General features: G+C 66.7%; 50 protein-coding genes (2 of these 50 only partly in view). 28 read left to right on the forward strand and 22 right to left on the reverse strand.

From position 1 onward, the window contains the following. The 4 genes from der to FHW81_RS02425 all read left to right on the forward strand — a co-directional run. On the forward strand, window positions 1-1202 hold the 3' portion of the coding sequence (der, locus tag FHW81_RS02410; protein WP_003092786.1) for a ribosome biogenesis GTPase Der. The gene continues 280 nt to the left of window position 1, outside the view; the window shows 1202 of its 1482 coding nt (coding positions 281-1482); its start codon lies off the left edge, out of view; it ends in the stop codon at window positions 1200-1202. A 307-nt stretch (window positions 1203-1509) separates the two neighbouring features. Next, window positions 1510-2658 carry a pyridoxal phosphate-dependent aminotransferase gene (locus tag FHW81_RS02415; protein WP_003106648.1) on the forward strand — a complete coding sequence of 383 codons (1149 nt, stop codon included), beginning with the start codon at window positions 1510-1512 and terminating at the stop codon, window positions 2656-2658. Beyond that, window positions 2646-3440: an amidohydrolase gene (locus FHW81_RS02420; RefSeq protein ID WP_003106646.1), complete on the forward strand. Its 795-nt coding sequence runs from the start codon at window positions 2646-2648 to the stop codon at window positions 3438-3440. The genes FHW81_RS02415 and FHW81_RS02420 overlap by 13 nt, the downstream gene beginning before the upstream one ends. Window positions 3441-3573: 133 nt before the next feature. Next, window positions 3574-4161, forward strand: a complete 588-nt coding sequence (locus FHW81_RS02425) for a YidB family protein (RefSeq protein WP_003113804.1) — start codon at window positions 3574-3576, stop codon at window positions 4159-4161. Between the two features lie 87 nt (window positions 4162-4248). Here the strand turns inward: FHW81_RS02425 and FHW81_RS02430 are convergent, their stop codons facing one another. Then, complete coding sequence (locus FHW81_RS02430; protein ID WP_004345642.1) at window positions 4249-5199, reverse strand: aldo/keto reductase; 951 nt, start codon at window positions 5197-5199, stop codon at window positions 4249-4251. Window positions 5200-5379: 180 nt separating this feature from the next. Between FHW81_RS02430 and FHW81_RS02435 the strand changes: the two genes are divergently transcribed. Together FHW81_RS02435 and FHW81_RS02440 are read left to right on the forward strand one after the other, a co-directional pair. Beyond that, window positions 5380-5835 (forward strand): hypothetical protein, encoded by a 456-nt coding sequence (locus FHW81_RS02435; RefSeq protein WP_003107363.1) that lies wholly within the window; start codon window positions 5380-5382, stop codon window positions 5833-5835. Between the two features lie 53 nt (window positions 5836-5888). After that, window positions 5889-6221 carry a DUF5629 family protein gene (locus FHW81_RS02440; RefSeq protein WP_003092770.1) on the forward strand — a complete coding sequence of 111 codons (333 nt, stop codon included), beginning with the start codon at window positions 5889-5891 and terminating at the stop codon, window positions 6219-6221. A gap of 70 nt (window positions 6222-6291) precedes the next feature. On the opposite strand, the gene leuA is transcribed toward FHW81_RS02440, so the two are convergent. Then, window positions 6292-7962, reverse strand: a complete 1671-nt coding sequence (gene leuA / locus FHW81_RS02445) for a 2-isopropylmalate synthase (protein ID WP_003092766.1) — start codon at window positions 7960-7962, stop codon at window positions 6292-6294. Between the two features lie 479 nt (window positions 7963-8441). Here leuA and FHW81_RS02450 point away from each other — a divergent pair, with 479 nt between their 5' ends. The 3 genes from FHW81_RS02450 (at window position 8442) to FHW81_RS02460 (ending at window position 12675) form a co-directional block, all read left to right on the forward strand. Then, a complete protein-coding gene (locus FHW81_RS02450; RefSeq protein ID WP_003158780.1) occupies window positions 8442-8903 on the forward strand; it encodes a DUF2946 domain-containing protein in 462 nt (153 codons plus the stop codon). A 120-nt stretch (window positions 8904-9023) separates the two neighbouring features. Next, window positions 9024-11195 carry a TonB-dependent copper receptor gene (locus FHW81_RS02455; protein ID WP_003122105.1) on the forward strand — a complete coding sequence of 724 codons (2172 nt, stop codon included), beginning with the start codon at window positions 9024-9026 and terminating at the stop codon, window positions 11193-11195. Between the two features lie 64 nt (window positions 11196-11259). Continuing rightward, window positions 11260-12675: a PepSY-associated TM helix domain-containing protein gene (locus tag FHW81_RS02460; protein WP_015649477.1), complete on the forward strand. Its 1416-nt coding sequence runs from the start codon at window positions 11260-11262 to the stop codon at window positions 12673-12675. 17 nt (window positions 12676-12692) lie between these two features. Here FHW81_RS02460 and FHW81_RS02465 read toward each other — a convergent pair whose 3' ends face one another. Further along, the gene (locus FHW81_RS02465) at window positions 12693-13088 is read right to left on the reverse strand and encodes a DUF4345 domain-containing protein (RefSeq protein WP_009876962.1); all 396 of its coding nucleotides are present in this window, start codon (window positions 13086-13088) and stop codon (window positions 12693-12695) included. Window positions 13089-13173: 85 nt separating this feature from the next. Next, on the reverse strand, window positions 13174-14022 hold the full coding sequence (locus FHW81_RS02470; protein ID WP_003092745.1) for a M23 family metallopeptidase: 849 nt from the start codon (window positions 14020-14022) through the stop codon (window positions 13174-13176). A 171-nt stretch (window positions 14023-14193) separates the two neighbouring features. On the opposite strand from FHW81_RS02470, the gene FHW81_RS02475 reads away from it, so the two are divergent. The 3 genes from FHW81_RS02475 to FHW81_RS02485 all read left to right on the forward strand — a co-directional run bounded on the left by FHW81_RS02475 (window position 14194) and on the right by FHW81_RS02485 (window position 15818). Next, window positions 14194-14583: a DUF2946 family protein gene (locus FHW81_RS02475; protein ID WP_009876961.1), complete on the forward strand. Its 390-nt coding sequence runs from the start codon at window positions 14194-14196 to the stop codon at window positions 14581-14583. 129 nt (window positions 14584-14712) lie between these two features. Further along, on the forward strand, window positions 14713-15189 hold the full coding sequence (locus FHW81_RS02480) for a copper chaperone PCu(A)C (protein WP_003109794.1): 477 nt from the start codon (window positions 14713-14715) through the stop codon (window positions 15187-15189). Between the two features lie 56 nt (window positions 15190-15245). Next, the gene (locus FHW81_RS02485; protein WP_003122107.1) at window positions 15246-15818 is read left to right on the forward strand and encodes a putative natural product biosynthesis protein; all 573 of its coding nucleotides are present in this window, start codon (window positions 15246-15248) and stop codon (window positions 15816-15818) included. A 34-nt stretch (window positions 15819-15852) separates the two neighbouring features. On the opposite strand, the gene FHW81_RS02490 is transcribed toward FHW81_RS02485, so the two are convergent. Beyond that, window positions 15853-16482, reverse strand: a complete 630-nt coding sequence (locus FHW81_RS02490) for a cysteine hydrolase family protein (protein ID WP_003119300.1) — start codon at window positions 16480-16482, stop codon at window positions 15853-15855. Between the two features lie 120 nt (window positions 16483-16602). Between FHW81_RS02490 and FHW81_RS02495 the strand changes: the two genes are divergently transcribed. Beyond that, entirely contained in the window at window positions 16603-17556 is a 954-nt protein-coding gene (locus FHW81_RS02495; RefSeq protein WP_003092735.1) for a GlxA family transcriptional regulator, read from the forward strand. Here FHW81_RS02495 and FHW81_RS02500 read toward each other — a convergent pair. The 7 genes from FHW81_RS02500 to FHW81_RS02530 all read right to left on the reverse strand — a co-directional run bounded on the left by FHW81_RS02500 (window position 17553) and on the right by FHW81_RS02530 (window position 24623). Then, the gene (locus FHW81_RS02500) at window positions 17553-18314 is read right to left on the reverse strand and encodes a M15 family metallopeptidase (protein ID WP_003105392.1); all 762 of its coding nucleotides are present in this window, start codon (window positions 18312-18314) and stop codon (window positions 17553-17555) included. The genes FHW81_RS02495 and FHW81_RS02500 overlap by 4 nt on opposite strands. Before the next feature lie 4 nt (window positions 18315-18318). Continuing rightward, entirely contained in the window at window positions 18319-19599 is a 1281-nt protein-coding gene (locus tag FHW81_RS02505; RefSeq protein WP_003105394.1) for a TRAP transporter large permease, read from the reverse strand. Then, window positions 19596-20090: a TRAP transporter small permease gene (locus FHW81_RS02510; RefSeq protein ID WP_003105397.1), complete on the reverse strand. Its 495-nt coding sequence runs from the start codon at window positions 20088-20090 to the stop codon at window positions 19596-19598. Before FHW81_RS02510 ends, FHW81_RS02505 begins: the two co-directional genes overlap by 4 nt. A gap of 74 nt (window positions 20091-20164) precedes the next feature. After that, window positions 20165-21205 (reverse strand): TRAP transporter substrate-binding protein DctP, encoded by a 1041-nt coding sequence (gene dctP, locus FHW81_RS02515; protein WP_003118314.1) that lies wholly within the window; start codon window positions 21203-21205, stop codon window positions 20165-20167. A gap of 151 nt (window positions 21206-21356) precedes the next feature. After that, the gene (locus tag FHW81_RS02520; RefSeq protein WP_003092728.1) at window positions 21357-22292 is read right to left on the reverse strand and encodes a LysR family transcriptional regulator; all 936 of its coding nucleotides are present in this window, start codon (window positions 22290-22292) and stop codon (window positions 21357-21359) included. Between the two features lie 6 nt (window positions 22293-22298). Beyond that, window positions 22299-23678, reverse strand: coding sequence for an exodeoxyribonuclease VII large subunit (gene xseA / locus FHW81_RS02525; protein WP_003113813.1), 1380 nt, complete (start codon window positions 23676-23678; stop codon window positions 22299-22301). Between the two features lie 36 nt (window positions 23679-23714). Then, window positions 23715-24623 carry a LysR family transcriptional regulator gene (locus tag FHW81_RS02530; RefSeq protein ID WP_003109798.1) on the reverse strand — a complete coding sequence of 303 codons (909 nt, stop codon included), beginning with the start codon at window positions 24621-24623 and terminating at the stop codon, window positions 23715-23717. Window positions 24624-24730: 107 nt separating this feature from the next. Between FHW81_RS02530 and FHW81_RS02535 the strand changes: the two genes are divergently transcribed. Further along, the gene (locus tag FHW81_RS02535; RefSeq protein WP_003122110.1) at window positions 24731-25513 is read left to right on the forward strand and encodes a sulfite exporter TauE/SafE family protein; all 783 of its coding nucleotides are present in this window, start codon (window positions 24731-24733) and stop codon (window positions 25511-25513) included. Here the strand turns inward: FHW81_RS02535 and FHW81_RS02540 are convergent. The 4 genes from FHW81_RS02540 to FHW81_RS02555 form a co-directional block, all read right to left on the reverse strand. After that, on the reverse strand, window positions 25498-26640 hold the full coding sequence (locus FHW81_RS02540) for a class II histone deacetylase (protein WP_003105893.1): 1143 nt from the start codon (window positions 26638-26640) through the stop codon (window positions 25498-25500). The genes FHW81_RS02535 and FHW81_RS02540 overlap by 16 nt on opposite strands. A gap of 29 nt (window positions 26641-26669) precedes the next feature. Continuing rightward, window positions 26670-27827: an MFS transporter gene (locus FHW81_RS02545; protein ID WP_003122111.1), complete on the reverse strand. Its 1158-nt coding sequence runs from the start codon at window positions 27825-27827 to the stop codon at window positions 26670-26672. Window positions 27828-27839: 12 nt separating this feature from the next. Beyond that, window positions 27840-28736 carry a transporter gene (locus tag FHW81_RS02550; protein WP_003118318.1) on the reverse strand — a complete coding sequence of 299 codons (897 nt, stop codon included), beginning with the start codon at window positions 28734-28736 and terminating at the stop codon, window positions 27840-27842. Window positions 28737-28870: 134 nt separating this feature from the next. Continuing rightward, complete coding sequence (locus FHW81_RS02555) at window positions 28871-29848, reverse strand: helix-turn-helix transcriptional regulator (RefSeq protein WP_003119304.1); 978 nt, start codon at window positions 29846-29848, stop codon at window positions 28871-28873. 263 nt (window positions 29849-30111) lie between these two features. Here FHW81_RS02555 and guaB point away from each other — a divergent pair, with 263 nt between their 5' ends. The 6 genes from guaB (at window position 30112) to FHW81_RS02585 (ending at window position 37939) form a co-directional block, all read left to right on the forward strand. Then, window positions 30112-31581, forward strand: coding sequence for an IMP dehydrogenase (gene guaB / locus FHW81_RS02560; protein ID WP_003092702.1), 1470 nt, complete (start codon window positions 30112-30114; stop codon window positions 31579-31581). A 79-nt stretch (window positions 31582-31660) separates the two neighbouring features. Beyond that, a complete protein-coding gene (gene guaA, locus FHW81_RS02565; protein ID WP_003105901.1) occupies window positions 31661-33238 on the forward strand; it encodes a glutamine-hydrolyzing GMP synthase in 1578 nt (525 codons plus the stop codon). Window positions 33239-33544: 306 nt separating this feature from the next. Then, window positions 33545-35122, forward strand: coding sequence for a glucosamine inositolphosphorylceramide transferase family protein (locus FHW81_RS02570; protein WP_016852508.1), 1578 nt, complete (start codon window positions 33545-33547; stop codon window positions 35120-35122). Window positions 35123-35759: 637 nt separating this feature from the next. Further along, the gene (locus tag FHW81_RS02575) at window positions 35760-36722 is read left to right on the forward strand and encodes an SDR family NAD(P)-dependent oxidoreductase (protein WP_003122114.1); all 963 of its coding nucleotides are present in this window, start codon (window positions 35760-35762) and stop codon (window positions 36720-36722) included. 68 nt (window positions 36723-36790) lie between these two features. Next, the gene (locus tag FHW81_RS02580) at window positions 36791-37078 is read left to right on the forward strand and encodes a hypothetical protein (RefSeq protein WP_023091080.1); all 288 of its coding nucleotides are present in this window, start codon (window positions 36791-36793) and stop codon (window positions 37076-37078) included. 51 nt (window positions 37079-37129) lie between these two features. Continuing rightward, a complete protein-coding gene (locus tag FHW81_RS02585) occupies window positions 37130-37939 on the forward strand; it encodes an MFS transporter (protein ID WP_225041274.1) in 810 nt (269 codons plus the stop codon). 51 nt (window positions 37940-37990) lie between these two features. On the opposite strand, the gene FHW81_RS02590 is transcribed toward FHW81_RS02585, so the two are convergent. Then, window positions 37991-38905, reverse strand: coding sequence for an AraC family transcriptional regulator (locus tag FHW81_RS02590; RefSeq protein ID WP_003162432.1), 915 nt, complete (start codon window positions 38903-38905; stop codon window positions 37991-37993). Window positions 38906-39095: 190 nt separating this feature from the next. Between FHW81_RS02590 and FHW81_RS02595 the strand changes: the two genes are divergently transcribed. The 3 genes from FHW81_RS02595 (at window position 39096) to tadA (ending at window position 42184) form a co-directional block, all read left to right on the forward strand. Further along, a complete protein-coding gene (locus FHW81_RS02595; protein WP_003453713.1) occupies window positions 39096-40091 on the forward strand; it encodes an NADP-dependent oxidoreductase in 996 nt (331 codons plus the stop codon). Window positions 40092-40253: 162 nt separating this feature from the next. Beyond that, window positions 40254-41645, forward strand: coding sequence for a multicopper oxidase family protein (locus FHW81_RS02600; RefSeq protein ID WP_003122117.1), 1392 nt, complete (start codon window positions 40254-40256; stop codon window positions 41643-41645). Beyond that, window positions 41636-42184 carry a tRNA adenosine(34) deaminase TadA gene (gene tadA, locus FHW81_RS02605; protein ID WP_003092697.1) on the forward strand — a complete coding sequence of 183 codons (549 nt, stop codon included), beginning with the start codon at window positions 41636-41638 and terminating at the stop codon, window positions 42182-42184. Before FHW81_RS02600 ends, tadA begins: the two co-directional genes overlap by 10 nt. Window positions 42185-42270: 86 nt before the next feature. Here tadA and FHW81_RS02610 read toward each other — a convergent pair whose 3' ends face one another. After that, window positions 42271-42510 carry a hypothetical protein gene (locus FHW81_RS02610; RefSeq protein WP_152959661.1) on the reverse strand — a complete coding sequence of 80 codons (240 nt, stop codon included), beginning with the start codon at window positions 42508-42510 and terminating at the stop codon, window positions 42271-42273. A gap of 62 nt (window positions 42511-42572) precedes the next feature. On the opposite strand from FHW81_RS02610, the gene FHW81_RS02615 reads away from it, so the two are divergent. Together FHW81_RS02615 and FHW81_RS02620 are read left to right on the forward strand one after the other, a co-directional pair. Beyond that, window positions 42573-43829 carry an aromatic amino acid transport family protein gene (locus FHW81_RS02615; protein ID WP_003092694.1) on the forward strand — a complete coding sequence of 419 codons (1257 nt, stop codon included), beginning with the start codon at window positions 42573-42575 and terminating at the stop codon, window positions 43827-43829. Between the two features lie 125 nt (window positions 43830-43954). Further along, complete coding sequence (locus tag FHW81_RS02620; RefSeq protein WP_003122118.1) at window positions 43955-44539, forward strand: DUF2239 family protein; 585 nt, start codon at window positions 43955-43957, stop codon at window positions 44537-44539. Window positions 44540-44552: 13 nt separating this feature from the next. Here FHW81_RS02620 and mltF read toward each other — a convergent pair whose 3' ends face one another. Continuing rightward, on the reverse strand, window positions 44553-46025 hold the full coding sequence (gene mltF, locus FHW81_RS02625; protein WP_003104806.1) for a membrane-bound lytic murein transglycosylase MltF: 1473 nt from the start codon (window positions 46023-46025) through the stop codon (window positions 44553-44555). A 276-nt stretch (window positions 46026-46301) separates the two neighbouring features. Between mltF and purL the strand changes: the two genes are divergently transcribed. The 3 genes from purL (at window position 46302) to FHW81_RS02640 (ending at window position 50980) form a co-directional block, all read left to right on the forward strand. Further along, entirely contained in the window at window positions 46302-50198 is a 3897-nt protein-coding gene (purL, locus tag FHW81_RS02630; RefSeq protein ID WP_106120612.1) for a phosphoribosylformylglycinamidine synthase, read from the forward strand. A 6-nt stretch (window positions 50199-50204) separates the two neighbouring features. After that, window positions 50205-50483, forward strand: coding sequence for a CDGSH iron-sulfur domain-containing protein (locus FHW81_RS02635; RefSeq protein WP_003113822.1), 279 nt, complete (start codon window positions 50205-50207; stop codon window positions 50481-50483). A gap of 179 nt (window positions 50484-50662) precedes the next feature. Then, window positions 50663-50980, forward strand: a complete 318-nt coding sequence (locus tag FHW81_RS02640) for a YqfO family protein (RefSeq protein WP_003092679.1) — start codon at window positions 50663-50665, stop codon at window positions 50978-50980. A 201-nt stretch (window positions 50981-51181) separates the two neighbouring features. On the opposite strand, the gene nagE is transcribed toward FHW81_RS02640, so the two are convergent. The 3 genes in view from nagE to FHW81_RS02655 are tightly spaced (at most 24 nt apart) and all read right to left on the reverse strand, a layout consistent with a single transcriptional unit that may run on beyond the window. Further along, the gene (nagE, locus tag FHW81_RS02645; RefSeq protein ID WP_003113823.1) at window positions 51182-52894 is read right to left on the reverse strand and encodes an N-acetylglucosamine-specific PTS transporter subunit IIBC; all 1713 of its coding nucleotides are present in this window, start codon (window positions 52892-52894) and stop codon (window positions 51182-51184) included. Window positions 52895-52918: 24 nt separating this feature from the next. Continuing rightward, window positions 52919-55447, reverse strand: coding sequence for a phosphoenolpyruvate--protein phosphotransferase (gene ptsP / locus FHW81_RS02650; protein WP_023091083.1), 2529 nt, complete (start codon window positions 55445-55447; stop codon window positions 52919-52921). A gap of 14 nt (window positions 55448-55461) precedes the next feature. Next, a protein-coding gene (locus FHW81_RS02655; protein ID WP_003104816.1) for an SIS domain-containing protein crosses the window boundary here: on the reverse strand, window positions 55462-56376 show its 3' portion. The gene runs 108 nt beyond the window's last position; the window shows 915 of its 1023 coding nt (coding positions 109-1023); its start codon lies beyond the right edge, outside the window; its stop codon occupies window positions 55462-55464.

Consider the following 56376-nt stretch of genomic DNA (forward strand, 5'->3'; position numbering starts at 1 on the left):
GCATGACCGCCGCCGACCAGATGATCGCCGAGCACCTGCGCAAGCGGAACAAGCGCAGCTTCCTGATCGCCAACAAGGTCGACACCATCGATCCCGATCTCGCTCGCGCCGAGTTCAGCCCGCTGGGCCTGGGCGATGCGCTGCCGATCGCCGCCGCCCACGGTCGCGGCATCAACCATATGCTGCAGGAAGCCCTGGGGATCTTCCCCAAGGACAACGCGGAGGAAGAGGGCGAGGGCGAGCCGGCGAGCGAAGAGGTCGCCGAAGGCGAGGAACCGACCCGGATTCCCGGTCCCAGCGAGAAGGACGGGATCAAGATTGCCATCATCGGCCGGCCCAACGTGGGCAAGTCGACCCTGGTCAACCGCATGCTCGGCGAAGAGCGGGTGATCGTCTACGACCAGGCCGGCACCACCCGCGACAGCATCTACATCCCGTTCGAGCGCAACGAGGAGAAGTACACCCTGATCGACACCGCTGGCGTGCGGCGTCGCGGCAAGATCTTCGAGGCGGTGGAAAAGTTCTCGGTGGTGAAGACCCTCCAGGCGATCCAGGACGCCAACGTGGTGATCTTCGTCATGGACGCCCGCGAAGGGGTGGTCGAGCACGACCTCAACCTGCTCGGCTTCGTCCTCGAGACCGGCCGTGCCCTGGTCATCGCCCTGAACAAGTGGGATGGCATGGAGGCGGCCGAGCGTGACTACGTGAAGACCGAACTGGAGCGGCGCCTGCTGTTCGTCGACTTCGCCGACATCCATTTCATTTCGGCCCTGCATGGCACCGGCGTCGGCCATCTCTACAAGTCGGTCCAGGAGTCCTTCCGTTCGGCGGTGACCCGCTGGCCGACCAGCCGCCTGACCAGCATCCTCGAGGACGCCGTGCAGGTGCACCAGCCGCCGATGGTCAACGGTCGCCGGATCAAGCTGCGCTACGCCCACCTGGGCGGCGCCAATCCGCCGCTGATCGTGATCCACGGCAACCAGGTGGACGCGGTGCCGAAGGCCTATACCCGCTACCTGGAGAAGACCTACCGGCGGGTATTGAAGCTGGTCGGTACGCCGATCCGCATCGAGTACAAGGGCGGCGAGAACCCCTACGAGGGCAAGAAGAACTCGCTCACCGCGCGCCAGGTCAACAAGAAGCGCCGGCTGATGTCGCACCACAAGAAAGCCGAGAAGAAGAAGAAGGACAAGCGCCGCTGAGGGTGGCGTTTCCTTCGTCGAAAGGCCCGGCAGGTATCCCTGTCGGGCCTTTTTCATTGGCCGCGGCTGTAGCCCGCGGGACGAACCAGGCCGCCGGCGTTGACCGCCGATTCCCTGTCGTGGCGACGAATGATCGCGAGGTGGTTATTCGTCCTGCGCCATCGCCTGGCGCATATTCCCCTCTGACCTGAAGCGGTCACGGTTTTTTCTAAGGCGTGCCCCTGCAGCGTCGCTCCCGGATCGGCTATCCTGCCCTGCCACCCGTCTGGCCGGGCTGTCGTCCGGCGAGTCTCTGCAGGAAGTCCCGATGATTCAGAGCAAGCTGCCGAATGTCGGCACCACCATCTTCACCCGCATGTCGCAACTGGCCGCCGAGTGTGGCGCGATCAACCTCTCCCAGGGCTTTCCCGATTTCGACGGCCCGCCGGAGTTGCGCGAGGCGGTAGGCAGGCATATCGCCGCCGGGCACAACCAGTACGCGCCGATGACCGGCTTGCCGGCCCTGCGCGAGCAGGTGGCGAAGAAGATCGAGCAGTTCTATGGACGCCGGGTGAGCGCCGACAGCGAGGTGACCATCACGCCGGGGGCGACCGAGGCGATCTTCAGCGCGATCCAGGCGCTGGTCCATCCGGGCGACGAAGTGGTGGTACTCGACCCGTCCTACGACAGCTACGAACCCTCCGTGCAACTCGCCGGCGGGCGTTGCGTGCACGTGCCGCTGGCGCTGCCGGACTTCTCCATCGACTGGCAGCGCATGGCCGAGGCCATCGGGCCGCGTACCCGGCTGGTCATCATCAATACCCCGCACAACCCCAGCGGCGCGCTGATCAGCCGCGAGGAACTGGACCGCCTGGCCGCGCTGATCCGCGACCGGGATATCTATCTGATCAGCGACGAGGTCTACGAGCACCTGGTGTTCGACGGTGTCGCTCATACCAGCGTGCTGTCCCACGACGAGTTGTATCCGCGTTCCTTCGTGGTCAGTTCGTTCGGCAAGACCTACCACGTCACCGGCTGGAAGACCGGCTACGTGGTCGCGCCGCCGGCGCTCAGCGCGGAGCTGCGCAAGGTTCACCAGTACGTCAACTTCTGTGGCGTCACGCCGCTGCAATGGGCATTGGCGGACTACATGGCCGGCCATCCGGAGCACTTGCGGCAATTGCCCGGCTTCTACCAGGCCAAGCGCGACCTGTTCTGCGACCTGCTGCTGGACTCTCGCTTCCGTTTTACCCGTGCGCCGGGCACCTACTTCCAGTGCGTGGACTATTCGGCCATCCGTCCGGACCTGGACGACGTGGCCATGGCCGAGTGGCTGACCCGCGAACACGGAGTGGCGGCGATCCCGGTTTCGGTGTTTTATGAAAAGGCTCCGGACGCCATGCGGCTGGTCCGGTTCTGTTACGCCAAACGCGAGGAGACGCTGCGTCAGGCAGCGGAAAAGCTATGCGCGATCTGACGGTTCTGCCGGACCTGGACATCGCCCTGGTCCAATCCTCCCTGGTCTGGCACGACGCCCAGGCCAACCGCGAGCATTTCGCCGCCCTGCTGGAGAGCGCCGCCGGTGCCGACCTGGTGGTCCTCCCGGAGATGTTCACCACGGGTTTCAGCATGGCTTCGGCCGAGCAGGCCGAGCCCGAACTGGGGCCGACCCATGCCTGGCTGCTGGAGCAGGCCCGGCGCCTTGGCGCGGTGGTCACCGGCAGCCTGATCGTCCAGCTCGCCGACGGCAGCCATCGCAACCGCCTGCTCTGGGCGCGTCCGGACGGCGAGATGCTGCACTACGACAAGCGCCATCTGTTCCGCATGGCCGGCGAACACGAGCACTACAGTCCCGGCGAACGCCAGGAACTGTTCGAACTCAAGGGCTGGCGGGTGCGCCCGCTGATCTGCTACGACCTGCGTTTCCCGGTGTGGAGCCGCGACCCGCACGACACCGACCTGTTGCTCTACACCGCCAACTGGCCCGCGCCTCGTCGACAGCACTGGAACCGCCTGCTGCCGGCGCGGGCGATCGAGAACCTTTGCTACGTGGTGGCGGTGAACCGTATCGGCGAAGACGGCAACGCCTTGCGCTACGCTGGGGATAGCCAGGTCCTGGACTTCCAGGGCGACAGCCTGTTCAACGCGGCGGACGCCGACGGCGTGTTCCGCGTCCGGCTGGACGCGGCGGCACTGGCGGCCTATCGCCAGCGTTTCCCGGCCTACATGGACGCGGATCGCTTCGAAATCCATCCTTGAGTGCCGGAACGTCCGCTTCCGGTCGATGTCCGAGGCCATGACCCGGCGCTGCGCATGATGGCGCAGTGCCGGGAATGGAGTTACCCGTATCCCGCGGCGCCGCGCCGTGGGCATCAGATCAGGAGGAAGACCAATGGGACTGCTCGATTCGATTCTCGGTTCGGCGCTGGGTGGCTCTGAAGGACAGGGAGGTGCTCGCGATCCGAAAGTGGCCCTGTTGATCGGGCTGGTGACCATGCTGATGTCGCGCCAGGGCGGTGCGGCACAGGGCGGTGGCGATGGCGGTGGTCTGCTCGGTTCGCTGGGCAGCATCCTTGGTGGTGCCGGCGGCGGGGCCGCGAGCGGCGGGCTGGGTGGCGTCCTCGGCGATCTGCTCGGTGGCGCCGCGGGCGGTGCCGGGCAGGCGGCGCCGGGCGTGGAGGCCGGCTCACTGGGCGGACTCGGCGGGTTGTTCCAGATGCTCCAGAACGCAGGCTTGGGCGATGCCCTGAATTCCTGGATCGGCGGTGGGCCGAACCAGTCGGTGTCGGCGGCGGACATTTCCCGGGTCTTCGGCGACGGTCAATTGCAGCAACTGGCGGACTCCGCCGGAGTCAGCCAGGGCGAGGCGGCCGAACACCTGAGCAGCCTGCTGCCGGAACTGGTCAACAAGCTGACGCCGGACGGCCAGGCGCCGCAGGGCGACCTGGACATCGGTTCGCTGCTGGCGCGCTTCAGCTAAGGCTTTCCCGTCGATGCGGAGCGGATAGCCGCGATACGGTTATCCGCTCCACTCAACGGGGCGAGGCCGCCCTCGACGGCAGGTCGGTCAATAGGCGCTGGCGCTGTCCAGGCGGTGGATCGCCTGTTCGTCGAGCTTCAGGTGGGTGGCGGCGATCAGGTCGTCGAGCTGTTCCAGGCTGGTGGCGCTGGCGATCGGCGCGGTCACCGTCGGACGAGCGATGAGCCAGGCCAGGGCGACCTGGGTCGGGTTGGCGTTGTACTGCTCGGCCACTTCGTCGAGCGCCGCGAGGATGGCCACGCCGCGCTCGTTGAGATAACCCTTCACCTTCTCTCCCCGGGCTCGCCCGGCGGTGTCGGCCTGGTTGCGGTACTTGCCGCTGAGGAAGCCGCTGGCCAGCGAGTAGTAGCTGATCACCCCGATACCGAGTTCTTCCACCGTCGGCTCCAGGTTGGTCTCGTAGTCGGCACGATCGTACAGGTTGTATTCGGGTTGCAGGCTCTGGTAGCTCGGCAGGTTAAGCCGGGCGCTGACCTGGCGCGCTTCGAGGAGGCGCCGGGCGTCGTAGTTGGAGGCGCCGATGACCCGTACCTTGCCTTTCTTGATCAGTTCGCCATAGGTGGAAAGGGTTTCCTCCAGGTCGGTGTGGGGATCGTCGGTGTGCGACTGGTAGAGGTCCAGGTAGTCGGTCTGCAGGCGTCGTAGCGAGCGCTCCAGGGCCTGCTCGATATAGGCGGCGGAGAGGCCTTTGTGGCCATTGCCCATGTCCATCCCGACCTTGCTGGCGATCACCATGCAGTCGCGTTTGCCGGTGCGTTTCAGCCACTTGCCGATGAGGGTTTCCGACTCGCCGCCCTGGTGCCCGGGAACCCAGCGCGAATAGACGTCGGCGGTGTCGATGCAGTTCAGGCCGGCGTCGAGCAGGGCGTCCAGCAGCCTGAAGGAGGTGCTTTCGTCGGCAGTCCAGCCGAAGACGTTGCCGCCGAATACCAGTGCCGGTATCTCCAGGCCGGAGTTGCCGAGTTTGCGTGTGGTCATGCGTCATCCCTCCTGAGTGCGGTCCTGTGTGGGCGCTTTCGTTCGCACGTCTTGCTGTGACTCCCGGCGGGCGCGGAATGTTCAGCCGGCGCGCAGCGTCCTATAGACTCTGCCGGTTGCCGGGATTTTCCAATGCCGGCCCTGGTAAAGCTTCAGTAAATATCCGCAGGGAGCACACGCATGAACAGCGACACCGAGAATCCGTTCCGCCCACCGGAGGCCCGCCTGGACGAGCCTGACGCCACCCATGGCGAGCCGCTGTACAGGCTTTCCGCGATCGGTCTGGGTACCTTCATCGGCACGCCCCTGGCCGGTGCCTTCCTCGCGGCGGTGAATCTCCGTCGCCTGGGACGGGCGCAGGAAGTCGGGAAAACCTGGCTGGTCGGCCTCTGCCTGTTTGTCCTGCTGCCAGTTCTGGGCGCGATACTGCCGGAGAACATCCCCTCGATCGGCTTCACGGTGGCGCAGATATTCGGCATGGTCTACTACGCCAAATCAGCCTTCGGTCCGGCCCTGGACAGCCACAAGGCAGCGGGCGGAGCGTTCATTTCCAACTGGCGGGCGGCGGGGATCGGCCTGCTGTTCATGTTGGTGGTCCTGTCGGTAGCGATCCCGGTGGTGATGCTGGTGGTGTGAGGGGCAGCCCGCGCTTTGCCTTATCATGAGTTCTTTATCCGCGATGACTGGCCATGACTACACAACGCTACCTGCTCGATGAACTGGAAACCGCCGACATGCTCGAGATCGACGGTCTGCACGCCTGGCGCTTCGAACTCAACGAGAACCTGCTGGACCAGGCGGACCTGGCGGCGGAAGCCGACCAGCCGTTCGCCAGCGAAGACTGGGTGCTGGCGGTGGAAAGCCTGGATGGACGCACCCGTCGCGAGTGGCGTTTTTCCTACAACGCGGTGATGGAAGCCGAGCCCCAGGCCGATGGCGAGTCCTGGCGCCTGACCACAGGGGAGGGGGCGTACCAGCTCCGTTGCCTGGGAGCGGTCAGCGCCAGCGGCGAGGATGAGTGAAGCGACTCAGCTGAAAGATGCCCATGAAAAAAGGGAGCCGCCTGGCTCCCTTTTTTCCCTTCCGTGCCGGTCAGGCCGCCTTGGCCTCGGCCTGGGTCACCGCGCGGTTCAGCGCGCTGAACAGGGCGCGGAAGCTGGCGGTGGTGATGTTCTCGTCGATGCCGATGCCGTGCAGCGGGCGCTGGCCCTCCAGGCGGATCTCGATATAGGCCGCGGCCTTGGCATTGGCGCCGGCGCCGATGGCGTGCTCATGGTAGTCCATGATTTCCGCCTTGACCGGCAGGGCGGCCACCAAGGCTTCCAGCGGTCCCTTGCCGATCCCGCGCCAGTGCTGCTTCTCGCCGTCGAAGGAGACTTCCAGGTCGACGGCGCTGGTGCCGTTCTCTTCCTGCAGGCGATGGCTGGCGAGGACGTAGGGCGAGGTCGCCTTGAGGTATTCGTTTTCCAGCAGCGAGTAGATCTGTTGTGCGGTCATTTCCAGGCCGAGACGGTCGGTCTCGCCTTGCACTACCTGGCTGAACTCGATCTGCATGCGCCGCGGCAGGCTGATGCCGTACTCCTGTTCGAGCAGGAAGGTGATGCCGCCCTTGCCGGACTGGCTGTTGACCCGGATCACCGCTTCGTAGTCGCGGCCGATGTCGGCCGGATCGATCGGCAGGTACGGCACTTCCCAGATCGCGTCTTCCTTCTGCTGGGCGAAGCCCTTGCGAATGGCATCCTGGTGCGAGCCGGAGAAAGCGGTATGAACCAGGTCGCCGACATATGGATGGCGCGGGTGGACCGGCAACTGGTTGCACTCTTCGACCACCTTGCGCACCGCGTCGATGTCGGAGAAGTCCAGTTGCGGATGCAGGCCCTGGGTGTACATGTTCAAGGCCAGGGTCACCAGGTCGACGTTGCCGGTGCGCTCGCCGTTGCCGAACAGGCAACCTTCGACGCGGTCGGCGCCGGCCATCAGGCCCAGCTCGGTGGCGGCCACGCCGGTGCCACGGTCGTTGTGGGTGTGCAGGCTGATGATCACGCTGTCACGCTTGTCGACGTGGCGGCCGAACCATTCGATCTGGTCGGCGTAGACGTTCGGCGTGGCGCACTCCACGGTGGCCGGCAGGTTGAGGATGATCTTGTTGTCCGGGGTCGGTTGCCAGACGTCGATCACCGCGTTGCAGACCTCCACCGAGAACTCCAGCTCGGTAGAGCTGAAGATTTCCGGCGAGTACTGGAACGACCACTGGGTATCCGGTTGCTCGGCGGCCAGCTTCTTGATCAGTTTCGCGGCGTTGGTGGCGATGTCCACGACGCCCTGCTTGTCCTGGTTGAAGACGATGCGGCGGAACGACGGGGCGGTGGCGTTGTAGACGTGGACGATGGCCTTCTTCGCCCCGCGCAGGGATTCGAAGGTGCGGGTGATCAGGTCTTCGCGGGCCTGGGTCAGCACCTGGATGGTGACGTCGTCCGGGATGTGGTTGCCTTCGATCAACTCGCGGACGAAGTTGAAGTCGGTATCGGAAGCCGACGGGAAGGCCACTTCGATCTGCTTCAGGCCGACCTGCACCAGGGTCTTGAAGAATCGCATCTTCTTCGCCGCGTCCATCGGTTCGATCAGCGACTGGTTGCCGTCGCGCAGGTCGGAACTGCACCAGATCGGCACCTCGGTGATGGTCTTCGACGGCCAGGTGCGGTCGGGCAGATTGATGGCCGGGAATGGGCGGTATTTCTGCGAAGGGTCTTTCAACATGCTCATGGGGCTAATCCTTTGGAGTCGGTTCCTGGGCCGGCGGGGCCAGGCGAACGCAGTGACGAGATGAAGAGAAGCGTCGCTCAGCCACGCAGTCGCGGGCTGACCAGGCACAGGCAGGCGTGTTGGCGGAGCAGGATGAGGGTGTGTGGTGTTTTCATGCGTACCACACTAGTGAGACTGCATTTGAATGGCAAGCATTAAAGGAAAATTAGTAGAATTTCCCATTTGTGCGGCTTTTGTGGGTTTTTATTCTTTCTCTGCGGTGAAAGCTTGTCCTCGATTGCGCCGCCGGCACGCTCTCCGCAACGGAAAATTCTGCGGCCCCATGCCGCAGAAGAGCCAGCCGCCCTTGTGCGATCATTTCGTTCCCCGTGCCTGGGGCGTATAACGACAGGCGCATTCTTCTTTTCGGCATGACCCGGCGCGAGCGGCCATCCGGCCCGCTACGCGGTGGTCTTCATTCAAGACGGCGGGAGTCGCAGGTGGCGACCACTCTGAAACGACAAGGCATCGGTGCATGGCTGGCTCTGTTCGCCATGCTGATGATCTTCGTCGGGCCGCTGATCTCCCAGTCGATGCCGATGGACCACCCGATGCCGATGGGCGTGGGGATGGGCCACGAAGGCATGTCCCACGAGAACATGGACCATGGCGACATGGCCCATGCCGGCTGTTCCGATACCCAGCGCTCCGTCGTCCATGCCGGCATGCCGGGGATGGGCGGCGAGGAAGGCAATCGCCTGGCCAGCGACGTGCTCTGGGAGAAGTGCGGTTATTGCAGCCTGTTGTTCCACAGCCCGCCGCTCACCGAAGACGCCTGCCTGGCGCTGTTCTCCGTTCCCTTCGCGACGGCGCCCGCCGTCGCTTTCCTGAACGAGGCGTTCGTCGCCTCGCCGGTGTTTCCCGGCGCCCGTACCCGTGCGCCGCCGTTCCTGATCGCCTGACCTCTTTCAATCCGATAGCCGCCGCTTCCTGGGGGCACCGGCGCGTCTTCGCCGCGCCGGTGACGCGAGCCTGGCCGCGTGCCTGCTCGCCGTGGGGGCGGGGCGGAAGTCACATAGATCATGGAAAAACGTATGTCTACTCAACAACGAGCGGCCGGCAACGCCTGCCCGACCGCCGCTTTCAGCTTCGACCCTGCCCGTCTCGCACAACGCCGCCGCTGGGCGGGTGCCTTCGCCGCACTGTGCGGCCTGGCCCTGTCTCCGTCGGCGCTCCTGGCCGAGGAACACTCACAGCACCAGGATCACGCCGTGGAGCTGGCGCCGAGCGTGGTCACCGGAGTCGCCCAGAGTTCGCCGCTGACCATCGTCACCAATCCCAAGGAGCCGCGCCAACCGGTGCCGGCCAGCGATGGGGCCGACTACTTGAAGACCATTCCCGGCTTCGCGGTGATCCGCAACGGCGGCAGCAACGGCGACCCGGTGCTGCGCGGGATGTTCGGTTCGCGCCTGAACATCCTCACCAACGGCGGCATGATGCTCGGTGCCTGTCCGAACCGGATGGACGCGCCGACCTCCTACATCTCGCCGGAAACCTACGACAAGCTCACCGTGATCAAGGGCCCGCAGACGGTGCTCTGGGGGCCGGGCGCGTCGGCCGGGACGATCCTCTTCGAGCGTGAGCCGGAGCGCTTCGGCGAACTCGGCTCGCGGGTCAACGCCAGCCTGCTGGCCGGCTCCAATGGCCGCTTCGACAAGGTGCTGGACGCCGCCGCCGGCAACCGGCTCGGCTACCTGCGCTTCACCGGCAACCACGCGCAGTCCGACGATTACGAGGACGGTGCCGGGAATACCGTGCCGTCGCGCTGGAAGAAGTGGAACGGCGACGTCGCGGTCGGCTGGACCCCCGACGAGGACACCCTGATCGAACTCACCGCCGGCAAGGGCGACGGCGAGGCACGCTACGCCGGGCGCGGCATGGACGGCTCGCAGTTCAAGCGCGAGAGCCTGGGCCTGCGCTTCGTCAAATCGAACGTCAGCGATGTGCTGGAGAAGGTCGAGGCACAGGTCTACTACAACTACGCCGACCACATCATGGACAACTTCCGCCTGCGCACTCCCGACCCATCCAGCATGATGCCCATGCCGATGGCGTCCCAGGTGGACCGACGCACCCTCGGCGGTCGCCTGGCGGCCACCTGGCGCTGGGACGACTTCAAGCTGGTCACCGGGGTCGACGCCATGCGCAACGAGCACCGGGCGCGCGGCTCCAAGTACGACATGATGACCGACTACTACACCGACGCCGACCAGTTCCCCTGGAACAAGGACGCGGTGTTCCACAACTACGGGGCCTTCGGCGAACTGACCTGGTTCGCCGCCGAGCGCGACCGGCTGATCGGCGGGTTGCGCCTGGACCGCGCCTCGGTCAAGGACTACCGGCAGACCCTGAAGTCCGGGCACATGGGCCACGCCATGGCCAACCCGACGGCCAACGACACCCGCGCCGATACCCTGCCCAGCGGCTTCGTGCGCTACGAGCACGACCTCGCCGACTCGCCGACCACCCTCTACGCCGGCCTCGGCCATGCCGAGCGCTTCCCCGACTACTGGGAGCTGTTCTCGCCCAAGCGCGGGCCGAACGGGTCGGTCAACGCCTTCGACAAGATCAAGCCGGAAAAGACCACCCAGCTCGACTTCGGCCTCCAGTACAACGGCGACAAGCTGCAGGCCTGGGCCTCCGGCTACGTCGGGGTGGTCCAGGACTTCATCCTGTTCAGCTATCGCGAGGGCATGATGGGTTCCTCGACCCAGGCGACCAACGTCGACGCGCGGATCATGGGCGGCGAGCTGGGCGCTTCCTACCAGCTCACCGGCAACTGGAAGACCGACGCCAGCCTGGCCTATGCCTGGGGCAAGAACAGCTCGGACGACCGCGCGCTGCCGCAGATCCCGCCGCTGGAAGCGCGCTTCGGCCTGACCTACGAGGAAGGCGACTGGAGTGCCGGCAGCCTGTGGCGGGTGGTCGCGCCGCAGAATCGCATCGCCAGGGACCAGGGCAACGTGGTCGGCAAGGACTTCGACAAGAGCGCCGGCTTCGGCGTCTTCTCGCTCAACGGCGCCTACCGGGTGACTCGCAACGTCAAGCTGAGCGCCGGTGTCGATAACCTGTTCGACAAGGACTACACCGAGCACCTGAACAAGGCCGGCGATGCCGGCTTCGGTTTCTCCGCCAACGAAACGGTTCCCGAGCCGGGCCGGACCTTCTGGACCAAGGTCGACTTCAGCTTCTGAACCTTCAACGAGGCCCCGTCCAGCGGGGCCCGCCTTGCCTGTGTGCGCTCCGATGAGGTGATCCATGCAATCGAACGAAAAGAACGGCCGTGACTTCTACGCGCTGGCCTGGCGCTGGCATTTCTACGCTGGCCTGTTCGTCGCGCCCTTCATGATCCTGCTGGCGCTGACCGGAATCGTCTACCTGTTCAAGCCGCAACTGGATGCGCTGCTCTATCCGCAACTGCTGCGGGTCGAGGCCGGTGCGCAGATGCGCAGCGCCGACCAGTTGCTCGCCGGGGTGCGCCAGGCGCACCCGCAGGCCGCCGTCAGCCAGTACCTGCCGCCGAGCGAGGCGGGGCGCAGCGCGCAATTCGTGATTGGCGAAGAGGGCAGGCAATGGAACCTCTTCGTCGATCCCTACAGCGGGCGCGAACTCGGCCGCCAGGATGCGCAGCTGAATCTCCAGGCGGTGGCCCGGGCACTGCATGGCGAGCTGATGGTCGGGACCGTCGGCGACCGGCTGATCGAGCTGGCCGCCGGCTGGGGCATCGTCCTGGTGGTCTCCGGTCTCTACCTATGGTGGCCGCGCGGGCGGGCGGCGAGCGCGCTGTTCTGGCCGCGCCTGCACCTGCGCGGACGACCGCTGTGGCGCGAGCTACATGTGCTCGCCGGTTTCTGGGGCAGCCTGCTGTTGCTCTTCATGCTGCTCAGCGGGATGACCTGGACCGGCTACTGGGGCAAGCAGTTCGCCGATGTCTGGAACCGCTTCCCGGCGGCGATGTGGAACGATGTGCCGACCTCCGACATGCAGGCCGGTAGCCTCAACAGCGCGTCGCGCCAGCAGGTGCCCTGGCCGCTGGAGAACACTCCGCTGCCGCGCTCGCAGCCGCCGGCGGCCGACGCCCATGCCGAGCATCGCGGGCACTCCGCCCAGGCCGGGCACGCGATGCCGATGGACATGCCGATGCCGGCGGGCATCCCTCTGCAAAGGGTGGTGGATATCGCCCGCGAGCGCGGCGTGGCGGCGGGCTACGGGATCGCCCTGCCGAGCGGGATGGAGGGGGTCTACACGATTTCCGTGTTCCCCGACGATCCGCGCCACGACGCCACCCTGCACATCGACCAGTACAGCGGCAAGGTTCTCGCCGACGTGCGTTGGCAGGACTACAACGCGGTGGCGAGGAGCGTGCAGATGGGCGTCGTGCTGCACGAAGGCAAGCTCTTCGGCCTGGGCAATCAGTTGCTGATGCTCGCGGTCTGCCTGGCGATCCTGCTCAGCTCGGCGAGCGGCCTGTGGATCTGGTGGAAGCGCAAGCCGGCCGGACGCCTTGGCGTGCCGCCGCTGCGCCACGAGCTGCCGCGCTGGAAGACCGGCATCGCCATCATGCTGGCGCTGGGCGTGGCCTTCCCGTTGGTGGGGGCCTCGCTCCTGCTGGTCTGGGCGCTGGACTGGCTGGTGCTGTCGCGGCTGCCGGCGGTTCGCCGGGTCCTGGCTTGAGACCTGCTGCCCGGCGCTCAGTCGAGGTCGAGCTGGCGGGTCTTCCAGAGTGCCGCCAGCAACAGCACGGAGAGCAGCGCCTCGGCGCCGAGCCAGAGGAAGGTGGTTAGCGCCGGCGAGGCGTCGATCAGCACACCGTAGAGACGCGCCGCGCCGCCGCTGGCGATCACCGCCAGGGCGGCGAGCAGGCCGAGCACCAGGTAGCGGGGGCGCAGGGCGGCATAGCCGAGCAGCAGGCCGATGCCGAAGCTGGTGCCGCCGTAGCTGGCGCGCAGGTCGGTGAGGGCGGCGGGGGTGAGCGGTTCGCCGCTGGTGAGCAGGGAGGCGAGCGGGCCGGGGAAGAAGACGAAGCCCAGGCCGAGGACCACGAACAGTGCCGAGCACAGCCAGAGCAGGCGAAGCGGGTGAGTCATGCGGTGTCTCCCTTGGTCATGAAAGGGGCGCATCGACGCGCCCCCTGTTCCTTCTGACCTCAGCCGGCGCCGCGTTGCTCACTTCTCAGGGCTGGAAGGCACCGATGAAGATCGCCGGGTCGACTCGCGCGTCGTTCAGGCTGACGTTCCAGTGCATGTGCGGTCCGGTGGCCCTGCCGGTGGCGCCGACCTTGCCGAGTACGCCGCCGCGCGGCACCTGCTGGCCGAGCTTCACGTCGATCTTCGACAGGTGGCAGAACATGCTGATGAAGCCCTGGCCATGGTCGACGAACACCGTCTTGCCATTGAAGAAGTAGTCGCCGATGAGGATCACCTTGCCGGCCGCCGGCGCCTTGATCGGCGTACCGGCCGGTACCGCGAAGTCTAGACCGGAATGCGGGTTGCGCTCTTCGCCGTTGAAGAAGCGGCGCAGGCCGAAGGGGCTGGAGAGCGGACCGTCGACCGGCTTGTCGAGCATCAGGTTGCTGGGCAGGCCGGGACTGAAGCGGCGGTAGGCGGCGGTCTGCTCTGCGAGTTCGCGCTCGATGCGCTTGAGGTCTTCCGGCAGCGGATTGACCTGGCGCTTGTTCTTCAGGGTGATGCGCTGCTCGCGGTAGTGCTTGCTGCCGACGCTGAAGCGTTCCTCGTGGTTGCCGGTCGCCGCTCGCACTTCCAGCTTCTGCGGGCCGGGCTTGGTGCTCAGCGGGATGCCGACCACGGCGATCCAGCGGCGGCCTTCCTCGCGCACCACCAGCACCGGCTTGCCCTGGTAGAAGGCCCGCGGCGGCGGGCCTTCCTCGCCGAGGTCGACCACCGCCACCCCGCCGGGCACCGGCTTGTTCAGCAGGCGCATGATGAAGCTGTCGGCCTGGGCGGGCAGGGCGCAGAAAGCGGCGAGCAACAACGTGGAAACGAAGGCTAGGGTGCGGGGCATCGGCTTCTCGACTCGTCGGGCGTCAAAGCCGTCTATGCTGGCGGAAGAGCGCGGCGGGGGAAAGCCCGCAAGGGTTGCAAACGTTTTCACCTGCGGCACTCTGTCGCGCCCGGCGTTTTTACTTTTGCCCCGCGCTCAGGCATAAAGGGCCCATTCTCCGGAGAACCGACGATGCCCCTGTCACGGCGCCCCGTGGCCTGGCTGGCCAGCCTGGCCGTGCTGATGAACCTGTTCGTGGTGCCGCTTTCGCAGGCGCTGACGACGCAGGAGCGCGCCTCGTTGCTGCTCGGTGGCTTCTGCAGCACCTCGTCCGATTCGCTGCTGCGCCTGAAGCTGGGTGCCGCGCTCAAGGACATCGATCTTCCCGACGACCACGAGAGCCTGGCCCCGCACCTCTGCTGCTGCGCCGGCGCCGCCGGCACGCCCGGACTGGTCGCCTCCTGGCCGGCATTGCCGCTGGCACCGCTGGTCAGCCCTGCCCGCAACGCCTTCTCCGCCACCGACCTGCCTCCCCTGCGCTATTGGCGCCTCGCCAATCCGCGCGCCTCTCCTGTCGCCTGACTCCTCCCCCGCGCCTTCGACAACCTGGACCTTCGGGTCGGGGCAGGTCGCGGCGCAATACCCTAGCTTCCCCCATGGAATCGCCGGTCCGACGGAAAAAGACCGGTCATACGCTACTGGAGAGTCACCATGCGCACATCCTTCTTCGCTGCCGCGGCCCTGCTGGCCGTTTCCGCTTTCGCCCAGGCCCACGAGTACAGCGCCGGCCAACTGCACATCGAGCATCCCTGGGCGCTGGCCCTGCCGCCGACCTCGCCGAACGGCGCGGCCTACTTCGTGGTGCAGAACCACGGCAAGGAAAACGACACCCTGCTTGGCGCCGACACGCCGCGCGCGGCTTCCGCCGAGGTGCACGAGCATGTGCACAAGAACGGCATGATGAGCATGCAGAAAGTCGACAGCGTCGACGTCGCACCAGGCAAGGACCTGCGCTTCGCTCCCGGCGGCTACCACCTGATGCTGATGGGCCTGAAGCAGCCACTGGTGGCCGGCGAGCGCTTCCCGCTGACGCTGCATTTCCGCAAGGCCGGCGACGTGCCGGTGGAAATCGTCGTCGAGTCCAAGGCGCCGGCCGAACAGGGCGGGCACGAGCAGCACGGCCACTGAGCGCCGTGTCGAGCAGGGGCGCCCGGCGCCCCGCCTTTGCGTGCGAGGTTCAGAGCATGAACAGCAACAGATATCCCTTGCCGGCGCAGACCGGCCTGGTGGTGGCTCCCAGCCTGCCGCCGAAGAACTCCACCCTGCGTCCGGACCAGCTCAACAAGCGCCTGAGCAGCGCCTGGCACCATCTCTACGACCTTTGCCCGGAACTGCTGAAGATCGATCCGCCGGATGGCCTGACCATCCTCCGCGGTTTCCTGCAATGGGCGGCCGAGCAGAAGGCCGCCTGGAACTGGGCGATGCACCTGCGCCTGTACTGCTGGCTGTTGCAGTCGCCGTTCGGCGCCAAGGTGACCGACGAGCATCTGGAGGTGCTGATGGACGCCTCCGCCGCGCGTTGGACGGTGGACGACACCAGCGCCAACCGCGGCATCCTCCTGGCCAGCCAGGGCGGTGCGCACATCACCCAGGACTGGAAGGCGCCGCAGGCCGGCGCCGGCACGCGCGTGCCGCTGGAGCGCCTGGACCTGCCGGCGCCGAACTGGACATTCGCCTATTGCGCGGTGCCCGACCCGCGGCTGCGCGAGTTTCCGGGCTGGAAGCCGTTGCCGGCGCGTGGCTCGCTGGTCGGTTGAGCGCTCGCCGCCCCGCGTACGGGGCGGCGTCGTTTCAGCGGTTGGCCAGGGCCCGCTGGTTGGAGTCGTAGATGTTGTCGCGTTCCGGAACGTGCCGGCCGGCGAGGCTTTCCAGCCATTCCTCGGTGCTGAGCACGGCGGCGAAGGAGGACTGCAGGACGATGCCGAAGATCCGGTGGATCTCTTCCGCGCTGGCCTGGCCGGCGCGGTTGCGGTAGGGCACCGAGCCGCTGGCGTCGTGCAGGTATTCCACTTGCCAGCCTTCGTGGATCGCCTGGCGGATGGTCGAGTCGTCGCAGTGCTGGGTCATGTAGCCGACCACGGCGAGGGTGTCGATGTCGCGTTCGCGCAGCCAGTCGGCCAGCCCGGTGCCGACGAAGGAACTGGCCAGTTGCTTTTCCACCTTGTGCTGGTAGGGCCGCGAGGCGACCACCTCGTGCAGCTCGGCCTGCCGGCTGCCGCGCGCGAACAACGGCGAGTCCGCCGGCGCCAGGTGCTGCACCACGACGATCGGGATGCCCGCCGCGTAGGCGGCATCCATGGCGGCGCCGATACGTTCCAGCGACGATTGGATGGCGGGAAATTCGATACGCAGGTTGCCGCTGACGTATTCGTTCTGTACGTCGATGACCAGCAAGGCGCGTTTGGGTTGACGTGTGGACATGGCGTTTCCTCCTGAGTGGGTGAGGCGGATTCTGGTCCCGGTGCGGCGTAGCGAGTGAGTGGCCTGAGAGACAACTTTCGCTAGAATCGGGCCAACCCGCTCATACCCACCGAGGTGCGCATGTCCCGCCAGTCCGTGGCCGTGGTGGCCTTCGACCGCATCAGTCCGTTCCACCTGTCGGTGCCCTGCCTGGTGTTCGGCCAGGAGTGCTACGACCCTTGCGCGCAGGCCTTCGACCTGCGTGTCTGCGCCGCCGAGCCGGGCCGGCTGCGAACCACGGTGGGGTTCACCATCGAGGCCGAGGCCGGGCTGGAAGCGCTGGCCGAGGCGCAGACCGTGATCGTGCCGAGTTGGCGCGATCCACACGAGCGTCCGCCACAAGCGCTGCTGGATGCGTTGATCGCGGCCCGTGCACGCGGTGCGCAACTGGTGGGCTTGTGCCTGGGGGCCTTCGTGCTGGCCGAGGCCGGGTTGCTCGACGGTCGCCGCGCCACCACCCACTGGATGTGGGCGGAGGATTTCGCTGGGCGCTTCCCTGCGGTGCGGGTGGAGCCCGACGTGCTGTACATCGAGGACGACGGCCTGCTGACCTCGGCAGGCACCGTCGCCGGCATCGACTGCTGCCTGCACCTGGTCCGCCAGCGGCTCGGTGCGCAGACTACCAATCACCTGGCCCGGCGCCTGGTGGTGGCGCCGCATCGACAGGGCGGCCAGGCCCAGTTCATCGAGCAGCCGCTGCCGGACAGTGCCCAGGACGGCCGTCTCGGCGAGCTGCTGGTGTGGCTGCGGCAGAACCTCGACCAGGCGCACAGCCTGGACAGCCTGGCACAGCGGGTGCTGATGAGCCGGCGGACCTTCACCCGGCATTTCCGCCAGCTCACCGGCACCACCGTCAACCAGTGGCTGCAGGCCGAACGCCTGGCCCTGGCCCAGCGCCTGCTGGAAACCACCGAGCATTCGGTGCAGGCGATCGCCGGGCTGGCCGGCTTCGGTTCGGCGGTGTCGTTGCGCCAGCAGTTCTCCGCCGCGTTCGGCCTGCCGCCGCTGGGCTACCGGCGCGCCTTCGCCTCCTAGTCCGCCGGCGGGCGCTTCTGCAACTGCTGGCGCCAGAGCGCGTCCATCGCCTGCAACTGCACCGGGCCGAACAGCGCTTGCGTCGCGCCGGTGTGCCAGGCCCAGAGCTGGTCGCCGAAATCGTAGTGCCACCATTCGCTGGGCAGGTTGCTGAAACCGGCGTCGAGCATCGCGTGATAGAGCAGGCGACGGTGATCGCGGACGCGTCGCTGGCGCGTGTCGGGCTCCGCCAGGCGTTCGAAGTAGGCGGTGTAGGAGGCCGGCACGGCTTCGTCGAAGGCGCTGCCCATGTCCAGCCAGCGGCCCTGGGCGTCGCACAGGGTGACGTCCACCGCGCCGCCGGTGAGATGCGGGCTGGGCGCCTCGCGGCTGCTGCTCGGCGGCGAGACGAACTGGCGGGTGAGCCGTTCCAGCTCGGCCTCGCCGGCCCGTGGGTAGTGCGCGGCCAGGGCGCTGGACAGGCTGTCGTAGAGATACTGCTGCACGGCGAACGGCCGCCAGGCGTCCAGCACCACCAGGCGCACGCCGCCGGGGAGGGCGGCGGCGACCCGCAGGAGACGCTCGAAGACCTCGCCGCGAGCGTGGCACTCCGGGATCGCGTGAGGAATGCCGAGCTTGTGGTAGGCCGGCCAGACGCTGAACTCGCGGCTCAGCCCGAGCGCCTCCAGCGGCGTGCCGGCATCGACGATGGGGATGCCGGCCACGGCGTGCCAGTCGGGCTCCGGGAGAACGGGGATGGCTTGGGTGAAGTCGGTCATGGTGTCAATTGAGCAGGCGTGGCAGCCACAGGGTCAGGGACGGGAACAGGATCAGCAGCGACAGCACCCCCAGGGCCACGAGGATGAACGGCCAGATACCCTTGAACATTTCCAGGATATCGAGGCGGCTGATGGTCGCCACGATGAACAGGCAGGCGCCCATTGGCGGGGTGATCAGGGCGATGGTGATGTTCAGGGTGAAGATCAGCCCCAGGTGCACCGGATCCACGCCGGCGGCCAGCGCCACCGGAGCGACTATCGGCGTCAGCAGCATCAGTACCGAGACTTCTTCCATGAGCATGCCGCAGACGAAGATCACTGCGCTGATGATGAACAGCATCAGGGTCGGCGAGTGGCCGAACGGCTCCAGCAACTGGGCGAACTCGCTGGCGACCTGGGCGTAGTTGAGCAACCAGTTGACCACCGAAGCGGCGGCGATGATCACGTAGATGCTGGCGGTCAGGCGTACCGTCTCGCGCAGCGAGTTCCACAGCCCGACCAGGCTCAGTTGGCGCTGGAGCAGACCGACCAGCGCCACGTAGAGAGCGATCAGGGCGCCCGACTCGGTGGGCGTGACCAGTCCCAGGACGATTCCGGCGACGATGATCACCGGCGCGATCAGCGCGGTCAGGGCGCCGGACAGCGCCGCCAGGATCTCGCCCCAGGCCGGCGCCGCATGGCGCGCCTGCAGCCCGTTGCGGTAGGCGTACACCGCGTTCAGCAGCATGAAGGCGGCGGCCAGCAGCAGGCCGGGAATCACCCCGGCGAGGAACAGCTCGCCCACCGAGGTGTTGGTCAGCGAGGAGTAGAGGATCATGAAGATGCTCGGCGGGATGATCGGACCGATCAGCGAGCTGCCCGCGGTCAGCCCGGCGGCGAAGCGCCGCGAGTAGCCTTCCTTTTCCATGGCCGGCACCAGCAGGGTGCTGAGTGCCGAAGCGTCGGCCGCGGCGGACCCGTTGACCCCGGCGAAGAACACCCCGGCGACCACGTTGACGTGGCCGAGGCCGCCGCGGAAGTGGCCGACCAGGGCGTTGGCCAGACGCATCAGGCGCGGGGTCATGCCGGAATGGTTCATCAGGTTGCCGGCCAGCACGAACAGCGGGATCGCCATCAGCGAGAAGATGTCCATGCCGCCGAAGAAGCGCTGCGGCAGGGTGTTGGCGAACAGCGCCGGGTCGACGAAGAGGAACCCCACCAGCGCGGTGAGCAGCAGGCAGAGGAACAGCGGCAGGCCGAGCAGGAGGTTGACCACGAAGGCTGCGATCATGGCGATGGCCATCATGCCTGCGACCCTCCCTCGACGGTGGTGCTGGCCGGCTGCCGCGGCCAGGGCCCCTGGAGCAACAGCATGAGGGTCAGCAGGCCGAAGCCGAGCGGCAGGCTGAGCAACGGCCAGGTGCGGCTGACGCCCAGGCCGAGGCTGCGGAAGCGCCCGGCGTTCAGCGCGTAGCGGGTGCTGACCCAGGCGGCGAAGGCGAAGAAGGCCAGCGCCAGCAGCCACTGGTAGAGCCTGAGGGCCTGCGCCAGGCGCGGCGGCAGGCGTTGTTCCAACAGGTTGACGCGCATGTGCCCGCCTTCCATCCATACCGCGCCGAGCGCCAGCATTACTGCGCCGATGATGAGGTAGCGGGCCAGTTCGTCCATCCAGATCGGCGAGCTGCCGAGCAGGTAGCGGGCGAACACGCCGTAGATGAGCAGGACCAGGTCGAGCAGCAACAGCAGCGTGGCGAGGTTCAGCAACGCGGCGCGCATGCCCTTGAGCAATGACGGCATGGGAGGCACTCCGGAAAGTCGGACAGGCGCGCCCGGCCGACGGCAGCGGCCGTCGGGGGGGCAACGCGCGAAGGTCAGGGGGCGGTGGCGAGACCGGCGTCGCGGAAGGCCATCTCGGTCCAGCGCGGCTCGATGTCCTGGGTCTTCAGCCAGGCCAGGTAGGACGGCTGGCCTTTCTCGCGGAAGGCGGCGAGGTCATCGGCGGACGGCTGGATGATCTGCATGCCCTTTTCCTTGAGGAACGCGAGGTCGCGCTCCTGCTGGGCAGCGACCGCCTCGCGGTTCAGCCGGGTGGCTTCGGCGGCGGCGTCGAGCAGGGCCTGGCGCTCCTTTGCCGGGAGGCTGGCGAGCAGATCGCCGTTGGCCACCAGGAACTGGTCGGAGTACTGGATGTTGGCCAGGGTCAGGTACTTCTGCACCTGGTAGAGGCTGCCGAGGATGATGTAGGAGGTCGGGTTCATCTGGCCGTCGGCGACGCCGGTGCGCAGGCCCATGTACAACTCGGTCCAGGGGATCGGCGTGCCGGAGGCGCCGAAGGCTTCGTAGAGCGCCACCTGGCTGGGATCCATGGCGCGGAAGCGCAGGCCCTGGAAGTCCGCCGGGCCGTGGATCGGCTTCTTGCCGTTGGTGAAGTTGAGGAAGCCGCCTTCCTCGACCACCGCCAGCAGCTCGGTGCCGGTGCGCTCGCGGAAGGCCTCGCGGGCGGCCTGCCAGTAGCTGCCGCTGTCGAAGAAGGCGTGGGCCGCGGCGGCGTCCTTGAACATGAAGGGCGTGGCGCTGACGTAGATCTCCGGGAACAGCGGGGCGATCCCGGCGAAGGAGGCGATGTTCAGGCCGGGGCCGGTCATCACCTGTTCCATGCGCTGCTCCTCTTCGCCGAGCATGCTGTTGGGGTAGAGCTTGAACTGCAGTTCGCCGCCGCTCTTTTCCTCGGCCAGGCGCTTGAGGTTGCTGGCGAACAGGTGCACCAGGTTCTTCTCGCTGTCGGCGGCGCCGTTATAGCTCAGGTTGAGGGTGGTGGCGGCCTGGGCGAGGCTGCCGCCCAGGCCCAGGGCGGCGGCCAGCAGTCCGGCGGCGAAGCGGCGGGCGAGGCCGTGGCGCGGATTCGTGTGCATGTTGTTTTCCTTATGGCAGTCCGAACGGTCGGGGGATCGGCGGCACTTCTTGTCGGGGCGCGGGGCCGGGTGCTCGCACGAAAGCGAAGCAACGCTAGCCGTTGTCTCGTTGACTATTCAAGTCCGGACGTGATGCGAAAAAGACAACGCCTCAGCGCTGCGAGAGCCCGGGCGCGTCGCCACTGAAGAAGCGCATGCCGCGGCGCAGGTGTTCCAGGCAGGCGATCGCCGCCACGGTCAGCTCGCGGCCCTTGTGGCTGACGATCCGCGCGCGGGCGTCGCGCAGCGCCGGGTGGGCCAGCGGCAGGCAACGGATATGCCCGGCCTCGATCTCGTGGCTGACCGTCAACTCCGGCATGAAGGCCACGCCGATGCCGGACTTGACGAAATTGGTCAGCACCGCCACCGAGTTGGTGCGCAGCTTCGGCCTTAGCTCGATGCGCTCCAGTTGGGCGGCGATCACCGCCAGTTGGCCCATGCCGGTGCTGTTGTGGATCAACGCCAGCGACTCGTTGCGCAGCGCGCGCATCGGCACCGCGCCGCGGTGTCCGGCGAGGGCATGGTTGGCGGGGATGATCAGGTCGAGGGGCTGGCGGGTGTCGACGTGCACGTCCAACTCGCCGTCCTCGACCGGGGCGTAGACCAGGGCCAGGTCGACGGCGTCTTCCTTGACCAGCGCCACGCCTTCGTTGGCCCCGGCCATGCGGACCTCCAGCTCGATGCCGGGGTAGCGCAGGATGAAACTCTGCAATGGCTGGGAGATCAGGTCGGCGATGAAGCCCTCGCCGACCGCCAGGCGCACCTTGCCCTGGCGCAGCCCCTGCAGGGCCGACAGACGCGACAGCACGCCCTCTTCGTTGGCCCGTTGCTGGCGGTAGTGCGCCACCAGCAGCTCGCCGGCCTCGGTAGGCGCCACGCCTTGCGGGGTGCGTTGCAGGAGGCGCACGCCGAGATGTTCCTCCAGGCTGGCGAGCTGCCGGCTGATGGCCGAGGGGTCGATGTTCAGGTGCTGGGCGGCGCGGCGAAGAGAACCGTGGTGGATCACCTCGTTGAGGTAGGCCAGGGCGCGCTGGCTGAGGCGGATCATCGCGGCTCAGTCCAGCAGCGACAGGGTCACCGGCGTCCGGTGGTTGTCCTCGACCCGCACCTCCAGTTCGCCTTCCGCCAGGCGCGCCTTCAGGCGCTGTCCCGGCTGGGTCTGGCCGGCATCGCGGATCGCCCGGCCACGCTCGTCGAGGAGGATGCTGTAGCCGCGGCCCAGGGTCGCCAGCGGGCTGACCACGTTGAGCGTCTGCGCCAGTCCTTCGAGGCGCTGACGACGATCCTTCAGTACCTCGCGGGCGGCGCGCGGCAGGCGCGCGGCGAGGCTGTCGAGCTTCTGCCGGAGCAGCGCCAGGGTGCGGCCCGGATGCTGTGCGGCGAGACGCGTCTCCAGGCGGACCAGGCGTTCGTGGCGGACCGCCAGCTGGCGCTCGAAGGCACGGCGCAGGCGCATGTCCAGGTCGTCCAGGCGCTGTGCCTGCTGGCGCAGGCGTTCGCCGGGATGGCGCAGGCGGCGGGCGACGCCTTCCAGGCGCAGGCGTTCGCGCAGCAACTGGTCGCGCATGCGCAGCACCAGGCGCCGGCGCAGGCCGTCGAGACGCTGCTGCAGGTCGCCGGCGTTGGGCGCCAGCAGTTCGGCGGCGGCCGAAGGCGTCGGCGCGCGCACGTCGGCGACGAAGTCGCTGATCGATACGTCGGTCTCGTGGCCGACCGCGCTGACGATCGGCGTGGCGCAGGCCGCCACGGCGCGCGCCACCGCTTCTTCGTTGAAGCACCAGAGGTCTTCCAGGGAACCGCCGCCACGGGCCAGGATCAGCGCGTCGAAGCCCTGCCGGTCGGCCAGTTGCAGCGCGCGGACGATCTGTGCGACGGCCTCGCGGCCCTGGACTGCGGTGGGCACCAGGGTCAGCTCGACCTGCGGTGCGCGGCGGCGAAACACGCTGATGATGTCGCGGATCACCGCCCCGCTGGGCGAACTGACGATACCGATGCGGCGCGGATGGGCGGGCAGCGGACGCTTGCGTTCGCTGGCGAACAGGCCTTCGCCGGCGAGTTTTTCCTTCAATGCCTCGAAGGCCAGGCGCAGGGCGCCGTCGCCGGCCGGCTCGACGGTATCGGCGATCAACTGGTAGTCGCCGCGTCCCTCGAACAGCGAGATCTTCCCGCGCACCTTTACCGCCAGCCCGTCGCGCAAGGCCTGGCGTACGCGCAGGGCGTTCTGCCGGAACAGCGCGCAGCGGATCTGCGCGTTGCTGTCCTTGAGGGTGAAGTAGACATGGCCGGAGGCCGGCCGGGCGAGGTTGGACAGCTCGCCCTCGACCCAGACCTGCGGGAACACGTCTTCCAGCAGCAGGCGGGCGCGCTGGTTCAGTTGGCTGACGGTCAGCACCTCGCGATCGAGGCCGAGCCGTTGGAAGGGATCGTTACGCATGGGCGGCATGATAAGGCGGCGCACCGGGATGTGCGATCAATCCTTGGCTTCGTTCGGCAGATTCTCCAGGAAATATTCGACGAAGCCTTCCACCAGGGGGCTATCGTCGCGTCGCCAGGCCAACGCCACCTCGCTGTACGCCTCGGCCTCGGCCAGAGGCAGGAAGCGCACGGCGGGCGGTGCGATGGCGCGCATCGAGGCGGGCACCAGGGCGACGCCGAAGCCGGCCTCGATCAGTTGCAACTGGCTGGTCTTGCGCGACAGCGCGCGCGCCGGGCGTGGGTAGAAACCGGCGCCGAGGCAGAGTTCGGCGGCGCGATAGCTGAGGCCGCCGCGTTGCAGGTGGGGAATGGAGACGAAGGTTTCTCCGGCCAGGGCGGCCAGGGCCACGGGGGCTTCACGGCGGGCCAGCGGATGGTCGGCGGCGAGAGCCAGGAGCAACGGCTCGCGGTACAGGGCGCGCAGGTGCAGCCGGGGATGCTGGCGCAGCACCGGCAGGCGCAGCAGGCCAAGGTCCAGGCGTCCTTCGGCGAGATCGGCGAGTTGCTGCTCGGAGGATTGCTGGGTCAGTTCCAGGCGGACGCCGCTCTGCGCCGCGAGGTAGCCGCGCAGCGCCGCTTGCAGGCCGCCCACCAGCGGCACCGAGCTGGAGTGCCCCAGGCGCAGCAGGCCATGGCCGCCTTCGCCGACCTCGCGAGCCAGGCGCCGGGCGGCCTCCAGGTCGCCGAGCAGGCGCTGCGCGCGTGGCAGGAAGGCGCGACCGGCCGGCGTCAGCTCGACCTGGCGCGGACCGCGGCGGAGCAGTGGGGTGCCGATGCTGTCCTCCAGTTCGCGCACCTGCCGGCTGAGCGCCGACTGGGCGACGAACAGGCGTTCGGCGGCACGGCTGAAGCCGCCGGACTCGACGATTTCGACGAAGTAATGGAGTTGCCGCAAAGAGATCATCGGAAGATTCCCCATGCCTTTTCGAGATGGCTACAGGGCTCGGATTGTATTGGCTGGCGCGCCGTTGCGCTCGCTAGAGTGCGCAGGTCGTCGTTCCGGGAGTCGCCATGTCCTCGCTCGATCCGTCAGTCCTGTTCGCCGCCCTGCCGTTCAGCCTATGGCAATGGCTGCTGGTCGAACTGGCCATCGTCCTCGCCTATGTGGTGTTCGGCATCGCCGGCTTCGGCACCGCGCTGGTCGCCGGCCCGTTGCTGGCCGGGGTGCTGCCGCTGTCGCAGATCATTCCGCTGCTGGTCCTGCTGGATTTCAGCGCGTCGTTCGGCAACTGGCTGCCGGCGCGGCGGCAGATCGCCATCACTGAGCTCAAGCGTCTGCTGCCCTGCATGTTGCTGGGCTGTGCGCTGGGGGCGTACGGACTTCTGGCGCTACGCGCGGAGCTGCTGATGCTGGCCCTCGGCGTGTTCGTCAGTCTCTATGCGCTCTACGCGCTGTTCCTCCAGCCACGCGGCCAGCCGCGCTGGCGGGCGACCTGGGCGTTGCCCTTCGGTGTCTTCGGCGGGCTGTTCGGCGCGTTGTTCGGCAGCGGCGGCTTCCTTTATTCGCTGTACCTGAACGGACGCCTGGCGAGCAAGGAGCAGATGCGTGCCACCCAGAGCGCGCTGATCGGTTGTAGCACCTTCGTCCGCCTGGGGCTGTTCCTGCTCGCCGGGCTGTATGCCGCGCGCGAGCCCTGGCTGCTCGCCGCCTGCCTGCTGCCGGGCATGGCGCTGGGCCTGTGGATCGGCCGTCGGGTGACCCTGCGTCTGTCGCGTGAAGCCTTCGTCCGCCTGGTCACCTGGCTGGTGCTGTGCAGCGGCCTGGCGCTGGTCGGGCGCTACCTGGCCGCTTGAAGCGGCTGCGCCGGGCACAGGCCGAACTGTGCGGCCAGCTCTTCGAGGCGCTGGCGCTGGAAGTCGCGGAACGCCGCGTTGGGCTGCTGCAACTCGATGAAGTCGCGCAGCGGGTCGCGCACCGCGCTGCGCACGCCGCTGAGTTCTTCGATCACAGCCAAGCCGCAGAACGGCACGTAGGCTTCCGAGTAGCCGCCTTCGTGGACCACCACCAGGCGTCCGCCGGCATGCCGCTCGGCCGCGTCGCGGACCATCGCGGTCATCGCCCGGAAGCTGTCGCTGTGCAGTTGCATGCGTGCCAGCGGGTCCACCGCGTTGGCGTCGAAGCCACTGGCGACCACGATCAATTGCGGGCGGAAGCGCTCCAGCGCTGGCAACACGATGCGTTGCATGGCCTGCATGTAGGCGTCGTGACCGCCGCCGGGAAGCAGCGGCACGTTGAGGTTGAAGCCACGACCGCGATCCTCGCCGATGTCTTCGGCGCCGCTGTAGCCAGGCGGGAAGCAGCCGTCCTGATGCAGGGAAATGCTCAGCACGTCGTCGCGCCGGTAGTAGATCGCCTGGGTGCCGTTGCCGTGGTGCACGTCCCAGTCCAGCACCGCGACCCGCTCGACGCCGTGGCGCGCCTTGGCCGCCTCGATGGCCACGGCGATGTTGGCGAAGAAACAGAAGCCCATCGCCTGGTCCGGCAGGCAGTGATGACCTGGCGGCCGCGACAGCGAGTAGGCGTTGTCCGCCTGGCCGGCGAGCACCGCGTCCAGCGCGGCGATGGCCAGGCCGGCGGAGAGCCGGGCGATCTCGTAGCTGCCCGGGCCGATCGGCGCGTCCTGGCCGAGGCTGCCGCCGCCGGCGTCGCTCAACGCCTTGAAGCGTTCCAGATAGTGCGCCGGATGCACGCGCAGCAGGTCCTCGTCGCTCGCCGGCGGTGCGCTGCGCAGTTGCAGGCGGGCGGTCAGGCCGGACACGTCGAGCAGGCTTTTCAGCCGGCGCTTGGTTTCCGGTGATTCGGCGTGTCCGGCGGCGGCAGGCGGTTGCACCCAGCCGCCGACCGGCAGGGTCAGCGCGTGCGGGCCGGCGGCGTGCCAGAGGCAGAGTTCGTCGAAGAAGAAAGCGGTACGTCGGGTCATGGCGGGTATCCGTGGTTCGGGAAAGGGTTTCAGCGTGGCCGGCAGGCCAGGGCCAGCAGCAGCGAGAGGGCGGCCAGGCCGGCGGCGATCGGCAGCAGCGGGAGGAAACCGCCGCTGCCTTCGATGAGTCGTCCGGCCAGCGCCGGGCCGATGGCCAGCCCGCCGCCGATGACCAGGTTGGAGGCGTTCATCAGGCGGCCGGAGCGGTCCAGGTCGGCGAGGCAGGCGAGGATGAACGGCAGGACGAAGGTCCAGGTGAACTTGAACAGCAGCGCGGCCAGGGCGAAGCGCGCCAGCGGTGGCTGGCCGATCAGCAGGAGGATCGCCGCGGCCATCGCCAGGTAGCCGCCGAGCAGCATCAGGTCGCGCGGCAGGCGGTTGCCGATGAAGGAGGCGCAGGCCGCCCCCGCGATGCCCATCAGGGTGGCGCCGGCGAGTACCTCGCCGCTGGCGCCGGCACTGATCCCCGCGCCTTCGGCGATGGCGCCGATGAAGGTCCAGACGCCGCTGAGGCTGATATAGAAGGTGAGCACGGCGAGGATACCCAGCCCGACCCGCAGTCGCGAGTGAACCGCGCCGGTACTGGCGCGGGCTTCCGCTGGCGGGCTGCCACTGGGGAAGGCCCGCGACAACGGTAGGGCGAGGCCCATCAGGCCGGCCAGCAAGAGGTAGCAGGCGGCCAGGCCGAAGCGTTCGAACAGCGCCGGCAGCAGTGCCAGGCCGACGGCGCCGACCACCAGTTGGCCCATCACCCAGAGCCCGTAGACCCGGCTCGGGGTGGCGGTGCTGGCGGCGCTGGACAGGCAGAGGATCATCAGCGAGCCGCCGGCGAGGGCGCTGCAGAAACGCAGGGCGAGCAGCAGCGGGTAGCTGCCGGCCAGCGCCGAGGCCAGGTTGGCGGCGATGAACAGCAGGCCGGCGAGCAGCGCCGCGTGGCGCCAATCGACGCGTTTCAGCCAATGGAAGGCCGGCAGCGTCGCCAGGCTCATGGCGCCCAGCTCCACCGAAAACAGGTCGCCGACCCGCGCCGGGCTCAGTTGCCACTGGGTCGCCAGTTGCGCGGCGACGGCGGGGGCGGTCATCAGGATGGTCGGGGTGATCGCGGCGAACACCACGATGGCCGCGAGCAGCGCGAGGTTGCCAGACGCCGGAGAGGCGCTGGCGAGAGTCTTGTCGGAAGCGCTCATGGCTGCGCCTCCTCAGAACACATGGACCAGGCGCAACAGGGCCTGGCTGCCATGGAAAGCATTGTCGGTGGCGACGTTGCGCGAGAGACCGAACATCAGGCTGTTGCGCCGGTCCAGCCAGTGGCCTAGCTCGAAGCCGAGTTGGGTGTAGCGCTGGTGGGTGTCGTCGAGGGTATGGCCCTGCAGCTTCAGTTCGCCGCCATCGGCGTGCACCAGCTTGAGGGCGCCGTAGGTGCTCTGGCTGAAGTCGTAGGAGGCGAAGGCTTGCAGGCGATAGAGCGGTTTCTGTTCCAGGTCGCTGCCGAAGTAGTCGTCGTTCTTCGCGTAGAACTGCGCTTCCAGGTTGGCTTCCAGCACCCAGTCGCGGCCGATGCCCTGGGTGTAGTTGTAGACGAAGGTGGCGCCCCAGCGGTTGGCGCCGGGCGAGACATCGGGGTTCTTCGCGTGGTACTCGCCCAGCGGCAGGGTGATCAGGGTCAGCAGGCCGCTGTAGCGGCGCCGTTCCGGGTCGTTGACGAAAAACAGGGTGCCGCCGACCTGGGGATCGCCGAAACCGGTCTCGCCGGTATGCCCGACGCTGCCGGGCAGGCGCGCATCGATGTCGACGAAGGGAATGATGAACTGCGGCGTGCAGAGAGTGCCGCAGATGTCGCTGAAGAACACCTGGCGGTAGGCCACCGCGTTGGTCTTCAGTTCGGCCTTGCCGTTGCGATCGGCCGGCCCGTGGAACTCATGGGCGCGGGTCGCCGGCAGGTAGAGTACGCCGAGCGTGGTGCCCGCCGGGGCGCCGAAGAAGTCGCGGGCGTTGAGGTCGGCGGCGCCGGCCTCGGCGCCCAGCAGGAGCTGGATGCCGAACAGCGCGAGGGCGCTGGCGGTCGGTGCGGCCATCGAGGCGGTGCGGTGGGTCATGTGTCGGTCTCCCCGGTCGTTGTGTGCCCGGCGTTCGTCGCGCCGGTGGTGGTTGCGCCTTTTCGCAGGCGAAAGGGCGCCCATGCCGCCCTTGACGGGGCGGTCGAAGCGGTGATGGCAGGGGTGGAGGGCTGTCAGCCAGGCGGGAACTGGTGCAGCAGGTGGGCGATGCTCGCCTTGTCGTTGACGCCGAGCTTGGAATAGATGGTGCGTATGTGATGGCGCACGGTGTTCGGCGCCAGGCCGAGGTCGCGGGCGATCTGCTTGTAGGTCTTGCCTTCGCTGAACAGCAGGGCGACGTCGCCTTCGCGATTGCTCAACTGTTCGATCGCGCTCGGTTGCCGCGCGGTGAGCAGGTAGAGGTCGCCGACCTGCCGCGAGTCGATCACCAGGCGCGCATCGCGATAGCCCTGCGGGCTGGTTTCCTCCGGCAACTGCGGACCGGTCCAGCCCGGCCAGGCGCCGAGCAGCAGGTCGACGAAGCCGCGTTCGGCGCAATGCAGCACGCCGTAGCGGTCGCATACCGCCATGGCCAGAGCCTGGCGTTCGAGGGATTCGCGCAGGGCCACCAGGGTACGGATCTGGTTGGCCGAGACGGCCGCGGCCAGGTGCGCCGAGAGTTGCCCGAGGAGCAGCTTCTCCTGGTCCGCGAAGGGCGGGCCGCCAGGCGTGCGATAGAGGGCGACATGGTCGCTGAGGCGGGTGATCGGATCGACGTGGATCACGCAGAGCAGCTCACCGATGTCGTGACGCGCGCCAAGCCAGCGCAGCCCGGCGGTGGCCTGCATGTCAACGGCCACGGCGGTGCCCGGGCGGGCGTGTACCAGGCCGACGGTAATGTCGTCGTGGCTGATCGATTTCCAGTCCTCCACATAGTGCTCTTCGAGGTTGAACAGGTGTGCGCTGTGCTCCACCGGCACACCGTCGATCAGCGCCGCGCGGCCCCACCAGGCACGCTGGAACGGTACCAGTTGCTGCAGACGTTCCAGCGCGGTGCGATGGAAACGCTCCAGGGTCTTGTCGCGCGCCAGCCGGTTGATGTCCAGCACGGCGGCGCCGAACGCCGCGAGCAAGGCTGCGGATGACGAATGCGGGTCAGTGCTCCCTTTCATTCTCTCCCCCGTCCCACTTTTATAGTTCTTGGAATCGGCGTCCCGCCGCCTGGGCGGTCGCTGGGTGACGTACGCAGTATCCGGCCATCCGCTGCCGCGCTGCCATCCTGCAAATGCGGGATAGGACAGGCGGAACGGGGCCTGGCGGGCGCCTTGCAAGATATTTGCCCATTCGCCGTTTTCGGCGATCAACTGCGTTGAGCGGAAGCCCGTGGCTGGGTATAATGTCGCGCTTCCATTTTTCCCGTCTGGGAGCGCCCGCCATGCTGCGAATCAGTCAAGAAGCCCTGACTTTCGACGACGTCCTTCTGATCCCCGGTTATTCCGAAGTCCTGCCCAAGGACGTGAGTTTGAAAACTCGCCTGACCCGCGGCATCGAACTGAACATCCCGCTGGTATCCGCCGCGATGGATACCGTGACCGAAGCCCGCCTGGCCATCGCCATGGCCCAGGAAGGCGGCATCGGCATCATCCACAAGAACATGGGCATCGAGCAGCAGGCCGCGGAAGTCCGCAAGGTCAAGAAGCACGAAACGGCCATCGTCCGCGACCCGGTCACCGTGACCCCCTCGACCAAGATCATCGAACTGCTGCAGATGGCCCGCGAGTACGGCTTCTCCGGTTTCCCGGTGGTGGAGCAGGGCGAGCTGGTCGGTATCGTCACCGGTCGCGACCTGCGGGTGAAGCCGAACGCCGGCGATACCGTCGCCGCGATCATGACCCCGAAGGACAAGCTGGTCACCGCCCGCGAAGGCACCCCGCTGGAAGAGATGAAGGCCAAGCTCTACGAGAACCGCATCGAGAAGATGCTGGTGGTCGACGAGAACTTCTACCTGCGTGGCCTGGTGACCTTCCGTGACATCGAGAAGGCCAAGACCTACCCGCTGGCGTCCAAGGACGAGCAGGGCCGCCTGCGCGTCGGCGCCGCCGTCGGCACCGGCGCCGATACCGGCGAGCGCGTTGCCGCGCTGGTCGCCGCCGGGGTCGACGTGGTGGTGGTGGACACCGCCCACGGCCACTCCAAGGGCGTGATCGAGCGTGTGCGCTGGGTCAAGCAGACCTTCCCGGACGTCCAGGTGATCGGCGGCAACATCGCCACCGCCGAGGCCGCCAAGGCCCTCGCCGAGGCTGGCGCCGACGCGGTCAAGGTCGGCATCGGCCCGGGCTCGATCTGCACCACCCGCATCGTCGCCGGTGTCGGCGTGCCGCAGATCTCCGCCATCGCCAACGTTGCCGCCGCCCTCGAAGGCACCGGCGTACCGCTGATCGCCGACGGCGGCATCCGCTTCTCCGGCGACCTGGCCAAGGCCATGGTCGCCGGCGCCTACTGTGTGATGATGGGCTCGATGTTCGCCGGTACCGAGGAAGCGCCGGGCGAGATCGAGCTGTTCCAGGGCCGTTCCTACAAGTCCTACCGCGGCATGGGTTCGCTGGGCGCCATGTCCGGCTCCCAGGGCTCGTCCGACCGCTACTTCCAGGACGCCTCCGCCGGCGCCGAGAAGCTGGTGCCGGAAGGCATCGAGGGTCGCGTGCCGTACAAGGGTGCCCTGTCCGCCATCGTCCACCAGCTGATGGGCGGCCTGCGCGCCGCCATGGGCTACACCGGCAGCGCCGACATCCAGCAGATGCGCACGCAGCCGCAGTTCGTCCGGATCACCGGCGCGGGCATGGCCGAGTCCCATGTCCACGACGTCCAGATCACCAAGGAAGCCCCCAACTACCGGGTTGGTTGAGGCTGATTGAAATGAGTGCTGCACGGGGCTGTTCGATTCAGCCCCGTGTCGTTTTCGAATTCCGTAGCGAGAGATGGCCATGTCCCAAGACATTCACGCCCACCGTATCCTGATCCTCGATTTCGGCTCCCAGTACACCCAACTGATCGCTCGCCGCGTGCGCGAGATCGGCGTGTATTGCGAAATCCATCCCTTCGACATGAGCAACGAGGCGATCATCGCCTTCGCGCCGCGCGGCATCATCCTCGCCGGTGGCCCCGAGTCGGTACACGAAGCCGACAGCCCGCGCGCGCCGCAGGCGGTGTTCGACCTGAAGGTGCCGCTGTTCGGCATCTGCTACGGCATGCAGACCATGGCCGAGCAGATGGGCGGCAAGGTGCAGGGCTCCGACCTGCGCGAGTTCGGCTACGCCCGCGTCGACGTGGTCGGCAAGGCGCGCCTGCTGGACGGCATCGAGGACCACGTGGACGACGACGGCGTGCTCGGCCTCGACGTGTGGATGAGCCACGGCGACAAGGTCACCGAGATGCCGGCCGGCTTCCACATCCTGGCCAGCACCCCGAGCTGCCCGATCGCCGCCATGGCCGACGATGCCCGCGCCTACTACGGCGTGCAATTCCACCCGGAAGTCACCCACACCAAGCAGGGCCTGCGCATTCTCTCGCGCTTCGTCCTCGACATCTGCGGTTGCGCCGCGCTGTGGACCCCCTCGAACATCGTCGACGACGCCATCGCCACCGTGCGCGCCCAGGTCGGTTCCTCCAAGGTCCTGCTCGGCCTCTCCGGCGGCGTGGACTCCTCGGTGGTCGCCGCGCTGCTGCACAAGGCCATCGGCGACCAACTGACCTGCGTGTTCGTCGACAACGGCCTGCTGCGCCTGCACGAAGGCGACCAGGTGATGGCCATGTTCGCCGAGAACATGGGCGTGAAGGTGATCCGCGCCAACGCCGAGGACAAGTTCCTCGGCCGCCTGGCCGGCGTCGCCGACCCGGAAGAGAAGCGCAAGATCATCGGCCGCACCTTCATCGAAGTCTTCGACGAAGAAGCCACCAAGCTGCAGGACGTGAAGTTCCTCGCCCAGGGCACCATCTACCCCGACGTGATCGAGTCGGCCGGCGCCAAGACCGGCAAGGCCCACGTGATCAAGTCGCACCACAACGTCGGCGGCCTGCCGGAGGACATGCAGTTCGAACTGGTCGAGCCGCTGCGCGAACTGTTCAAGGACGAAGTGCGCAAGATCGGCCTGGAGCTGGGCCTGCCCTACGACATGGTCTACCGCCACCCGTTCCCCGGCCCGGGCCTGGGCGTGCGCATCCTCGGCGAGGTGAAGAAGGAGTACGCCGACCTGCTGCGCCAGGCCGACCACATCTTCATCGAGGAACTGCGCGCCTTCGACTGGTACCACAAGACCAGCCAGGCGTTCGTGGTGTTCCAGCCAGTGAAATCGGTCGGCGTGGTCGGCGACGGCCGTCGCTACGCCTGGGTCGTCGCCCTGCGCGCGGTGGAGACCATCGACTTCATGACCGCGCGCTGGGCGCACCTGCCCTACGAACTGCTGGAGAAGGTCTCGAACCGCATCATCAACGAGATTGCCGGTATCTCCCGGGTCACCTACGACGTGTCGAGCAAGCCGCCGGCGACTATCGAGTGGGAGTGAAGCCACTTCTTCCCTGGTGATTCATCCGAAAGACAACGGCCGTAAGGCCGTTGTCTTTTATGGCTCCGCCGAAAGCCTTGTGGCTCCGCCAAATGATGTCTGTATAGCGTTGGCTGGTGGTCCGGCAACTGTTTAACGGCCGTTTTACGGTTGAATCGGCCCGTCGATCATGAGATATACTGCTTCGCTTTAATGATGCTTTGCTAATTGTCATGGCAGCTTTTCAGTGAAAAGTGTCGGTTTCTCGGGGCTGTCGAAATTTCGCAGCATTTTTGGGGTTTCATTGTTTCAGAGGCGAGTTTCGGGATGAAAATAAAGGCCGCGTTGATTGTTGATGATCTTTCATTGAGTGAGTGGCAAAAGCGGGCGATTGAAGACTCTTCTGAGTATCTTGATATTCAATTGGTTCTCAGTTGTCGTAATAGCGCGACCAAGAAAAGTGTCATCAAGCATTGCGGGTATTATTTTCTCAATATTCTTTCCCTGAAGAATGATATGACTCGTCGAGTGCAGTTAGACTCTCGTGGCTCAGAAGTCATTCATTTCGATTCTGATTACGAAGGGGCCTGGCAGCGCATCCCGGAAGATGTCTGCGCCCGAATTCTGGATAAGGGAATAAAGCTGGTCATCAAGTTTGGCATGTCTCTGCTCCGCATCGATGGAGGATTGCAGAGGCTGGACATTCTTTCCTACCACCATGGCGATCCAGAGTACTACAGGGGGCGGCCCGCGGGCTTTTATGAGATCTATGAAAATGCAGACAGCGTCGGGATCATAGTCCAGAAGCTCTCCAACAAACTGGACGCCGGCGAGGTCTTGGTGCGCGGGTACTCCAAGGTTCATCACCACTCCTACAAGAAAACCTCAAGAAACTTTTATCTGAATTCGGTCGTGCTGCTTCGCAAGGCGCTTGTCAATTACTCTCGGGGAGAGCAGGTGGTATTAGAAAAGCTGGGCAAAAACTACCGTCTGCCCAGCAATTTCACCGTCTTCAAGTTTTTCTGCAAGACTATCTTCCGGGGGCTTGCCCGGCTATCGTACGGGGCGTTTTTCGAAAAAAAATGGAATGTCGTTGCGCTTCCTTACAACGATATTCCTTCGTTGCAAGAATTGTCCGTCTCAGCAGGAAAGATTCCGAAGGTGGAGAAGGGGTATACTTTCTACGCCGATCCTTTCTTTAGTGCGGACGGTAAGCTGATACGTCTCGAAGCCTTGAATGCTAGCAACGGTCTGGGTGAAATCATTGAATTGAAGGCCCAGAGTCTTGACTTTTCACGTGTGATCTTGAAGGGGAATCATTTTTCCTATCCCTATTCGTTCGAGGCGTCTGGTGTCGAATATCTGATACCGGAAGTCGCCTCTCATTCCGCTCCCTGTCTTCTGCCTCCTCCTTTCGCTCTGGAGAGCAAGAAGCTATTCCAGGGAATGGAGGGTGAGCGGATTCTGGATGGCACGCTTTTCGAACACGGGGGCAGGTACTACCTGTTCTGCGGCCAGGCGGTATCAGGTTCGGACAACCTTTATCTTTATGTCGGCGAGAGCCTGGAAGGACCCTACACTTCCCATCCCTGTAACCCTGTGGTGATGAATCCCGGCTCCGCACGAATGGGCGGGCGTATCTTCAAGGAGGGAGGAAAGCTTTACCGGTTCGGTCAGAACAACTCCTATGGTTATGGAAGCAGTCTGGCCGTAAACGAAATCGAGGTGCTCGATCCAGAGCATTATTCGGAGAAGCGTGTAGCAAACCTGGCGTTCCAGGACGCACGCGGTCCGCATACCATCGACATTCATGGGCAAACCATGATCCTCGATTTCTACCAGGACAGATTTTCGCTTCTGGCGGGGTATCGCCGTTTGGTGGCCAGGCTGCTCAGCAAGGGCTGAGCCATTTCCGCGTCGCCAGCAAGTTACCCACGAACTGGGCGGAGCGACTACTGGTCGTAGAGACGCACATGGGAGGGTGGCCGACAGGTCGCCGTCTTCTATGTATGCGTCTTGGCAGGCCGGCGAATTTGTGATGTTAGCCATCGATTTTATTCGCTCGGCGGCGGAAGCTTCTGTGGTTTTACCTATTCCCGAGCAAGCGAGGGAGCGGCTTCAACAAGCAAGTACAAGTCAGGCTCATGTCGAACGGTTATCCACCAAAGTATCGCTCTGATATTGATGGCTTGCGCGCAGTGGCGGTGCTTTCCGTCATTGTGTTCCATGCCTTCCCGGAAGTGTTCGGTGGAGTGACCTGCCCCCAGTTTTAGTACAGCTGCCTAGTTAGTAGGCCCTGGGGTTGATATCAATTTTTCCTGCTTCAGCTGCTGTTGGCGAGTTCGCCAACGTACAGCAAATTCTGCGCCGTCCCGTGCTTTTCTTGCAGCGGTGATGAAACAGCTGCTTACGGGATCGGACGATCTCGATAGGAAACTGGATTCCGCTGCATTCGGAATCCAGTTTTCCACTTCGATAATGACCCTCGTCCCAAGAGCCAGCGCTATCCGCCTGGCCGCTTCCGCATGCGAGGAGAGTTCTCATGGCTATCAGGCAAACCCCCATCAATTCGGGATTCGGAGCGAAAACGCAGGCCAGCGAGGTGATGGCGGGGCGAGACCTCTCCGGAAAGACCGCCATCGTGACCGGCGGCTACTCCGGTCTTGGCCTGGAAACCACGAAGGCGCTGGCCGACGCGGGCGCGCGGGTCATTGTTACGGCGCGCAGACCGGATGTGGCAAGGGAGGCGCTGCTCGGGCTCGACGAAGTCGAGGTGCAGGCGCTCGACCTGGCCGAGTTGGCCAGCGTGCGTCGGTTCGCCGAGGCCTTCTCCGCCTCGCGCCGTCGTGCCGATATCGTCATCAACAACGCCGGTGTGATGGCCTGTCCCGAGACCCGCGTAGGCCCGGGCTGGGAAGCGCAGTTCGCGACCAATCACCTTGGCCACTACGCCCTGGTGAACCTCTTGTGGCCGTCGCTCGCGGATGACGCGCGAGTGGTCGCCGTGTCCTCCGCCGGGCACCACTACTCGGCGATCCGCTGGGACGACGTGCAGTTCGAACGGGGCTACGACAAGTGGCTGGCTTATGCGCAGTCGAAGACTGCCAACGCCCTGTTCGCCATCCAGTTGGATGCGCTGGGTCGCGAGAGGGGTGTGCATGCCTTCGCATTGCATCCGGGCAGCATCGCCACACCGTTGCAACGCCATGTTCCACGGGCGGAGATGATCGCCCTGGGCTGGATGGACGAAGCCGGCAATCCGGCCAGCCCCGACACGCTCAAGACCCCGCAGCAGGGGGCTGCCACCCAGCTGTGGGCTGCGACCTCTCCGCTGCTGGCGGGGATGGGCGGGCTCTACTGCGAGGATTGCGACATCGCAGGCATCGCGCCGGACGACTCGCGCACCCTGGCCGGCGTACGCGAGCATGCGATCGATCCGGAGCAGGCCCGTTGCCTCTGGAGGCTTTCGGCGACGCTCACCGGGATCGACGCATTCGCGTCCTAGTCGAGCACACGGAAGACGTCGCGGATACCGCGCTTTCTGTCCATCAAACAAGCACCGGGATCGATCGAATGACCTCCAGCAGCGTAGGGAAAGGTATTGCCATCTCCGGCATGTTCTTCATGCTCGGATTGTGTTTCGGGAGCCTCAGCTCCCGGATGGCCACGATAAAAGACGGACTCCAGCTTTCCGACGGGGTGTTCGGCAGTGCGCTTTTCGCCATGTCGGCCGGGGTGGTGCTCTCGTTGCCGGTATCCGGCTGGATGATCGCGAAGCTCGGCAGCAGAAACGTTGGAGTAACGGCGATTCTCGCGAACGCCGTTCTGCTGTCGTTGGTTCCCTTGGCTTCTAGCGTCTAGCAGCTTGCTGCTCTGTTGTTCGTATCGGGGTTCTCCTATAGCGCGGTCAATGTGTCGAACAATACCCAGGCAAGCCTGTCGGAGGCGCTCATCGGAAAGACCGAGTTACCGTTTTTCCACGGTATATGGGGGTTGGCGGGATTCGTCGGCGCCGGGTTCGGGGCGTTGATGATCGGGCAGGACTTTGCCTTGTCCACGCATTTCGGCGTGATATCGGTGATCGCCTTCCTGGCCGCCCTGGCCTGCTGGCGCTTTCTCCACGACCAGCCTGGCGCGGAGCGGGTCGGGCGGGCCTTCACGATGCCGGACAGGAGGCTTTTCAACTACGGGCTGATCGTTTTTTTCTCGATGGCCTGCGAAGGCATCATGTATGACTGGAGCGTCGTCTATTTCCAGGACGTGGTCTCGGCCGAGCGGCAACTGGTCGTAGTCGGCTTCATGGTGTTCATGGGCGCCATGACTGTCGGCCGGCTTCTGCTGAACCGAGTCGCCGACCGTTTCGGTACGCGCAGCACCTTGCAGTGGAGCGGGGGGCTCGCCTTGATCGGCATGGTCACGACGATCGCCTATCCGAGCCTGCCGGCGTCGATCATTGGCTTCTGCCTTGTCGGTCTCGGCATCTGTACCGTCATTCCGCTGGTGGCGGGGGCCGCCGCCCGCTCCTCGAGCATGGCGCCGAGTTCGGCTATCGCAGCCGTTCTGACGATCGGATTCCTGGGCACGTTGATCGGCCCGCCGCTGATCGGCTTTCTCTCCGAAGCGTTCGGCCTGCGTTATGCCTTCGGCGCGTGCGTGGTCCTGGCCATCGGGATCATCCTTCGGGCGGGAAAGATACCGTGGCAAGCTCCGTCGGTCGTTTGACCATGCGCTCGACCGCTCGGGGAACCTGCCGCATGGGCGGTTCGCCGAGCGCTATGCCCTGCTGGCCTGCCGGCTGCGATAGTCTCTGGGCGAGCATTTCATGATGCGTTTGAAGGCGTTGCTGAAGGCGCTGTCCGAGCCGTAGCCCAGGGTTTGCGCGATCGAGGAAATCGTCGCTTTGCTGTCGCGCAGGGCGCGAGCCGCCAATTGCATACGCCAGTGCGATACATATTCCAGCGGCGCCAGTCCCGCGGTTTGCTTGAAACGCAGGGCCAGCGTGGAGCGCGAGGTACCCGCTACGTCGGCCAGGCGCTCGACCGTCCAGACTTTGGCCGGCTCGGCGTGGATCGCCCGGATCGCCGCGCCTATGCGCGGATCGGACAACGCCAGCAGCCAACTGGGCGTGTCGCTGCCCTTGCCGGCGAGATAGAGGCGCAGCACCTGCGCCAGCATGATGTGGCCCAGGTGGTGAGCGATCAGCGCGCTACCGGGTGACGGGCAGGAAAACTCATGGGCCAGTCGGTGCAGCGCCCAGCTCAGTACGGATGCCTGGTCCGAATCGCTTTTCACGACGGTCACCGGAGGCAGCCCGTCGAACAGCAGGTTGGCTTCTTCGCCAAAGGCGAAGCGACCGCCGATCAGGAAACAATCCTCGCTTTCCCCATAGTGCGCGACGCCGTCAGGGGCATCTCGGTAGAGCAGCGTGGCGTCGGCGGCGGGAAGGGATAGATCGCTGCCGACCAGCAGCGGACTGCGGCAGGACACCAGAAAGCAGTCGCCCGCTTCCAGTCGGATCGGCTCTTCCATGCCGTCGGTGGCCAGCAGGCAAGCGCCACGGACTACCACGTTGAACTTCACACCTTCCGGTGCCGGAAAGCGGAGTGCCCAATCGCCGCCGGTCTTCAGGGCGCCGAAGGAGGAGTCCTGGCTGTTGACCAGGGAAAGGACTTCGGAGAGAGGATCCATTGATGCTGGACGATCGCGATAGAAGATAGGAGTTTTTTGCATTCTAAGTCCGGAGATGTTTTCTCACAATGAGATTGCATCAGGTTGCCATCGACTCGGAGAACAGCATGCACGACAGACAGTTTCACATGCCTCCCGCTTTCGGCGGTGAGGCCAGCGACAGTGTCGCTCTCGCGGCGGGAGAGAAGCGATGATCAACCGTCAGATCGTTCTGAGCGAGCTTCCCCGGACTGCGCTCGCTGTCCGGCATTTTCAGGGGCGGGAGGTGCGTTGTCCGGTTCCGGCCGACGGTGAGCTGTTGCTTCGTGTCCTGTACATACCGCTGGACGCCGCCAGCCGGGCCTGGATGCAAGGCGCGACCTATCGCCCCGGCCTCGTGGCCGGGGAGGTGATGGCGGGGTTGGGACTGGCCGAGGTGGTGGAATCGTGCTCGGCGTCGTTCCAGCCCGGCGACCTGGTCTGTGCCGAGACCGGCTGGCAGACTTTCGCGGTCGTGCCGGCGGCCGGGCTCATCAGGCTGCCGCGCCTGGAGCCCCTCACGCACCTGCTCAGCGTCTACGGCGTAGCAGGCCTGACGGCCTATTTCGGCCTTCTCGAATGCGTGAGGCCGGTGCAGGGCGAAACGCTGGCGGTGTCAGCCGCCGCCGGTGCCGTCGGCTCTATCGTCGGGCAGATCGCCAGGATCAGGGGCTGCCGTACTGTCGGCATTGCGGGAGGCGCCAGTAAATGCGCCTGGCTGGTTCGTGAACTGGGTTTCGACGCGGCACTCGACTACAAGACGGGGACGCTGGCCGATGACTTGCGGCGGACCTGTCCGGACGGGATCGACGCGTATTTCGACAACACCGGCGGTGCAATCCTCGATGCCTGTCTGCCGAACATGGCGGAGCATGGACGGGTCGCCTGTTGCGGCGCGATTTCGCAATACGACCTGGACCGACCCGCCGCCGGTCCTGCCGGGATCCCCGGGCTGCTCATCATCAAGCGCCTGACGTTGCGCGGATTCCTTCTTGGCGACTTTCTCGAGAGCAGAGAGCGGGCGCTCTCCGATCTCAAGGCATGGGTCGACTCCGGGCAGATCAAGGTATACGAGGATGTGCTCTACGGACTGGAAAGCCTGCCGGCGGCTCTGGTCGGCCTGTTGAATGGCGAGAACTTCGGCAAGCGCATCGTGAAGGTAGCCTGAGCGTAGTCCGCGACCAGCGATCCGCCGCTGGCGCTGGGGAGCTCTTTTGCTTGCTGCAGGTCAGCGGTAGTGTATTTGTTCCGAGCGAGAACTCGCCTTGTGGGCGTGGAAATGAGAAAATCTATCATTTCCCAGCCGCAGTACCGCGAAGGTGAAGGCTCCATGACATTTACCCGTAGACAAGTGCTCGGCGGCCTCGCCGGGCTGGCGGTGGTCGGCCTCGGCGCCGGCGGCGCGCGCTTCTGGCTGGCGCGTCCGCAGGTGGCGCAGGAGTACGACTACGAACTGATCGCCGCGCCGCTGGACCTGGAGATCGTCCCGGGCTTCAGCAGTCCGGCGCTGGCCTATGGCGGCCAGTGCCCCGGCGTGGAGTTGCGGGCGAAGCAGGGCGAGTGGCTGCGGGTGCGCTTCACCAACAGGCTGGACGAACCGACCACCATCCACTGGCACGGCATCCGCCTGCCGATCGAGATGGACGGCGTGCCGTACATTTCCCAGCCGCCGGTGCAGCCGGGCGAGAGCTTCATCTACCAGTTCAAGACCCAGGACGCCGGCAGCTACTGGTACCACCCGCACCTGATGAGCAGCGAGCAGCTCGGCCGCGGACTGGTCGGCCCGCTGATCATCGAGGAGCGCGAACCCACCGGGTTCCGCCACGAGAAGGTTCTCTGCCTGAAGACCTGGCACGTGGACGAGCAGGGCGCCTTCACCCCCTTCAGCGTGCCGCGCCAGGCCGCGCGAGAAGGCACCCGCGGGCGCTATTCGACGATCAACGGCAAGCATGTGCCGACCATCGACCTGCCGGCCGGGCAGATCGTCCGGGTGCGCCTGCTGAACGTCGACAACACCGTCACCTACCGTCTCAACCTGCCCAACGGCGAGGCGAGGATCTATGCCATCGATGGCCATCCGGTGGAACCACGCGGCTTCGAGGGGCAGTACTGGATCGGTCCCGGGATGCGCCTGGAGCTGGCGCTGAAGGTGCCGGAAGCGGGCACCGAGCTGTCCCTGCGCGACGGGCCGGTACGCCTGGCGACGATCCGCAGCGTGGCCAGCGCCGAGGCACCTGCCGGCGACTGGCCGAAGCCGTTGCCGGCGAATCCGGTGAGCGAACCGGACCTGGCCAATGCCGAGAAGATCGGTTTCCGTTTCGAGTGGGTCGGGGCGATGTCCGATACCAGCGGCAAGAATCCCTATCCGTCGTTCTGGCAGATCAACGGCAAGGCCTGGGAGGGCGGCGAGGAGCACAAGCACAACGCGCCGCCGCTGGCCAAGCTCAAGGAAGGCCAGAGCTACATCTTCGAGCTGCGCAACATGGCGCAGTACCAGCACCCGATCCACCTGCATGGGATGGCCTTCAAGGTGCTGGATTCGGATCGCCGGGACATCATCCCGTACTTCACCGACACCTACCTGCTGGGCAAGAACGAGACTGCCCGCGTCGCGCTGGTGGCGGACAATCCGGGCCTGTGGATGTTCCACTGCCACGTCATCGACCATATGGAGACCGGCCTGATGGGGACCATCGCGGTCGGCGAGGCCTGGTGCGGGTGACTAAGCTGATCAGCAACGGCAAGGGCTACCCGACGGTAAAAGGCGTGCGTCCGATCATCGATCGCAGCCGGGACCCGCATTTCATGCGCGAGGCCCTGGCAGAGGCGGAAAAGGCCGCGGCCCTCGGCGAAGTGCCGGTGGGCGCGGTCCTGGTGCGCGAGGGCGAGATCATCGGGCGGGGCTTCAACCGGCCGATCAGTAGCCACGATCCCAGTGCCCACGCCGAAATGCTGGCGATCCGCATGGCAGCGGCGGAGGCGGGCAACTACCGGCTGCCAGGCAGCACCCTGTATGTGACCCTGGAACCCTGCAGCATGTGTTCCGGACTGCTGGTGCACGCACGCATCCAGCGCCTGGTGTACGGCACGGTCGAGCCCAAGTCGGGCGCAGTGGAAAGCCGTGGGCGATTCTTCGAGCAGGAGCATCTCAACCATAGGGTCATGGTCGAGGGCGGCGTGCTGGCGGAAGAATGCAGCCAGGCGCTCTCGGCGTTCTTCCGCGCGCGGCGCGAAGCGGCGAAGAAGCCTCGCGAAGACTGACGGATGTTTCTCTTTTCGAACGCTCCGGCTGAAACGTTAAAGCACGTCCTTGCCCCTTCCTCTCCTTCAAAAGCCATCTGCATCAATTATTTATCCGGATATTTCGGACGATCGGCATAGGCGTAAAGTCGTAGTCGCCGCGCGCTTCCTTCGTCGAATTGTGTGATATTTTGCACGGCCGCTTGAGCAAGCGGCCCGCAGGCAATGGCTTCAGGTGAGAGCGAGCCCGCCTGCGGATACCCCCGCCGGACCGCGCAGCCGAAAAGCGCGGCCGGTCCGGAGGCGTCCGCGATTCCCGGCCCTGCATTGTCCTCGAAGAAGGCCATCGGTACGGCGGTCCTGGCCGCCTCCCGCACAATGCCAATTCGAAATGCAGGGAGTTGTTGTCATGAGTGATACCCGGGTCCAGCAGTATCAGGATCACGCCGGGGCGGAAGCCGTCGATTCCTCGGGACTGGAGGTCAAGCGCCTGACGTTCCTCGAGGCGGTGGCGATGATCGTCGGAACCAACATCGGCGCAGGCGTGCTGTCCATGGCCTACGCCAGCCGCAAGGCCGGCTTCATGCCATTGCTGCTCTGGCTGGCGGTGGCCGGCCTGTTCACCACCATTTCCATGCTCTACGTCTCGGAAACCGCCCTGCGCACGCGCACCCACAACCAGTTGAGCGGCCTTGCCCAGCGCTATGTCGGCTCCTTCGGCGCCTGGGCGATCTTCCTGTCCGTAGCGGTCAACAGCATCGGCGCGCTGATCGCCTACATGAGCGGCAGCGGCAAGATCCTCAGCGCCTTCTTCGGCATCAGCCCGGCCCTGGGCAGCGTGCTGTTCTTCATTCCGGCCGCCGGCGTGCTGTACCTGGGACTGAGCGCCATCGGCAAGGGCGAGAAGTTCATCAGCATCGGCATGGTCAGCATGATCCTGATCCTGGTGGCGGCCACCCTGCTCAACGACAATACCGAGTTCGCTCGCCTGCTCGAAGGCGACTGGATCTACATGGTCCCGGTATTCAACATCGCGGTGTTCTGCTTCTCCGCCCAGTACATCGTCCCGGAGATGGCCCGTGGTTTCAGCCACGCCCCGGAGCGCCTGCCGAAGGCGGTGATCACCGGGATGCTGACCACCTTCGTCCTGCTCAGCATCGTGCCGCTCTCGGTGATCGCCCTGACCGGCCTGGAGAACCAGTCCGAAGTCGCCACCCTGGCCTGGGGCAAGGCGCTCGGCGAATGGGCCTTCTTCACCGCCAACACCTTCGCCCTGTGCGCCATGCTGACGTCCTACTGGGGCCTGGGCGGTAGCTTCCTGACCAACATCTTCGACAAGTTCCACAAGCTCGGTCCGGAGAACCGGCCGAAGACCCGCCTGCTGGTGCTGGCGATCGTCGCGCTGCCGCCGTTCGTCCTGGCCTACAGCGGGCTGGTCGGCTTCGTCAACGCGTTGTACTTCGCCGGGGCCTTCAGCGGGGTGATTCTCTCGATCATGCCGATCCTGATGCTGCGCTCGGCGCGCAGGAACGGCGACTTCGAGCCGGCCTGGAAATGCGGCTGGATCGCCCATCCGGCGATCCAGGCGGTGATCGTGACGATCTACCTGGCCAGCGCCGCCTACGCCATTTGTAGCGCCATGAACCTGCTGCCGGCCGGCTGGTAGGTCATCGCTGCCGGAAGAGGCCGCCATAGGGCGGCCTTTTTCATGGGATTTATTTTATCCGGATAATATTGTCGCTCTATTTATATCCGGGTATTATTCGGGCGTTCCATCCATGGGAGCCTGTCATGGCCAATGATCCATACATCCAATCCTTCACCTGCTTCGACGGCACGCGTCGGCTGCTGACGGCGGCGCTGCCGGAGGTCGCGCTGGCCTTGAAGCAAGCGGTCGCCGGCGGTGCAGCCGGACCGCTGCTGGTATTCGACAATGCCACTGGGCGCTCCGTCGATCTCGATATCCGTGGTTCCAGCGAGGACCAGCTGGCGCGCCTGGTCGTCGCAGGCGAGCGGCAACCGGCGGAGGAGGCCGCGCCGCGCGGGCGCGGGCGGCCGAAGCTGGGCGTGGTGGCGCGCGAGGTGACCTTGTTGCCGCGCCACTGGGAATGGCTCGCCGCGCAGCCCGGGGGCGCCTCGGTGGCGCTGCGCAAGCTGGTCGAGGAGGCGCGCCGCAGCCAGTCCGGGCGTGCGCGGCAGGCGCAGGAGCGCGCCTACCATTTCATGAATGCGATGGCCGGCGACCTGCCGGGCTTCGAGGAGGCGACGCGTGCGCTGTTCGCCGGGGATCGCGAGGGCTTCGCCGAGCGGATCGCCGGCTGGCCGACCGATGTGCGCGAGCACGCCGCCTGGCTGGCAAGCGACGGAGAATCCTGAGGGGAGGGGGCGGCTAGAGTTTCTCGTCGCCGCTGTCTTCTTCCGGGCGCGTCTTGTTCACGCCGGGCAGGTGCAACCCGCTCTCGGCGATCTGGCTGCCTTCCATCTGCGGCTGGGTCACCCAGGTGAGGATGTCGTAGTAGCGCCGCACGTTCTGTACGAAGTGCACGGTCTCGCCGCCGCGCGCATAGCCGTAGCGGGTCTTGGCGTACCACTGCTTCTGCGCCAGGCGCGGCAGCATCTTCTTCACGTCCAGCCACTTGTTCGGGTTGAGGCCTTCCTTCTCGGCCATCTTGCGCGCGTCTTCCAGGTGCGCGCCGCCGATGTTGTAGGCGGCCAGGGCGAACCAGCTGCGGTCCGGTTCCTTGATGCTCTCGGGCAGTTCGCTGCGGATCTGCACGAAATACTTGCTGCCGCCCTGGATGCTCTGCTTCGGGTCGAGCCGGTTGGACACGCCCATCGCCTGGGCGGTCCGGTTGGTCAGCATCATCAGGCCGCGCACGCCGGTCTTGGAGGTGGCGCCGGGCTGCCACAGCGATTCCTGGTAGCCGATGGCGGCGAGCAGGCGCCAGTCGGTATCCAGCTGCTTGCCGCTCTGCTTGAAGTGGCTTTCGTAGCGCGGCAGGCGTTGCTGCAGGTGCTGGGCGAAGGTGTAGGCGCCGACGTAGCCGAGTACGTCGACATGCCCGTAGTAACGGTCCTTCAGGCGTTGCAGCAGGCCTTCCTTCTTGGCCTGGTCGAGGAACGCGTTGACCTCGTTCATCAGGCTGTCGTCGTCGCCCCCCGGCAAGGCCCAGGCCAGCCCGCGGGCTTCGCCGAAGTCGAAGGCGACGCGGACGTTGGGGAAGTACACCTGGTTCATCGCCAGTTCGTTGGAGTCGACCAGGGTCAGGTCGATGTCGCCGACGTCGACCATGCGCAACAGGTCGACCACTTCGACAGCATCGGATTCTTCGTACTTCAGTTCGGGATACTGCTTCTTCAGCTCGGCGAGCTGCTCCGCGTGGCTGCTGCCCTTGAGCACCATGATGCGCTTGCCGACCAGGTCTTCCGGGCGGGTCGGGCGCTGCTGGCCGTTGCGGTAGATGATCTGCGGGGTGACGTCGAGGTAGGTGTGCGAGTAGCGCACGCTGGCGTCGTCTTCGCGTCCCGGGGTCAGGCCGGCCGCGGCGAGCGCCGGGCCGCCCTCGCGGGAAAGCTGGGCATAGAGGTCGTCGAGGTTGTCGGCGGTCTCGATCTTCAGCTCGACGCCGAGGCGCTCGGCGAAGCGCTTGGCCAGTTCGTATTCGAAGCCGGTTTCGCCGTTGCGGTCCTGGAAGTAGGTGGCCGGGCTGTTGCGGGTGATCACGCGCAGTACGCCCTCCTTCTGCACGCGCTCCAGGGCGGTAGGGGCTTTCGCCTCGCTACAGCCCGCAAGCAGCAGAAAGATGCCGGTCGCCAACAGCCAGGCGGCGCAACGTAAGCGGTACGCGGTCAGGGCAAACATCGGCGCAGTATACGCAAAGGCGAGACGGCGCCATATCTCGACAGCCGGGACCTTCTCTGCTATCGCCGGGATACCGTTCGTCCGCCGTTTCGCTTGCCCCGTCGCAGAGCGCTGCGGCGCCGTTCTCGAAGCGGGCCGCCGCGGATCCGATGGAGGGCTATGCGATAGCCATCGGCGCGGGTGCCGCCGGACGGTGCTTTACGGTAGAATGCACGGCCTCTGCGGGCCGGCCCGGCCGGCCCCCACACCTTCCCGTCTCCAGAGGCTGTTCCGACAATGCTGATCCTGCGCGGCGCTCCCGCCCTTTCCGCTTTCCGCCACGGCAAACTGCTCGAGCAACTGACCCAGCACGTACCTGCCGTTACCGGGCTGTACGCTGAGTTCGCGCATTTCGCCGACGTCACCGGCGCGCTCACCGCCGACGAGGAGCAGGTGCTGGCGCGGCTGCTGAAATACGGCCCGAGCGTGCCGGTGCAGGAGCCCAGCGGACGGCTGTTCCTGGTGGTGCCGCGCTTCGGCACCATCTCGCCGTGGTCGAGCAAGGCCTCCGACATCGCCCGCAACTGCGGCCTGGCGAAGATCGACCGGCTGGAGCGCGGCATTGCCTACTATGTGCAGGGCGAACTGTCCGAGAGCGACGCCCAGCAGGTCGCCGCCCGCCTGCATGACCGCATGACCCAACTGGTGCTGGACCGCCTGGAAGGCGCCGCCGAGCTGTTCAGCCATGCGCAGCCCCGCCCGCTCACCGCCGTCGACGTGCTTGGCGGCGGTCGCGCCGCGCTGGAGAAGGCCAACGTCGAGTTGGGCCTGGCCCTGGCCGAGGACGAGATCGACTACCTGCTGAAGAGCTTCGGCGAACTGGGGCGCAACCCGCACGACGTCGAGCTGATGATGTTCGCCCAGGCCAACTCCGAGCATTGCCGGCACAAGATCTTCAATGCCAGTTGGGACATCGACGGGCAGGCCCAGGACAAGAGCCTGTTCGGCATGATCAAGAACACCTACGAGATGAACCGCGAAGGCGTGCTGTCCGCATACAAGGACAACGCCGCGGTCATCGTCGGCCATGTCGCCGGGCGTTTCTTCCCCGATCCGCAGACCCGCGAATACGCCGCCAGCCGCGAGCCGGTGCAGATCCTGATGAAGGTGGAGACCCACAACCACCCGACCGCCATCGCGCCGTTCCCCGGTGCCTCCACCGGTTCCGGCGGCGAGATCCGCGACGAGGGCGCCACCGGCCGCGGCGCCAAGCCGAAGGCCGGCCTGACCGGCTTCACCGTGTCCAACCTGCAGATCCCCGGTTTCGAACAGCCCTGGGAAGTGCCCTACGGCAAGCCCGAGCGCATCGTCACCGCGCTGGACATCATGATCGAGGGCCCGCTGGGCGGCGCCGCGTTCAACAACGAGTTCGGCCGTCCGGCGCTGACCGGCTACTTCCGTACCTTCGAGCAGAAGATCGCTACCCCTCACGGCGAGGAAGTGCGCGGCTACCACAAGCCGATCATGCTCGCCGGCGGCATGGGCAACATTCGCGACGAACACGTGCAGAAGGGCGAGATCAGCGTCGGCGCCAAGCTCATCGTCCTTGGCGGCCCGGCCATGCTGATCGGCCTGGGCGGCGGCGCCGCCTCTTCGATGGCCACCGGCGCCAGCTCCGCCGACCTCGACTTCGCCTCGGTGCAGCGCGACAACCCGGAAATGGAGCGACGTTGCCAGGAAGTGATCGACCGCTGCTGGCAGCTCGGCGAGCGCAACCCGATCAGCTTCATCCATGACGTCGGTGCCGGCGGCCTGTCCAACGCCCTGCCGGAACTGATCAACGACGGCGGCCGCGGCGGTCGCTTCGAGCTGCGCGCGGTGCCCAACGACGAGCCGGGCATGAGCCCGCTGGAAATCTGGTGCAACGAGTCGCAGGAGCGCTACGTGCTGTCGGTGGACGCCGCCGACTTCGAGACCTTCAAGGCCATCTGCGAGCGCGAGCGCTGCCCGTTCGCGGTGGTCGGCGAGGCCATCGAGCAGCGCCAGCTGACCGTCGCCGACAGCCATTTCGACAACAAGCCGGTGGACATGCCGCTGGAAGTCCTGCTCGGCAAGGCGCCGCGCATGCACCGCGCGGTTACCCGCGAGGCCGAGCTGGGCGACGATTTCGACGCCGCCGGGCTGGAGCTGCAGGAAAGCGTCGAGCGCGTCCTGCGCCATCCCGCCGTGGCCAGCAAGAGCTTCCTGATCACCATCGGCGACCGCACCATCACCGGGCTGGTGGCCCGCGACCAGATGGTCGGGCCCTGGCAGGTGCCGGTGGCCGACTGCGCCGTCACCGCCACCAGCTTCGACGTCTACACCGGCGAGGCCATGGCGATGGGCGAACGTACCCCGCTGGCGCTGCTGGACGCCCCGGCTTCCGGACGCATGGCCATCGGCGAGACGGTCACCAACCTGGCTGCCGCGCGTATCGGCAAGCTGTCCGACATCAAGCTTTCCGCCAACTGGATGGCCGCCGCCGGCCACCCCGGCGAGGACGCGCGCCTGTATGACACGGTCAAGGCCGTGGGCATGGAACTGTGCCCGGAACTGGGCATCACCATCCCGGTGGGCAAGGACTCGATGTCCATGAAGACCCGCTGGCAGGACAATGGCGAGGACAAGAGCGTCACTTCTCCGGTCTCGCTGATCGTCACCGGCTTCGCCCCGGTCGCCGACGTGCGCCAGAGCCTGACCCCGCAACTGCGCCTGGACAAGGGCGAGACCGACCTGATCCTGATCGATCTCGGCCGCGGCAAGAACCGTCTCGGCGGCTCGATCCTGGCCCAGGTCCACGGCAAGCTCGGCCGCGCCGTGCCGGACGTCGACGACGCCGAGGACCTGAAAGCCTTCTTCGCGGTGATCCAGGGGCTCAATGCCGACGGCCATATCCTCGCCTACCACGACCGTTCCGACGGCGGCCTGATCACCAGCGTGCTGGAGATGGCCTTCGCCGGTCACTGCGGCGTCGAGCTGAACCTCGATGCCCTGGCCGATAGCAGCGAAGAGCTGGCGGCCGTGTTGTTCAGCGAGGAACTGGGCGCGGTGATCCAGGTTCGCGAGGGTGCCACTCCGGAAGTCCTCGCGCAGTTCAGCGCCGCCGGTCTCGACGACTGCGTGGCGGTGATCGGCCAGCCGGTCAACGGCTACGAGATCAACCTGAACTACAACGGCGAGACCGTCTACAGCGCCCAGCGCCGCATCCTGCAACGCATCTGGAGCGAGACCAGCTACCAGATCCAGCGTCTGCGCGACAACGCCGACTGCGCCGAGCAGGAGTTCGACGCGCTGCTGGACGAAGACAACCCCGGGCTGTCGATCAAGCTCAGCTACGACGTCAACGACGACATCGCCGCGCCCTACATCAAGAAGGGCGTGCGGCCGAAAGTGGCGATCCTCCGCGAGCAGGGCGTCAACGGCCAGGTGGAGATGGCCGCGGCGTTCGACCGCGCCGGCTTCGCCGCGATCGACGTGCACATGAGCGACATCCTCGCCGGGCGGGTCGACCTGGACGCCTTCAAGGGCCTGGTGGCCTGCGGTGGCTTCTCCTACGGCGACGTGCTCGGCGCCGGCGAGGGCTGGGCCAAGTCGATCCTCTTCAACGCCCGCGCCCGCGACGGCTTCCAGGCGTTCTTCGCGCGCAAGGACAGCTTCGCCCTCGGCGTCTGCAACGGCTGCCAGATGATGTCCAACCTGCACGAGCTGATTCCCGGCACCGAGTTCTGGCCGCACTTCGTGCGCAACCGTTCCGAGCAGTTCGAGGCGCGGGTGGCGATGGTCCAGGTGCAGGAGTCGTCGTCGATCTTCCTGCAGGGCATGGCCGGTTCGCGCCTGCCGATCGCCATCGCCCATGGCGAAGGCCATGCGGAGTTCGAGTCGGAGGAAGCGTTGCTCGAGGCCGACCTTTCCGGCTGCGTGTCGCTGCGTTTCGTCGACAACCACGGCAAGGTCACCGAAGCCTACCCGGCCAACCCCAACGGGTCGCCGCGCGGCATCACCGGGCTGAGCAGCCGCGACGGCCGGGTCACCATCATGATGCCGCACCCCGAGCGGGTGTTCCGCGCCGTGCAGAATTCCTGGCGTCCGGACGACTGGCAGGAAGACGGCGGCTGGCTGCGCATGTTCCGCAACGCCCGGGTCTGGGTGGACTGATCCGGCATGGCGGGCGATGCGGACTCCAACTCGTCGCCCGACCTTCTTCCCGAGGTTCGCCGGGTCTCTCCCGGCGACACCTTGCGGCTCTGTACCTGCGGGGCTTCGGCTTCGCTTCCCGATTGTCCCGCCGACTGCCGCAACGGCCTGACGCTCCACGCGACCCGCGAGCGCCTGTTGCTGTTGTGCCGCTGCGGGCGCTCCGCCGACCTGCCGTATTGCGACGGCAGCCATGCGCCTTCCGCCTCCGGGCTGAAGGCCAGGTGGCGGCGTTTCCGCGGCTGAACGTAAATCTGTGAACGCCCGCACGAAGGTGTTGTGACGAGCGAACAAATGTTGCGCTTATCTGTCGTAAAGGCAGCGTCAAATATTCATCATGTCAAGGCAAAGTGCCATTATTTGGCGTCGGCAGTCGCACAACCACCGACCGCCTCGTGCAGCATTCGATTCGTGCGGAGAAAACGATGTACAAGCTGTGTTTCTATGTGCCTGAGAGCCATCTGGATGTCGTCAAGCAAGCGGTGTTCGCCGCGGGTGGCGGGCGCATCGGGGCGTACGACAGTTGCTGCTGGCAGTCCCTTGGCCAGGGCCAGTTCCGGCCCCTGGACGGTAGCCAACCCTACCTGGGCCAGGTCGGCCAGGTCGAGCACGTGGCGGAGTGGAAAGTGGAGCTGGTGGTGGCCGACGAGCTCATCCACGCCAGCGTCAAGGCGCTGAAGGCGGCGCATCCCTATGAGACCCCGGCCTACGAAGTCTGGCGCCTGACCGACATGGTCTTCTGAGTTTTCCTCGGACAAGCAAGAAGGGCGGCCAGTGGCCGCCCTTTTCGTTATCCGCCTCACGGGGAGAGCCCGACCCGGGGCTGTGGCGTGGCGCGAACAACCGCTTCGCGATTATCGAACCCGAACGGGGGAGCTGTGGCGTGGGGCGAATAACCGCTTGGCGGTTATCCGCCGATTGGCCGAGGTCCAGCCCTCCTGCCGTCAGCGCCGCAGCAGCGGTTGCAGGGCCTGGCTCAGGGCCGCGGCGCGGGGGCCCACCAGGATATGGCAGATGCCGCCGGCGAGGGAACTGACGCCCTGTCCGCCGAGACGACGCAGTTGCTCGGTGGCCAGCTTGCGTTCGTCCGCCACGCTGACCCGCAGGCGGGTCAGTGCGACGTCCCGTACCTCGCGCAGGTTGCCGGCGCCGCCGAGGGCGCCGAGCCAGGCCTGGGCTTCGGCGGCGTCGACGGTGGCCTGCATCGCCACCACCTCTTCGGCTGTGTGCGGACTGCCCAGCGGCGGTACGGCTTCGCCCGGTTGCGTATCGAAGGGCAGGGCGCGGCGGATCTCGTCGGCGATGCTGTCGGCCTGTGGGCCGACCACCACCTGCAGGCTGCCGGCCTTGCCCGGACGTACCACGGCCATCGCACCGAGGGCCTTGAGTTGGGCGTCCGAGGCCTTGTTGCGGTCGACCAGGCGCAGACGCAGGCGCGTGGTGCAGGCGTCCACCACTTCGAGGTTGGCTGCGCCACCCAGGGCGCGGATGAATGCCGGGGCGCGCTCGGCTTCGGCGTTGTCGCCCGATTCGCTGCTCGCGTCGTCTTCGCGGCCCGGGGTCTTCAGGTTGAAGCGGCGGATGCAGAAGTCGAACACCAGGTAATAGATGCCGGCATAGAGCAGGCCCAGCGGCCAGAGCATCCAGCCGTGGGTGGAACGGCCCCAGCCCAGGGCCAGGTCGATGGCGCCACCGGAGAAGGTGAAGCCGAGGCGGATGTCGAGCAGGTCGGTGAGGGCCATGGACAGGCCGGTGAGCAGCGCATGCAGCAGGTAGAGCAGCGGCGCGAGGAACATGAAGGCGAACTCCACCGGCTCGGTGACGCCGGTGAGGAAGGCGGTCAAGGCCATCGACAGGAGCAGCCCGCCGATCAGCTTGCGCCGCTCCGGACGGGCGTTGCGGTACATCGCCAGGCAGGCGGCGGGCAGGCCGAACATCATCACCGGGAACATCCCGGCCATGAACTGGCCGCCCTTCGGGTCGCCGGCGAAATAGCGCGCCAGGTCACCGGTGACGACGCGCCCGGTTTCCGGGTCGGTGAAGCTGCCGAAGACGAACCACACCAGGTTGTTGAGGATGTGGTGCAACCCGGTGACGATCAGCAGGCGGTTCAGCACGCCGAAGGCGAAGGCGCCGAAGCTGCCGCTTTCCAGCATGAGTTGGCCGAGGCCGTTGATGCCCTGTTGCAGCGGTGGCCAGATCACCCCGAACAGCAGGCCCAGGCAGACCGCGCTGATCCCGGTGGCGATCGGCACGAAGCGGCGGCCGCCGAAGAACGCCAGGTATTCCGGCAGCTTCACGTCCTTGAAGCGGTTATACAGGGCGCCCGCCACCAGGCCGCTGATGATGCCGGAGAGCACGCCCATGTCGATGCCCGGATCGATCACCTTGAGCACCGAGATCATCACCAGGTAGCCGATGGCGCCGGCGAGGCCGGCGGTGCCATTGTTGTCGCGAGCGAAACCGACGGCGATGCCGATGGCGAAGATCAGCGCCAGGTTGGCGAAGATCGCCTTGCCGGCGTCGTGGACCAGCGGAATGTCGAGCAGGTCGACGTCGCCCAGGCGCAGCAGCAGGCCGGCGATCGGCAGGATCGCGATCGGCAGCATCAGGGCGCGGCCCAGGCGTTGCAGGCTTTCGATCAGGAACGGGGGCATGGCGGTGGTCTCCGATTGTTCTTGTCAGGCCAGCGGCCAGTGTTGCAGGCAGGCGTCGCGCACCGCCCGGGCGCTGCCCAGGTCCAGTAGCGCCTGGGCGTGGCGGCGGCATTCAGCGGCGTCGAGCTGGCGCACCCGGGTCTTGATCTCGCCGACCAGGTTCGGCCCGACGGACAATTCCTCGACCCCGAGGCCGACCAGTACCGGTGTCGCCAGCGGGTCCGAGGCCAGCGCACCGCAGACGCCGACCCAGCGGCCGTGGCGGGCTGCTCCGGCGCAGGTCTGGGCGATCAGCCGCAGCAGCGCCGGGTGCAGGGCGTCGATGCGGTCGGCCAGGCCGGCGTGGCAACGGTCCATGGCCAGGGCGTACTGCGACAGGTCGTTGGTGCCGATGGAGAGGAAGTCGGCGTGTTCGGCCAGTTGATCGGCGAGCAGGGCGGCGGAGGGCACTTCGATCATCACCCCGAGTTCGGGCAGGCGCTCGATCCCCAACTGCGTGGCCAGCTCGCCGAGGCGGCGACGGATGGCGCGCAGTTCGTCGACCTCGCTGACCATCGGCAGCAGTATCCGGCAGCGTTCCAGTGGTTCGACCCTCAGCAGCGCGCGCAACTGCTGGTCGAGCAGCTCCGGGCGCGCCTGGCCGAGGCGGATGCCGCGCAGGCCCAGTGCTGGGTTTTCTTCCACCGGCAGCGGCAGGTAGTCGAGGTGCTTGTCGCCGCCGACATCGATGGTGCGGATGATCACCTTGCGCTGGCCCATGGCGTCCAGGACCTCCTGGTAGGCGTTGCGCTGCTCCTCTTCGTCGGGCGCGGCGCGGCGCTCGAGGAAGAGAAACTCGGTGCGTAGCAGGCCGACCCCGTCGGCGCCGTTGGCGAAGGCTTCGGCGGCCTCGCGCGGCGAGGCGACGTTGGCGCCGATCTCGATGCGCCGGCCGTCGCGGGTGAGCGCCTCGCGCTGCGCATCGGCCTGCTGGCGGCGGTGTTGTTCCTCGCGCTGCGCCACTTGCAAGGCGACCTGCTCCAGGCGTCGAGCGTCGGGGCTGAGTTCCAGCCGGCCCTGGCCGGCGTCCAGTACTACCTGCCGGCCTTCCTCCAGCTCCAGCAGCCCGGCGCCGAGCGCCACCAGGCACGGCAGGCCCTTGCTACGGGCGAGGATGGCCACGTGGGAGGTGGCGCCGCCTTCGGCCATGCACAGGCCAGCCGCGCCGGCATCCACCAGCGGCGCGAGGTCGGAGGGGGTGATCTCCCGGGCGGCGACGATGGCCCCAGCAGGCACCCGCAACGGTGCGGTGTCGCCGAGCAGCACCCGCAGCACGCGTTTTTCCAGGTCGCGCAGGTCGTTGGCGCGCTCGGCCAGCAGCAGGTTGCCCAGCGCCTGGAGAATCTCGCACTGGGCCTGAATCGCCCGGTGCCAGGCGTGGGCGGCGCCGACGCCCTGGTCGATCAGCATGTCGGCGGCGTCCAGCAGACCCGGGTCTTCCAGCAGCGCGAGATGCGCGGAAAAGATCGCCGCTTCGTTCTCGTCGCCGCCGAGCCTGGCCTGCTGCAGGCTCCCCTGTACGTCGTCGCGCACCCGTTGCAGGGCCTGGTCCAGGGCGAGGTGTTGTTCCTCGGGACGATGCCGGCCGTCATCCGCCGGCAGGCTGATGGCGCCGAGCCGCGCCAGGGGACCGCTGGCCAGGCCGGGCGAAGCGCAGACGCCGGCCAGGATACCGGCGACAGCCGCAGGTCGCGCCGGCTCGCCCGGGGCGATGGCGCGCGGGGCATCCTTCGGAGCCCCCGCGGTGGCGCTGGCGAGGGCCGCGAGCAGGGCGCCGAGGGCCGCCTCGCTGTCTTCGCCGCGACAGATCACCTCTACCTCGTCCTGTTCGGCGACCCCCAGGCCCATGATGCCGACCAGGCTGTCGACGCTGGCCACCTGCCCGGCGAAGTGCAGTTCGGCCTGGCTGGAAAAGCCCTGCGCGGTCTTGCGTAGCAGCGCTGCCGGGCGTGCGTGCAGACCGCCATGATGGGCGACCCGCGCCCGCCCGCGGACCTGGCGCTGCGCGGAGCCTTCGCCAGGCGCGGGATTGGCCGGACGTTGCTCGGCCTTCTCCGGACTCAGTTGCAGGAGCGGCGCGCCGACCTCCACCGGGTTGGTGGTCAGCGGGCGTACCTGGAAGCCGTCGCCGTTGGTCAGGATCATCACCGTGATCAGACTGCGGCTGCCGCGGGCGACGCGGTCCAGGTCGAAGCGCAGCAGCGGCTGGCCCTCGATCACCCGCGTACCTTCCTCGACCAGCGCCTCGAAGCCTTCGCCTTGCAGCTGTACGGTATCGAGGCCGATGTGCAGCAGCAGCTCGGCACCGTTGTCGGCGCGCAGGCTGAGCGCGTGGCGGGTTCGCGCCAGGTGGCTGACCAGCCCGGCGCAGGGCGCGTGCAGGCAGTCGTTGAGTGGGTCGATGGCGATGCCTTCGCCCAGGGTGCCGCTGGAAAACACCGGGTCGGGTACTCGGTTGAGCGGCATCACGGGGCCGCTCAGGGGCGCTTTGAGGGCGAGATTCTTGTTGTTCATGGGCGCGCTCAGGCTCAGTGGGTTCGGGTGACTTTGCTCAGGTGCCGTGGCTGGTCCGGGTCCATGCCGCGGGCTTCGGCCAGGCCGGCGGCCATGACGTAGAAACTCTGGATCGCCAGGATCGGATCGAGCGCCGGATGCGCGGCGCGCTGCAGCGGCAGGTCGCGTTCGGCGATGTCGTCCGGGGCGGCGAGCAATACCTGCGCACCGCGCTGGCGCATATCCTCGGCGAGCGCCAGCAGGCCTTCCTGCTCCGGGCCGCGGGGAGCGAATACCAGCAGCGGATAGCGCTCCTCGACCAGCGCCATCGGTCCATGGCGGACCTCGGCGCTGCTGAAGGCCTCGGCCTGGATCGCCGAGGTTTCCTTGAATTTCAGCGCGGCCTCCTGGGCGATGGCGTAGCCGGCGCCGCGACCGATCACCATCAGCCGCTGGCAGTCGCGCAGGACCTCGATGGCCGGCGACCAGTCGAGCCTGGCGGCCTGCTCCAGCCCGGCCGCCAGGCCCTGGCCTGCGGCCAGCAGGGCATGGTCGCGCTGCCAGTGGGCGAGCAGGCGGGCGCTGGCGCTGAGCGTGGCGATGAAGCTCTTGGTCGCTGCGACGCTGCGCTCGGCGCCGGCGCAGAGCGGCACGACGAATTCGCTGGCGGCTTCCAGCGGCGAATCCTCGGCATTCACCAGGGCGATGCCCAGGGCGCCGCGTTCGCGCAGGATGCGCAGGCTGTCCACGAGATCGGGGCTCTGCCCGGACTGCGAGAAAGCGAAGACGGCCTGCCCGGCGACACGCAGTGGCGAGCGGTTCAGGGTCACTACCGACATGGGCAGCGAGGCCACCGGCAAGCCGGCGTGCTGCATGGCCAGGTAGGCGAAGTAGCTGGCGGCATGGTCGGAGCTGCCGCGCGCGACAGTCAGTGCCAGGTTCGGATCGAC

Origin of the sequence: Pseudomonas sp. RC10-4-2, from assembly GCF_050433085.1 — a bacterium.
GTDB classification, from domain to species: Bacteria; Pseudomonadota; Gammaproteobacteria; order Pseudomonadales; family Pseudomonadaceae; genus Pseudomonas; species Pseudomonas aeruginosa.

Coding starts and splice junctions, on each gene's coding strand:
- FHW81_RS02415 (WP_003106648.1), top strand. CDS start 1,510: ATGATTCAGAGCAAGCTGCCGAATGTCGGCACCACCATCTTCACCCGC.
- FHW81_RS02485 (WP_003122107.1), top strand. CDS start 15,246: ATGAACAGCAACAGATATCCCTTGCCGGCGCAGACCGGCCTGGTGGTG.
- FHW81_RS02505 (WP_003105394.1), bottom strand. CDS start 19,599: ATGATGGCCATCGCCATGATCGCAGCCTTCGTGGTCAACCTCCTGCTC.
- FHW81_RS02600 (WP_003122117.1), top strand. CDS start 40,254: ATGACATTTACCCGTAGACAAGTGCTCGGCGGCCTCGCCGGGCTGGCG.
- FHW81_RS02470 (WP_003092745.1), bottom strand. CDS start 14,022: ATGCCCCGCACCCTAGCCTTCGTTTCCACGTTGTTGCTCGCCGCTTTC.
- FHW81_RS02500 (WP_003105392.1), bottom strand. CDS start 18,314: ATGACCGACTTCACCCAAGCCATCCCCGTTCTCCCGGAGCCCGACTGG.
- FHW81_RS02490 (WP_003119300.1), bottom strand. CDS start 16,482: ATGTCCACACGTCAACCCAAACGCGCCTTGCTGGTCATCGACGTACAG.
- FHW81_RS02550 (WP_003118318.1), bottom strand. CDS start 28,736: ATGACCCACCGCACCGCCTCGATGGCCGCACCGACCGCCAGCGCCCTC.
- FHW81_RS02610 (WP_152959661.1), bottom strand. CDS start 42,510: ATGGCCTTCTTCGAGGACAATGCAGGGCCGGGAATCGCGGACGCCTCC.
- FHW81_RS02440 (WP_003092770.1), top strand. CDS start 5,889: ATGACTACACAACGCTACCTGCTCGATGAACTGGAAACCGCCGACATG.
- FHW81_RS02535 (WP_003122110.1), top strand. CDS start 24,731: ATGTCCTCGCTCGATCCGTCAGTCCTGTTCGCCGCCCTGCCGTTCAGC.
- FHW81_RS02530 (WP_003109798.1), bottom strand. CDS start 24,623: ATGATCTCTTTGCGGCAACTCCATTACTTCGTCGAAATCGTCGAGTCC.
- guaB (WP_003092702.1), top strand. CDS start 30,112: ATGCTGCGAATCAGTCAAGAAGCCCTGACTTTCGACGACGTCCTTCTG.
- FHW81_RS02595 (WP_003453713.1), top strand. CDS start 39,096: ATGATCAACCGTCAGATCGTTCTGAGCGAGCTTCCCCGGACTGCGCTC.
- FHW81_RS02455 (WP_003122105.1), top strand. CDS start 9,024: ATGGAAAAACGTATGTCTACTCAACAACGAGCGGCCGGCAACGCCTGC.
- FHW81_RS02590 (WP_003162432.1), bottom strand. CDS start 38,905: ATGGATCCTCTCTCCGAAGTCCTTTCCCTGGTCAACAGCCAGGACTCC.
- nagE (WP_003113823.1), bottom strand. CDS start 52,894: ATGCCCCCGTTCCTGATCGAAAGCCTGCAACGCCTGGGCCGCGCCCTG.
- FHW81_RS02620 (WP_003122118.1), top strand. CDS start 43,955: ATGGCCAATGATCCATACATCCAATCCTTCACCTGCTTCGACGGCACG.
- FHW81_RS02635 (WP_003113822.1), top strand. CDS start 50,205: ATGGCGGGCGATGCGGACTCCAACTCGTCGCCCGACCTTCTTCCCGAG.
- FHW81_RS02615 (WP_003092694.1), top strand. CDS start 42,573: ATGAGTGATACCCGGGTCCAGCAGTATCAGGATCACGCCGGGGCGGAA.
- ptsP (WP_023091083.1), bottom strand. CDS start 55,447: ATGAACAACAAGAATCTCGCCCTCAAAGCGCCCCTGAGCGGCCCCGTG.
- FHW81_RS02475 (WP_009876961.1), top strand. CDS start 14,194: ATGCCCCTGTCACGGCGCCCCGTGGCCTGGCTGGCCAGCCTGGCCGTG.
- FHW81_RS02435 (WP_003107363.1), top strand. CDS start 5,380: ATGAACAGCGACACCGAGAATCCGTTCCGCCCACCGGAGGCCCGCCTG.
- FHW81_RS02640 (WP_003092679.1), top strand. CDS start 50,663: ATGTACAAGCTGTGTTTCTATGTGCCTGAGAGCCATCTGGATGTCGTC.
- FHW81_RS02545 (WP_003122111.1), bottom strand. CDS start 27,827: ATGAGCGCTTCCGACAAGACTCTCGCCAGCGCCTCTCCGGCGTCTGGC.
- purL (WP_106120612.1), top strand. CDS start 46,302: ATGCTGATCCTGCGCGGCGCTCCCGCCCTTTCCGCTTTCCGCCACGGC.
- FHW81_RS02575 (WP_003122114.1), top strand. CDS start 35,760: ATGGCTATCAGGCAAACCCCCATCAATTCGGGATTCGGAGCGAAAACG.
- leuA (WP_003092766.1), bottom strand. CDS start 7,962: ATGAGCATGTTGAAAGACCCTTCGCAGAAATACCGCCCATTCCCGGCC.
- FHW81_RS02495 (WP_003092735.1), top strand. CDS start 16,603: ATGTCCCGCCAGTCCGTGGCCGTGGTGGCCTTCGACCGCATCAGTCCG.
- FHW81_RS02510 (WP_003105397.1), bottom strand. CDS start 20,090: ATGCCGTCATTGCTCAAGGGCATGCGCGCCGCGTTGCTGAACCTCGCC.
- FHW81_RS02425 (WP_003113804.1), top strand. CDS start 3,574: ATGGGACTGCTCGATTCGATTCTCGGTTCGGCGCTGGGTGGCTCTGAA.
- FHW81_RS02420 (WP_003106646.1), top strand. CDS start 2,646: ATGCGCGATCTGACGGTTCTGCCGGACCTGGACATCGCCCTGGTCCAA.
- FHW81_RS02555 (WP_003119304.1), bottom strand. CDS start 29,848: ATGAAAGGGAGCACTGACCCGCATTCGTCATCCGCAGCCTTGCTCGCG.
- FHW81_RS02430 (WP_004345642.1), bottom strand. CDS start 5,199: ATGACCACACGCAAACTCGGCAACTCCGGCCTGGAGATACCGGCACTG.
- dctP (WP_003118314.1), bottom strand. CDS start 21,205: ATGCACACGAATCCGCGCCACGGCCTCGCCCGCCGCTTCGCCGCCGGA.
- guaA (WP_003105901.1), top strand. CDS start 31,661: ATGTCCCAAGACATTCACGCCCACCGTATCCTGATCCTCGATTTCGGC.
- FHW81_RS02480 (WP_003109794.1), top strand. CDS start 14,713: ATGCGCACATCCTTCTTCGCTGCCGCGGCCCTGCTGGCCGTTTCCGCT.
- FHW81_RS02580 (WP_023091080.1), top strand. CDS start 36,791: ATGACCTCCAGCAGCGTAGGGAAAGGTATTGCCATCTCCGGCATGTTC.
- mltF (WP_003104806.1), bottom strand. CDS start 46,025: ATGTTTGCCCTGACCGCGTACCGCTTACGTTGCGCCGCCTGGCTGTTG.
- xseA (WP_003113813.1), bottom strand. CDS start 23,678: ATGCGTAACGATCCCTTCCAACGGCTCGGCCTCGATCGCGAGGTGCTG.
- FHW81_RS02460 (WP_015649477.1), top strand. CDS start 11,260: ATGCAATCGAACGAAAAGAACGGCCGTGACTTCTACGCGCTGGCCTGG.
- FHW81_RS02520 (WP_003092728.1), bottom strand. CDS start 22,292: ATGATCCGCCTCAGCCAGCGCGCCCTGGCCTACCTCAACGAGGTGATC.
- FHW81_RS02570 (WP_016852508.1), top strand. CDS start 33,545: ATGAAAATAAAGGCCGCGTTGATTGTTGATGATCTTTCATTGAGTGAG.
- FHW81_RS02465 (WP_009876962.1), bottom strand. CDS start 13,088: ATGACTCACCCGCTTCGCCTGCTCTGGCTGTGCTCGGCACTGTTCGTG.
- FHW81_RS02540 (WP_003105893.1), bottom strand. CDS start 26,640: ATGACCCGACGTACCGCTTTCTTCTTCGACGAACTCTGCCTCTGGCAC.